This is a genomic window from Streptomyces prasinopilosus (assembly GCF_001419695.1).
GTDB lineage: Bacteria > Actinomycetota > Actinomycetes > Streptomycetales > Streptomycetaceae > Streptomyces > Streptomyces prasinopilosus.
On the sequence record NZ_LIRG01000066.1, the window covers coordinates 1 to 50,924 of the forward strand.

General features: G+C 68.8%; 74 protein-coding genes (1 of these 74 running past the window's edge). 13 read left to right on the forward strand and 61 right to left on the reverse strand.

All coding sequences use genetic code 11. From position 1 onward, the window contains the following. Nucleotides 1-296: 296 nt before the first annotated feature. Both AOK18_RS03860 and AOK18_RS03865 read left to right on the forward strand, forming a co-directional pair. A complete protein-coding gene (locus AOK18_RS03860) occupies nt 297-1,310 on the forward strand; it encodes a DUF8017 domain-containing protein (RefSeq protein WP_055693337.1) in 1,014 nt (337 codons plus the stop codon). Between the two features lie 70 nt (nt 1,311-1,380). Next, on the forward strand, nt 1,381-2,685 hold the full coding sequence (locus AOK18_RS03865) for an MFS transporter (RefSeq protein ID WP_055693338.1): 1,305 nt from the start codon (nt 1,381-1,383) through the stop codon (nt 2,683-2,685). On the opposite strand, the gene AOK18_RS03870 is transcribed toward AOK18_RS03865, so the two are convergent. Then, nucleotides 2,647-3,492, reverse strand: coding sequence for a spermidine synthase (locus AOK18_RS03870; protein ID WP_055693419.1), 846 nt, complete (start codon nt 3,490-3,492; stop codon nt 2,647-2,649). The two genes, AOK18_RS03865 and AOK18_RS03870, sit on opposite strands and share 39 nt — an antisense overlap. Before the next feature lie 305 nt (nt 3,493-3,797). Between AOK18_RS03870 and AOK18_RS03875 the strand changes: the two genes are divergently transcribed. The 3 genes from AOK18_RS03875 (at nt 3,798) to AOK18_RS03885 (ending at nt 6,443) form a co-directional block, all read left to right on the forward strand. Then, a complete protein-coding gene (locus AOK18_RS03875) occupies nt 3,798-4,598 on the forward strand; it encodes a TVP38/TMEM64 family protein (RefSeq protein WP_055693339.1) in 801 nt (266 codons plus the stop codon). 169 nt (nt 4,599-4,767) lie between these two features. Then, nucleotides 4,768-5,643, forward strand: a complete 876-nt coding sequence (locus AOK18_RS03880) for an undecaprenyl-diphosphate phosphatase (RefSeq protein WP_055693340.1) — start codon at nt 4,768-4,770, stop codon at nt 5,641-5,643. Between the two features lie 569 nt (nt 5,644-6,212). Continuing rightward, on the forward strand, nt 6,213-6,443 hold the full coding sequence (locus AOK18_RS03885; protein WP_055693341.1) for a helix-turn-helix domain-containing protein: 231 nt from the start codon (nt 6,213-6,215) through the stop codon (nt 6,441-6,443). 381 nt (nt 6,444-6,824) lie between these two features. Here the strand turns inward: AOK18_RS03885 and AOK18_RS03895 are convergent, their stop codons facing one another. After that, nucleotides 6,825-7,010: a hypothetical protein gene (locus AOK18_RS03895; protein WP_157865012.1), complete on the reverse strand. Its 186-nt coding sequence runs from the start codon at nt 7,008-7,010 to the stop codon at nt 6,825-6,827. A 155-nt stretch (nt 7,011-7,165) separates the two neighbouring features. Here AOK18_RS03895 and AOK18_RS03900 point away from each other — a divergent pair, with 155 nt between their 5' ends. Continuing rightward, nucleotides 7,166-7,423 (forward strand): winged helix-turn-helix domain-containing protein, encoded by a 258-nt coding sequence (locus tag AOK18_RS03900; protein ID WP_055693420.1) that lies wholly within the window; start codon nt 7,166-7,168, stop codon nt 7,421-7,423. Nucleotides 7,424-7,461: 38 nt separating this feature from the next. Here the strand turns inward: AOK18_RS03900 and AOK18_RS03905 are convergent, their stop codons facing one another. Continuing rightward, nucleotides 7,462-7,902 carry a hypothetical protein gene (locus tag AOK18_RS03905; protein WP_055693344.1) on the reverse strand — a complete coding sequence of 147 codons (441 nt, stop codon included), beginning with the start codon at nt 7,900-7,902 and terminating at the stop codon, nt 7,462-7,464. Between the two features lie 301 nt (nt 7,903-8,203). Next, the gene (locus tag AOK18_RS03910; RefSeq protein WP_055693345.1) at nt 8,204-8,593 is read right to left on the reverse strand and encodes a hypothetical protein; all 390 of its coding nucleotides are present in this window, start codon (nt 8,591-8,593) and stop codon (nt 8,204-8,206) included. Between the two features lie 86 nt (nt 8,594-8,679). Here AOK18_RS03910 and AOK18_RS03915 point away from each other — a divergent pair, with 86 nt between their 5' ends. Next, on the forward strand, nt 8,680-8,955 hold the full coding sequence (locus AOK18_RS03915) for a hypothetical protein (RefSeq protein WP_055693346.1): 276 nt from the start codon (nt 8,680-8,682) through the stop codon (nt 8,953-8,955). 33 nt (nt 8,956-8,988) lie between these two features. Continuing rightward, the gene (locus AOK18_RS03920; RefSeq protein ID WP_055693347.1) at nt 8,989-9,183 is read left to right on the forward strand and encodes a hypothetical protein; all 195 of its coding nucleotides are present in this window, start codon (nt 8,989-8,991) and stop codon (nt 9,181-9,183) included. A 68-nt stretch (nt 9,184-9,251) separates the two neighbouring features. Here AOK18_RS03920 and AOK18_RS03925 read toward each other — a convergent pair whose 3' ends face one another. The 3 genes from AOK18_RS03925 to AOK18_RS03935 are packed head-to-tail and all read right to left on the reverse strand — an operon-like array spanning nt 9,252 to nt 10,134. Then, a complete protein-coding gene (locus tag AOK18_RS03925) occupies nt 9,252-9,497 on the reverse strand; it encodes a hypothetical protein (RefSeq protein WP_055693348.1) in 246 nt (81 codons plus the stop codon). Nucleotides 9,498-9,508: 11 nt separating this feature from the next. Continuing rightward, nucleotides 9,509-9,754: a hypothetical protein gene (locus AOK18_RS03930; protein WP_055693349.1), complete on the reverse strand. Its 246-nt coding sequence runs from the start codon at nt 9,752-9,754 to the stop codon at nt 9,509-9,511. A 2-nt stretch (nt 9,755-9,756) separates the two neighbouring features. Further along, nucleotides 9,757-10,134 (reverse strand): hypothetical protein, encoded by a 378-nt coding sequence (locus tag AOK18_RS03935; protein ID WP_055693350.1) that lies wholly within the window; start codon nt 10,132-10,134, stop codon nt 9,757-9,759. A gap of 80 nt (nt 10,135-10,214) precedes the next feature. Between AOK18_RS03935 and AOK18_RS03940 the strand changes: the two genes are divergently transcribed. After that, nucleotides 10,215-10,427 (forward strand): hypothetical protein, encoded by a 213-nt coding sequence (locus tag AOK18_RS03940; RefSeq protein WP_055693351.1) that lies wholly within the window; start codon nt 10,215-10,217, stop codon nt 10,425-10,427. A 41-nt stretch (nt 10,428-10,468) separates the two neighbouring features. On the opposite strand, the gene AOK18_RS03945 is transcribed toward AOK18_RS03940, so the two are convergent. The 3 genes from AOK18_RS03945 to AOK18_RS03950 form a co-directional block, all read right to left on the reverse strand. After that, a complete protein-coding gene (locus AOK18_RS03945) occupies nt 10,469-10,672 on the reverse strand; it encodes a hypothetical protein (RefSeq protein ID WP_157865013.1) in 204 nt (67 codons plus the stop codon). A 173-nt stretch (nt 10,673-10,845) separates the two neighbouring features. Further along, entirely contained in the window at nt 10,846-11,001 is a 156-nt protein-coding gene (locus AOK18_RS32825; protein ID WP_157865014.1) for a hypothetical protein, read from the reverse strand. A 37-nt stretch (nt 11,002-11,038) separates the two neighbouring features. Next, nucleotides 11,039-11,233, reverse strand: coding sequence for a hypothetical protein (locus AOK18_RS03950; RefSeq protein ID WP_055693353.1), 195 nt, complete (start codon nt 11,231-11,233; stop codon nt 11,039-11,041). A 218-nt stretch (nt 11,234-11,451) separates the two neighbouring features. Between AOK18_RS03950 and AOK18_RS33220 the strand changes: the two genes are divergently transcribed. Then, complete coding sequence (locus tag AOK18_RS33220) at nt 11,452-11,625, forward strand: hypothetical protein (RefSeq protein WP_167738647.1); 174 nt, start codon at nt 11,452-11,454, stop codon at nt 11,623-11,625. A gap of 242 nt (nt 11,626-11,867) precedes the next feature. Here the strand turns inward: AOK18_RS33220 and AOK18_RS03955 are convergent, their stop codons facing one another. Genes AOK18_RS03955 through AOK18_RS03965 form a run of 3 tightly spaced genes read right to left on the reverse strand, consistent with a single transcriptional unit; the run spans nt 11,868 to nt 13,941 of the window. Further along, nucleotides 11,868-12,146, reverse strand: a complete 279-nt coding sequence (locus tag AOK18_RS03955; protein ID WP_055693354.1) for a hypothetical protein — start codon at nt 12,144-12,146, stop codon at nt 11,868-11,870. Beyond that, nucleotides 12,143-13,318, reverse strand: a complete 1,176-nt coding sequence (locus AOK18_RS03960; RefSeq protein WP_240503041.1) for a site-specific integrase — start codon at nt 13,316-13,318, stop codon at nt 12,143-12,145. The genes AOK18_RS03955 and AOK18_RS03960 overlap by 4 nt, the downstream gene beginning before the upstream one ends. Next, complete coding sequence (locus AOK18_RS03965; RefSeq protein ID WP_157865015.1) at nt 13,315-13,941, reverse strand: hypothetical protein; 627 nt, start codon at nt 13,939-13,941, stop codon at nt 13,315-13,317. The genes AOK18_RS03960 and AOK18_RS03965 overlap by 4 nt, the downstream gene beginning before the upstream one ends. A 719-nt stretch (nt 13,942-14,660) precedes the next feature. Here AOK18_RS03965 and AOK18_RS03970 point away from each other — a divergent pair. Further along, the gene (locus tag AOK18_RS03970) at nt 14,661-15,125 is read left to right on the forward strand and encodes a hypothetical protein (RefSeq protein ID WP_055693356.1); all 465 of its coding nucleotides are present in this window, start codon (nt 14,661-14,663) and stop codon (nt 15,123-15,125) included. Nucleotides 15,126-15,179: 54 nt separating this feature from the next. Here AOK18_RS03970 and AOK18_RS32830 read toward each other — a convergent pair whose 3' ends face one another. The 16 genes from AOK18_RS32830 to AOK18_RS04045 all read right to left on the reverse strand — a co-directional run bounded on the left by AOK18_RS32830 (nt 15,180) and on the right by AOK18_RS04045 (nt 30,456). Continuing rightward, nucleotides 15,180-15,356 (reverse strand): hypothetical protein, encoded by a 177-nt coding sequence (locus tag AOK18_RS32830; protein WP_157865016.1) that lies wholly within the window; start codon nt 15,354-15,356, stop codon nt 15,180-15,182. A gap of 14 nt (nt 15,357-15,370) precedes the next feature. Beyond that, nucleotides 15,371-16,819, reverse strand: coding sequence for an ICP22 family protein (locus AOK18_RS03975; RefSeq protein WP_055693357.1), 1,449 nt, complete (start codon nt 16,817-16,819; stop codon nt 15,371-15,373). Continuing rightward, nucleotides 16,819-17,184, reverse strand: coding sequence for a hypothetical protein (locus AOK18_RS03980; RefSeq protein ID WP_055693358.1), 366 nt, complete (start codon nt 17,182-17,184; stop codon nt 16,819-16,821). The genes AOK18_RS03975 and AOK18_RS03980 overlap by 1 nt, the downstream gene beginning before the upstream one ends. Next, nucleotides 17,181-17,624, reverse strand: a complete 444-nt coding sequence (locus AOK18_RS03985; RefSeq protein ID WP_055693359.1) for a hypothetical protein — start codon at nt 17,622-17,624, stop codon at nt 17,181-17,183. Before AOK18_RS03985 ends, AOK18_RS03980 begins: the two co-directional genes overlap by 4 nt. After that, a complete protein-coding gene (locus AOK18_RS03990; RefSeq protein ID WP_055693360.1) occupies nt 17,624-17,995 on the reverse strand; it encodes a hypothetical protein in 372 nt (123 codons plus the stop codon). The genes AOK18_RS03985 and AOK18_RS03990 overlap by 1 nt, the downstream gene beginning before the upstream one ends. A 24-nt stretch (nt 17,996-18,019) precedes the next feature. Next, nucleotides 18,020-18,970, reverse strand: coding sequence for an N-acetylmuramoyl-L-alanine amidase (locus AOK18_RS03995; protein ID WP_055693361.1), 951 nt, complete (start codon nt 18,968-18,970; stop codon nt 18,020-18,022). Nucleotides 18,971-19,005: 35 nt separating this feature from the next. Beyond that, nucleotides 19,006-19,593, reverse strand: coding sequence for a hypothetical protein (locus tag AOK18_RS04000; RefSeq protein WP_055693362.1), 588 nt, complete (start codon nt 19,591-19,593; stop codon nt 19,006-19,008). 13 nt (nt 19,594-19,606) lie between these two features. Beyond that, nucleotides 19,607-19,876: a hypothetical protein gene (locus AOK18_RS04005; RefSeq protein WP_055693363.1), complete on the reverse strand. Its 270-nt coding sequence runs from the start codon at nt 19,874-19,876 to the stop codon at nt 19,607-19,609. Further along, a complete protein-coding gene (locus AOK18_RS04010; RefSeq protein WP_055693364.1) occupies nt 19,873-20,967 on the reverse strand; it encodes a DUF5047 domain-containing protein in 1,095 nt (364 codons plus the stop codon). Before AOK18_RS04010 ends, AOK18_RS04005 begins: the two co-directional genes overlap by 4 nt. 3 nt (nt 20,968-20,970) lie before the next feature. After that, entirely contained in the window at nt 20,971-23,199 is a 2,229-nt protein-coding gene (locus tag AOK18_RS04015) for a hypothetical protein (RefSeq protein ID WP_055693365.1), read from the reverse strand. A gap of 10 nt (nt 23,200-23,209) precedes the next feature. Further along, the gene (locus AOK18_RS04020) at nt 23,210-28,114 is read right to left on the reverse strand and encodes a hypothetical protein (protein WP_055693366.1); all 4,905 of its coding nucleotides are present in this window, start codon (nt 28,112-28,114) and stop codon (nt 23,210-23,212) included. Nucleotides 28,115-28,135: 21 nt separating this feature from the next. Continuing rightward, entirely contained in the window at nt 28,136-28,501 is a 366-nt protein-coding gene (locus tag AOK18_RS04025; protein ID WP_240503042.1) for a hypothetical protein, read from the reverse strand. A gap of 38 nt (nt 28,502-28,539) precedes the next feature. Continuing rightward, nucleotides 28,540-28,971 carry a hypothetical protein gene (locus tag AOK18_RS04030; protein WP_055693367.1) on the reverse strand — a complete coding sequence of 144 codons (432 nt, stop codon included), beginning with the start codon at nt 28,969-28,971 and terminating at the stop codon, nt 28,540-28,542. A 104-nt stretch (nt 28,972-29,075) separates the two neighbouring features. Continuing rightward, nucleotides 29,076-29,663, reverse strand: a complete 588-nt coding sequence (locus AOK18_RS04035; RefSeq protein WP_055693368.1) for a phage tail tube protein — start codon at nt 29,661-29,663, stop codon at nt 29,076-29,078. A 74-nt stretch (nt 29,664-29,737) separates the two neighbouring features. Continuing rightward, nucleotides 29,738-30,130: a hypothetical protein gene (locus tag AOK18_RS04040; protein WP_055693369.1), complete on the reverse strand. Its 393-nt coding sequence runs from the start codon at nt 30,128-30,130 to the stop codon at nt 29,738-29,740. Further along, nucleotides 30,127-30,456, reverse strand: a complete 330-nt coding sequence (locus tag AOK18_RS04045; RefSeq protein WP_055693370.1) for an HK97 gp10 family phage protein — start codon at nt 30,454-30,456, stop codon at nt 30,127-30,129. Before AOK18_RS04045 ends, AOK18_RS04040 begins: the two co-directional genes overlap by 4 nt. A gap of 34 nt (nt 30,457-30,490) precedes the next feature. On the opposite strand from AOK18_RS04045, the gene AOK18_RS04050 reads away from it, so the two are divergent. Further along, nucleotides 30,491-30,811, forward strand: coding sequence for a DUF4429 domain-containing protein (locus tag AOK18_RS04050; RefSeq protein WP_055693371.1), 321 nt, complete (start codon nt 30,491-30,493; stop codon nt 30,809-30,811). Here the strand turns inward: AOK18_RS04050 and AOK18_RS04055 are convergent. From AOK18_RS04055 to AOK18_RS32840, 32 genes are all read right to left on the reverse strand, one after another. Further along, nucleotides 30,808-31,086, reverse strand: coding sequence for a hypothetical protein (locus AOK18_RS04055; protein WP_240503043.1), 279 nt, complete (start codon nt 31,084-31,086; stop codon nt 30,808-30,810). The genes AOK18_RS04050 and AOK18_RS04055 overlap by 4 nt on opposite strands. A 92-nt stretch (nt 31,087-31,178) precedes the next feature. After that, the gene (locus tag AOK18_RS04060; RefSeq protein ID WP_055693422.1) at nt 31,179-32,192 is read right to left on the reverse strand and encodes a glycosyltransferase family 4 protein; all 1,014 of its coding nucleotides are present in this window, start codon (nt 32,190-32,192) and stop codon (nt 31,179-31,181) included. Beyond that, nucleotides 32,189-32,803: a hypothetical protein gene (locus AOK18_RS04065; RefSeq protein WP_055693373.1), complete on the reverse strand. Its 615-nt coding sequence runs from the start codon at nt 32,801-32,803 to the stop codon at nt 32,189-32,191. The genes AOK18_RS04060 and AOK18_RS04065 overlap by 4 nt, the downstream gene beginning before the upstream one ends. Before the next feature lies 1 nt (nt 32,804). Next, nucleotides 32,805-33,803 carry a glycosyltransferase family 4 protein gene (locus tag AOK18_RS04070; RefSeq protein ID WP_079104837.1) on the reverse strand — a complete coding sequence of 333 codons (999 nt, stop codon included), beginning with the start codon at nt 33,801-33,803 and terminating at the stop codon, nt 32,805-32,807. Nucleotides 33,804-33,879: 76 nt separating this feature from the next. Next, nucleotides 33,880-34,827 carry a phage major capsid protein gene (locus tag AOK18_RS04075; RefSeq protein ID WP_055693375.1) on the reverse strand — a complete coding sequence of 316 codons (948 nt, stop codon included), beginning with the start codon at nt 34,825-34,827 and terminating at the stop codon, nt 33,880-33,882. A 69-nt stretch (nt 34,828-34,896) separates the two neighbouring features. Beyond that, nucleotides 34,897-35,481 (reverse strand): hypothetical protein, encoded by a 585-nt coding sequence (locus AOK18_RS32835; RefSeq protein WP_055693376.1) that lies wholly within the window; start codon nt 35,479-35,481, stop codon nt 34,897-34,899. A 113-nt stretch (nt 35,482-35,594) separates the two neighbouring features. Continuing rightward, nucleotides 35,595-36,371, reverse strand: coding sequence for a VG15 protein (locus AOK18_RS04085; RefSeq protein ID WP_055693377.1), 777 nt, complete (start codon nt 36,369-36,371; stop codon nt 35,595-35,597). Continuing rightward, nucleotides 36,371-37,765, reverse strand: coding sequence for a phage portal protein (locus AOK18_RS04090; RefSeq protein ID WP_055693378.1), 1,395 nt, complete (start codon nt 37,763-37,765; stop codon nt 36,371-36,373). The genes AOK18_RS04085 and AOK18_RS04090 overlap by 1 nt, the downstream gene beginning before the upstream one ends. 19 nt (nt 37,766-37,784) lie before the next feature. Beyond that, nucleotides 37,785-39,377, reverse strand: a complete 1,593-nt coding sequence (locus AOK18_RS04095; RefSeq protein WP_240503044.1) for a Terminase — start codon at nt 39,375-39,377, stop codon at nt 37,785-37,787. 65 nt (nt 39,378-39,442) lie between these two features. After that, on the reverse strand, nt 39,443-39,886 hold the full coding sequence (locus AOK18_RS04100) for a phage terminase small subunit (protein WP_240503045.1): 444 nt from the start codon (nt 39,884-39,886) through the stop codon (nt 39,443-39,445). 28 nt (nt 39,887-39,914) lie between these two features. Beyond that, the gene (locus tag AOK18_RS04105) at nt 39,915-40,517 is read right to left on the reverse strand and encodes a bifunctional DNA primase/polymerase (RefSeq protein ID WP_055693424.1); all 603 of its coding nucleotides are present in this window, start codon (nt 40,515-40,517) and stop codon (nt 39,915-39,917) included. A gap of 263 nt (nt 40,518-40,780) precedes the next feature. Then, nucleotides 40,781-41,092 carry an HNH endonuclease gene (locus AOK18_RS30300; RefSeq protein ID WP_079104832.1) on the reverse strand — a complete coding sequence of 104 codons (312 nt, stop codon included), beginning with the start codon at nt 41,090-41,092 and terminating at the stop codon, nt 40,781-40,783. Continuing rightward, the gene (locus AOK18_RS30305) at nt 41,092-41,343 is read right to left on the reverse strand and encodes a hypothetical protein (RefSeq protein ID WP_079104833.1); all 252 of its coding nucleotides are present in this window, start codon (nt 41,341-41,343) and stop codon (nt 41,092-41,094) included. The genes AOK18_RS30300 and AOK18_RS30305 overlap by 1 nt, the downstream gene beginning before the upstream one ends. 51 nt (nt 41,344-41,394) lie before the next feature. Then, nucleotides 41,395-41,670, reverse strand: a complete 276-nt coding sequence (locus AOK18_RS04115) for a hypothetical protein (protein WP_055693381.1) — start codon at nt 41,668-41,670, stop codon at nt 41,395-41,397. Between the two features lie 218 nt (nt 41,671-41,888). Then, entirely contained in the window at nt 41,889-42,107 is a 219-nt protein-coding gene (locus AOK18_RS04120) for a hypothetical protein (protein WP_055693382.1), read from the reverse strand. Between the two features lie 3 nt (nt 42,108-42,110). Next, nucleotides 42,111-42,314, reverse strand: a complete 204-nt coding sequence (locus AOK18_RS04125; protein WP_157865017.1) for a hypothetical protein — start codon at nt 42,312-42,314, stop codon at nt 42,111-42,113. After that, on the reverse strand, nt 42,307-42,687 hold the full coding sequence (locus AOK18_RS04130; protein WP_055693384.1) for a hypothetical protein: 381 nt from the start codon (nt 42,685-42,687) through the stop codon (nt 42,307-42,309). The genes AOK18_RS04125 and AOK18_RS04130 overlap by 8 nt, the downstream gene beginning before the upstream one ends. Next, complete coding sequence (locus AOK18_RS04135) at nt 42,687-42,968, reverse strand: hypothetical protein (RefSeq protein WP_055693385.1); 282 nt, start codon at nt 42,966-42,968, stop codon at nt 42,687-42,689. Before AOK18_RS04135 ends, AOK18_RS04130 begins: the two co-directional genes overlap by 1 nt. Continuing rightward, nucleotides 42,968-43,180: a hypothetical protein gene (locus AOK18_RS04140; protein WP_055693386.1), complete on the reverse strand. Its 213-nt coding sequence runs from the start codon at nt 43,178-43,180 to the stop codon at nt 42,968-42,970. Before AOK18_RS04140 ends, AOK18_RS04135 begins: the two co-directional genes overlap by 1 nt. Continuing rightward, nucleotides 43,180-43,371, reverse strand: a complete 192-nt coding sequence (locus AOK18_RS04145; protein WP_055693387.1) for a hypothetical protein — start codon at nt 43,369-43,371, stop codon at nt 43,180-43,182. The genes AOK18_RS04140 and AOK18_RS04145 overlap by 1 nt, the downstream gene beginning before the upstream one ends. A 20-nt stretch (nt 43,372-43,391) precedes the next feature. Continuing rightward, nucleotides 43,392-43,967 carry a hypothetical protein gene (locus AOK18_RS04150; protein WP_055693388.1) on the reverse strand — a complete coding sequence of 192 codons (576 nt, stop codon included), beginning with the start codon at nt 43,965-43,967 and terminating at the stop codon, nt 43,392-43,394. Nucleotides 43,968-43,982: 15 nt separating this feature from the next. Beyond that, the gene (locus tag AOK18_RS04155; protein ID WP_055693389.1) at nt 43,983-44,264 is read right to left on the reverse strand and encodes a hypothetical protein; all 282 of its coding nucleotides are present in this window, start codon (nt 44,262-44,264) and stop codon (nt 43,983-43,985) included. 32 nt (nt 44,265-44,296) lie between these two features. Continuing rightward, nucleotides 44,297-44,518: a hypothetical protein gene (locus AOK18_RS04160; RefSeq protein WP_055693390.1), complete on the reverse strand. Its 222-nt coding sequence runs from the start codon at nt 44,516-44,518 to the stop codon at nt 44,297-44,299. After that, nucleotides 44,511-45,053, reverse strand: coding sequence for a class I SAM-dependent methyltransferase (locus AOK18_RS04165; RefSeq protein ID WP_055693391.1), 543 nt, complete (start codon nt 45,051-45,053; stop codon nt 44,511-44,513). Before AOK18_RS04165 ends, AOK18_RS04160 begins: the two co-directional genes overlap by 8 nt. A 9-nt stretch (nt 45,054-45,062) precedes the next feature. Then, nucleotides 45,063-46,610: an NlpC/P60 family protein gene (locus AOK18_RS04170; RefSeq protein WP_240503046.1), complete on the reverse strand. Its 1,548-nt coding sequence runs from the start codon at nt 46,608-46,610 to the stop codon at nt 45,063-45,065. Nucleotides 46,611-46,613: 3 nt separating this feature from the next. Continuing rightward, on the reverse strand, nt 46,614-47,402 hold the full coding sequence (locus tag AOK18_RS04175; RefSeq protein ID WP_157865018.1) for a hypothetical protein: 789 nt from the start codon (nt 47,400-47,402) through the stop codon (nt 46,614-46,616). Nucleotides 47,403-47,410: 8 nt separating this feature from the next. Continuing rightward, on the reverse strand, nt 47,411-48,526 hold the full coding sequence (locus tag AOK18_RS04180; protein WP_055693393.1) for a hypothetical protein: 1,116 nt from the start codon (nt 48,524-48,526) through the stop codon (nt 47,411-47,413). Nucleotides 48,527-48,536: 10 nt separating this feature from the next. Continuing rightward, nucleotides 48,537-48,923 (reverse strand): phage tail fiber protein, encoded by a 387-nt coding sequence (locus AOK18_RS04185; protein ID WP_055693394.1) that lies wholly within the window; start codon nt 48,921-48,923, stop codon nt 48,537-48,539. A 101-nt stretch (nt 48,924-49,024) separates the two neighbouring features. Further along, nucleotides 49,025-49,417: a helix-turn-helix domain-containing protein gene (locus tag AOK18_RS30310; protein ID WP_157865019.1), complete on the reverse strand. Its 393-nt coding sequence runs from the start codon at nt 49,415-49,417 to the stop codon at nt 49,025-49,027. Between the two features lie 53 nt (nt 49,418-49,470). After that, nucleotides 49,471-49,737, reverse strand: a complete 267-nt coding sequence (locus AOK18_RS04195; RefSeq protein ID WP_240503047.1) for a helix-turn-helix domain-containing protein — start codon at nt 49,735-49,737, stop codon at nt 49,471-49,473. A gap of 44 nt (nt 49,738-49,781) precedes the next feature. Further along, the gene (locus AOK18_RS04200; RefSeq protein WP_055693397.1) at nt 49,782-50,015 is read right to left on the reverse strand and encodes a helix-turn-helix transcriptional regulator; all 234 of its coding nucleotides are present in this window, start codon (nt 50,013-50,015) and stop codon (nt 49,782-49,784) included. A gap of 135 nt (nt 50,016-50,150) precedes the next feature. Beyond that, complete coding sequence (locus AOK18_RS32840) at nt 50,151-50,339, reverse strand: helix-turn-helix domain-containing protein (RefSeq protein ID WP_157865020.1); 189 nt, start codon at nt 50,337-50,339, stop codon at nt 50,151-50,153. Nucleotides 50,340-50,412: 73 nt separating this feature from the next. Between AOK18_RS32840 and AOK18_RS04210 the strand changes: the two genes are divergently transcribed. After that, nucleotides 50,413-50,924, forward strand: the start of a protein-coding gene (locus AOK18_RS04210; RefSeq protein ID WP_079104836.1) for an RNA-guided endonuclease InsQ/TnpB family protein. Its footprint extends 646 nt past the window's final position; the window shows 512 of its 1,158 coding nt (coding positions 1-512); its start codon is at nt 50,413-50,415; its stop codon lies off the right edge, out of view.

The following is a 50,924-nucleotide window of genomic DNA, read 5'->3' on the forward strand; positions in this document are numbered from 1 at the left end:
CGGCCGTCGTCTCCCCGGTCACGGCGCCGTCCTCGCGCCGGATCCCGCTGCACCCGGAACCCGGGACGCCGTCCACCGTCCGGCTCGGCCTCGGCGGCCGGGCGGCCCGGGGTCGCCGCGGCGCTCCCCGCACCGCGCGGCCGGCCCCGGACCGGCGGAGAACGGCGGGAAGGGCCCGGCCCCGCGGGGCGCGACGCCGCGCGGTCACACCGGGTTGTCGCCCCTCCCGGATCGCTACGTCCCCGTCAACGGGCAGTGACCGAATCGTGTCACTGGCCGGGCTAGGGTGACTCACCATGTGGCCAGGAAACCAGCCGCCCGGGGGCGAGCAGAACCCGCAGTCGAACAATCCGTACCAGCAGCCGGGGTACCGGCAGCCGAACCCGTACCAGCAGCCCGGCGTCCAGCAGCCGAACCCGTACGCGCAGCAGCAGCCGCAGCAGTGGGGGCCGCCGGACACCGTGGGGATGCCCCAGCCGCCGCAGGGCGGGGGCGGCGGGAAGCAGACGAAGATCGTGGCCGTCGTGGCCGCGGCGGCCGTGGTGGTGACCGCCGGTGTCACCGGCTTCCTGGTGCTGGGCGGCAACAAGGACGACACCGCCGGCGAGAAGGACGCGAAGCCGTCCGTGAGCGCGTCCGGGAAGCCCTCCGCGGAACCGAGCGCTTCCGGCTCCGGCGACAATCCGCGGGGCGGGGAGGCCGAGAAGGCGACGATTCCTGGCTGGCAGGTCGTCACGAACACCCGCTTCGGCACCAAGTTCGACGTCCCCGCCGACTGGGAGATCGAGAACCCCGGCACCAGTGTGGGCTTCGAATGGGAGGAGAAGGACGGTGAGCTGGACCGCACCACCGTCACCGCCCCCGCCTACCTGAAGTCCAAGTGGTGCACGAGCGACGACGACAAGGACGGCCGCGAGGACGACACCGCCCTCGTCACCGCCGGCACCCGGGGCGAGAACGGCGCCAGGACCACGGACCAGGCCGCGGAGACCCGTGTGCCGTGGTGGATCTACGGCGGTTACACGCAGCCCGACAAGAAGAGCGTGAAGACGCAGAAGCCGAAGGCGTACACGACCGCCTCGGGCATCGAGGGCAGCGTCGCCACGGCGTACTCGCAGAACACGCCCCAGAAGGGCAAGTGCGACAGCGAGGGCAAGGCGATCACCTTCGGGTTCAAGAACGGTGCCGGGGACTTCGTCACCTGGAACCTGTACGGCGCCAAGGGCGTCAAGGACGAGATCCCGGAGGAGACCGTGCAGAAGATCCTCAGCACGGTGCGCCTCACCGAGGAGGCGCCGACCGGGTCGTAGCGGACGGGAGTCCCGGGCTCACGCGGCGGGACATTTGGCAAGTCGGCCCCGCCCCGGCGATAGTCACGGTGTGCCGACCACCCTCTCCTCCTCACGCCGCCCTGCCTGGGCGGGCCGCAACTACACCCTGCTGACCGCCTCCGCCGTGGTGACGAGCCTGGGCAGTCACGGCTCCCTGATCGCCTCCGCGTTCGCGGTGCTGGGCGCGGGCGGGGACGGCGGCGACGTGGGCCTGGTGGCCGCCGCCCGCACCCTGCCGCTGGTGCTGTTCCTGCTGATCGGCGGTGCCGTCGCGGACCGGCTGCCGCGCCACCACGTGATGGTCGCGGCCAACGTCCTCAACTGCGTCTCGCAGGCCGCGTTCGCCGCGCTGGTCCTGGCGGGCGAGGCCCGGCTGTGGCAGATGATGCTGCTCAGCGCGCTCGGCGGGGTCGGCCAGGCGTTCTTCGGGCCGGCCGCCGAGGGCATGCTGCTCTCCTCGGTCGAGGGCGAGCAGGCCGGCCGGGCGTTCGCGGTGTTCCGGATGGCGATGCAGGGCGCGACACTCGGCGGCGCCGCCCTCGGCGGCCTCATGATCGCGGCGATGGGACCGGGCTGGGTCCTCGCGGCGGACGCGGCGGCCTTCGCGGTCGCGGCGGCGCTGCGGGCCTTCCTCGACGTGAAGCACATACCGCCGCGCGCCCCGGGCGGCGGCCTGCTCTCCGACCTCCGCGACGGCTGGCGGGAGTTCTCCGGCCGGCCCTGGCTGTGGGGCATCGTCATCCAGTTCTCCATCGCCAACGCCGTGGTCGGCGCCGCCGACGCGGTCTACGGCCCCCTCGTCGCCCGGGACCATCTGGGCGGTGCCGCGCCCTGGGGCCTGGCCCTCGCCTTCTTCGGCGCGGGCACGGTGCTGGGCGCGCTGCTGATGACCCGCTGGAAACCGCGCCGCCTGCTGTTCGTCGGCACCCTGTGCGTGTTCCCGCTGGCCCTGCCCTCCGCCGCGCTCGCCGTGCCGGTGCCGGTGGCGGTCCTGTGCGCGGTGATGTGCCTGACCGGAGTGACCGTCGAGGTGTTCGGGGTCTCCTGGATGACGGCGCTCCACCAGGAGATCCCGGAGGAGAAGCTGTCCCGGGTGTCGGCCTACGACTGGTTCGGGTCCGTCGCCCTGGTGCCGGCCACGATGGCGCTGGCGGGCCCCGCGGAGACCGCGTTCGGGCGCACGGAGGCGCTGTGGGGCTGCGCCGTGCTGGTCGTCGTGGTCACGGCGGCGGTGCTGTGCGTGCCGGACGTGCGCAATCTGCGGCGCCGGACGGTGCCCGTCGCCGGGACGGCCCCGGACGTCGTCGCCAAGGAGTCAGCCGACGCCGAACGCACCGCCGGGGGGCTCGGGTGACGGTACGGCGTCCGCGTCCCGTACCGGCCGCGCCCCGCCGGTGAGGTCCCGCAGGGCCGCGCCGTGCTCGACGCGGGCGGGAAAGGCGTCGGCGGCGGTGCGCCGGGCCAGGGCCGCGAGGTCGAGGGGGCGGTGCGCGGCGGCGAGGACGGCGTTGCCGAAACGGCGCCCGCGCAGCACCCCCGGCTCGGCGATCAGCACCAGTTCCTCGAACTCCGTGCTCAGGGTCGCGAGTTGGGAGCGCAGGAAGGTGAAGGGCGCCGCGTCGGCGAGGTTGCCGAGGTAGACGCCGTCGGCCCGCAGGACCCGCGCGGCCTCACGGACGTAGGCGACGGAGGTCAGGTGCGCCGGGACGCGCGAGCCGCCGAAGACGTCGGCGACCAGGACGTCCGCCGAGGCGTCGGGGGCGGCCTCCAGCCAGGCGCGGGCGTCCGCCGCGTGCAGCGTGACGTCCGCCCCCTCCGGCAGCGGCAGCTGCTCGGCGACCAGGTCCAGCAGCTCCCGGTCGAACTCGACGACGTCCTGCCGGGAGCCGGGGCGGGTCGCGGCCAGGTAGCGGGGCAGGGTGAGCGCTCCGCCGCCGAGGTGCAGCGCGTCCAGCGGGCGCCCCGGCTCGGCGAGGACGTCCAGCACGTGCCCGAGCCGCCGGACGTACTCGAACTCCAGGTGGGCCGGCTCGTCCAGGTCGACGTACGACTGCGGTGCCCCGTCGACCGTCAGCAGCCACGCCCGCTCCCGGTCGACGTCGGGCATCAGCTTCGCGGTGCCGTGACCGACGGCGCGGGTCACGGGTATCGGCTCGTTCACCGTCCCATTGTGCCGGTGCGCGACCGGGCGTCCGCCCTCGTGGGCCGACAGCACGTACACCCGCGCCGTGAACCTCCGGCTCGGCACCGCACTGCCCGGCGCGGCCACCTCGTGCCCGCGCCGCACCGCGTCCCGCGGCACCCCGCGCGGCGGGAGCGCCACGTCGTCCCCGGCCTGCGCCCCGCGGCCCGCTCCCCGCACACGGGGTGCCACGTCCCGGACGTTCCCGGGACGTTCCGGCCGCTGTGGCACGTCTGAGACGCACACTACGGCGGCCGGTCGCATTCGTCGGTTACTGTCACCGAATGCTCGATGCCACCAACCGCTCTGGGGGCACCGCCACGGCCTCTCCCCGGGCCTCCGCCGCACAGCTCACCACCGCCGTCCTCGCCCCCGCGGCGACACCCGCGGCGCCCGCGGTACCGGCGGCGGGGGCCGCCGCCCGCTGCGCCAGAGTCCTGCTGTCCCCCTGGTCGCGCCTGTCCCTGCTGGTCGCGCTGCTCGCCTCCGCGGCCTCCCTCGTGCTGCTCCTGGAGCCGCAGAAGCTGCTGACCGACGGCCTGCCGTCGCAGTTCGGCGGTGCCGCGGCGGTCGTCGCGTACGCGGTGTCCTACGGGGTGTGCACGGTGGCGTTCGTGCCGCGCCCGATCCTGAACCTCGCCGCGGGCGCGTTGTTCGGCAGCCAGTTGGGGCTCGGCGCCGCTCTGGGCGGCACGGTGCTCGGCGCCGGGCTCGCGTTCTGCCTCGGGCGGGCGCTCGGCCAGGAGGCGCTGCGTCCGCTGCTGCGGGGGCGCTGGCTGAAGGCGGCGGACCACCAGCTGAGCCGGCACGGCTTCCGCTCGATGCTGGCGGCGCGGCTGTTCCCGGGGGTGCCGTTCGCCGCGTCGAACTACTGCGCCGCCGTCTCCCGGATGGGTCCGGTGCCGTTCCTGCTGGCGACGGGGCTCGGCTCGATCCCGAACACCGCCGCCTACGCCGTCGCCGGCGCCCGCGCCTCCACGCCGACGTCCCCGGCCTTCCTGATCGCGCTGGCCTGCATCACCGTGCCGGGTCTGGTGGGCGCGGTGGTCGCCTGGCGCAAGCGGCACCGGCTGCGCGCCGGGTGAGGACGGGCCCGGACGCCGGGCCGGGGACCGGTGCGGCCCCGGCATCCGGCGTTCATCTTGGGGCGCTACCCTTCCGACTCGGCGCGCCTGATCATCGATCACCGCACACGGCGTTTCGGCGTGCCCACGTCGTCCCCTCCCGCGATCGGCACTTGGACACCGCTGCCTCATGTCTTGGTTTGAATCCCTCATCCTCGGACTCGTCCAGGGGCTGACCGAGTTCCTCCCCGTCTCCTCCAGCGCGCACCTGCGGCTGACCGCGGCCTTCTCCGGCTGGGAGGATCCGGGCGCGGCCTTCACCGCGATCACCCAGATCGGCACGGAGGCCGCGGTGCTGATCTACTTCCGCAAGGACATCGCGCGGATCCTGTCGGCCTGGACGCGCTCGCTCACCGACAGGACGATGCGCCGGGACCCCGACGCCCGGATGGGCTGGCTCGTCATCGTCGGCTCGCTCCCGATCGGAGTCCTCGGCCTGACGCTGAAGGACCAGATCGAGGGGCCGTTCCGCGACCTGCGGCTCACCGCGGCGATGCTGATCGGCATGGGCATCGTCCTCGGTGTCGCCGACCGGCTGGCGGCGCGGGACGAGCAGGGCGGACGGCACCGTTCGCCGAAGCAGCGCAAGTCGCTCGACGACCTGACCGTCAAGGACGGCCTGGTCTACGGGTTCTGTCAGGCCCTGGCGCTCATCCCCGGTGTCTCCCGCTCCGGCGCTACGATCAGCGGCGGCCTGTTCATGGGGTACCGGCGTGAGGCGGCGGCCCGCTACTCCTTCCTGCTGGCGATCCCCGCCGTCCTCGCCTCCGGCCTCTTCGAGCTGAAGGACGCCACCGAGGGCGGCCACGTCACCTGGGGCCCGACGATCTTCGCGACGGTCGTGGCCTTCGCGGTCGGCTACGCGGTGATCGCGTGGTTCATGAAGTTCATCACCACCAAGAGCTTCATGCCGTTCGTCTGGTACCGCGTCGCGCTCGGCATCGTCATCTTTTTGCTGGTCAGCTTGGGTGTGCTGAGTCCTGAGGCTGGGGGTTCAGCTCACTGAGCTGCCTGTTGGGTGAGGTTTCACGTCTGCCTATTCGCAAGTCGCGACGCGTAGATATTTGCAGAAACTAGCAAGGTTTCGAGGGGTTTCGCGGCTCGGTTCTCCCACTCTTCTCCCATAGGGCTGCGGGACAATCGAACGCCGCCCTCCGGGCCGCCCACTTGGGAGGTGGGCCTGGCGGTCCGGAGGGCGGCTTCGTGGCCTGGCGACCCTGGGTGTCGGGTCGGCAGGCCGTTTGCGGCGGAAGTCTACGAGTGGGTGGCTCGCGCCTTGCGGCTGTCGACTTCCGGGCGGGACTACGCGCCTGGTGGTGACCGGGTGGGCGTGGCCTCCTTCTTTGATCCATTTGCTTGGCGTGCCGATGCCCGGCGCTGGAAGCCGGACACGTGGGGTTGAGTCTGTTCACTCGAAGGGGTGAACAGACGTTCGGTTCATGGGTGTCACACAGGGCCCTGCGGCGTACCTCGGATCTCGCAGGGCTGGGGCGTGGATCGAGGCTCATTTCATGATCGAAGAATGCCTCAGATCTGCTGCTGACTTATGATCATGATCGGTAAAGCGTTGCTCGGGTGCCAGCCGATCTGCCCGAGTGGGTCCCCGCCGCCCGCCGGGCGACCGGGGACCGCATTCGCGTCCGCCGGCTGCACCAGAACCTGACTCAGGAGTCCCTCGCGCACGCCGCGGGCATCGACCGCAGCACCATCCAGCGGATGGAAGCCGGCCACGAGATGAAACTGACCCACCTGTTGCTGGTGGCTCACGCTCTGCGGGTGCACGTCGTCGATCTCCTGCACGGGTAAGGGCGGCAGCCTCTTTTCAGCCGCTACCGACTTAAAGTCAACAACAGAGAATCCTGTGACGGAAGCTGTCCGCTCCATATATCTGCACGATTTGCATATGCTCCGCACACATTCGTGACCATCCGTGAAAGTTCTGGCCTGCGCTTTCCTCTGCGGCAACGAGCCACGCCCAGTTCTTGCCTGCCGGGCGGCACGATTCGGGCGACGCTCAGACCTTCCGCACCCGCGCCGGCTTCCCGCGGTGGCAGGTGCAGCTGCATGTCAGCATCGGCACGGGCCGCCCGGGCCCGGCCTGGATGTCGATGTTGCCGTGACAGAACCCGCACTCGCCGAGCTGGCACGGCCCCGACACGCTGCCGTCCTTGACCGCGGGCCGGCCGTTCACGGTGCGCTGCCCGTGCTGGTGGCCCGCGGCGCCGGGCACACGTAGACGGGGCCGACGATGCTGCCGGTGGGCGAGAGTGCCTCGCCGATGCGGACCGGCTGGTGGTCGTGGCTACCGCAGACGCAGGGCCACTCCTCGGTGGCGGTCCGGTGCTGGGGGTGGGTTTCCGTAGGCTCGTCCACGTCGACGCTCCGATCGTCGGCGCCTCCGGGGTGGCGGCCCACGCTCCCCGGGGGGCTTTCTGCTGTTCCGCCTGATCGTAGGTGCGATAGGTGTGATACGTCTGCTAGTCGCGCCCGTCTCGCCCGTCGGGCTGAGCGGTCTTAGCGTCGGGATCATGAAGTGGGAGCCGGATGTGCCGAGGTGGAAGCAGGTTCACGAGAAGCTGCGGGAGCGGATCCTCGACGGCACGTATGCGCCGGATGAGCAGTTGCCGTCGGTGGTGGCGATCTGCGGCGAGTTCGGTATCTCGCAGATGACGGCTCGCCGGGTCCTGACGGAGCTGCGCACGGCCGGCCTGGCGTACATGCAGCCGGGGATCGGCACGTTCGTCACCGAACTGCCGCAGCCGGGGGGCGATACACGCCAGGCATGACAATGCCCCCGTCGATATCGACGGGGGCATGCAGTCCGTCAGGCGGTCTCCCCCGCCTCGGCAGGGCCGACGAAGCGTGCGAGCACTGCCGGATCAGCCCCGGTGGTCAGTGTCCGTTCGACCGACCAGCCTTGCTTGGTTAACCGTCCGCGCACGGTGTCGTAGTTCAGCCCAAGAAGTTCGGACCACTCGATGATCGTTTTGGTCTGGCCGCGAAAAGTGACAAGGTGGCTGCTGCGCTTGTTGCGGGCCTGTTCGATGACTGTCGCCCATCGACAGTTGCCAGGCTCGTATCCGCGGTCGTTGTCGATACGCTCGAGGGTCAGCTCCGGGGAGAACGTCGAACCCATGTCTTCGGCGAACGCCTCAAACGACTTCCATCGCTCGCAGACCGTGATGCCGCGCCCGCCATAGTCGGCGTAGCGCCGGTGGTTCGGGTCGGTCGTCCGTGCGACCATCCCGCGCCAGCGGTAGTACAAGGGATGACTTCTCCGACGGAGGCTCTTGGGGGGACCGCTCGGAATGCAACCGCACGACGCGGTATGCCCCGACTTGAGATGGTCAGCACGCACCCTCTTTTCATTGCCGCACGCGCAGGCGCAGAGCCACATGATGCGGTTCCGTCCCACCGAGGTGGGAGCACCGATGACGGTCAGCCGGCCGAACCGCTGACCGGTTAGATCTATTGCCCTCTTCAAGGCATCCTTCTCTCTTCAGGCTAGTCGCGCCTCAGGGTGGTTGATGTGCTAGCGCAGCCCCGCACGGTGGCGGGGCTGCGGTTCAGGCGGCCTGCGCGTAGAGCTCGGCGCGGAGCTGGGCGAAGAACTGCTCGCCCTCGCCGACGTTGGTGATGCCGACGTCGACCATGCGGCCGAGCAGGTTGCAGAGCTGCCAGGGCGACAGGGCGTTCAGGCGGGCGACGAGAACGGCGTCGGCTCGACCACCGAGGATGTGCTTCTCGTAGGAGCACAGGGCGGGGAAGGCGGAGCGGAAGAGTTCTTGGCGCGCCTCGCTGTACAGGCCGTTGTAGTGGGTGGCCTCGGCGATGCAGTCCAGGATCATGCGGTGCATGTCGCTGCCCTTGAACGCGCGGCTTCCCCAGCGGCGGGTGCGGGTGCCGATGCCGAGGTTCTTCCGCATGTCCTTCGCGAAGCGCTGGCCCTTGGTCATTTCCGTCTCCCCTGCTGTCGTTCTCTGACTCTCTAAATGTAAGGGTACCCCTTACGTCATGTCAACCCTCCCCCTACACTGACGTCATGACGACACCGCCGAACCCCTTCGAGAACCTCAAGCACCTTGCTGAGCAAGGCGATCCGACCCAGCAGGCCAAGGAAGCCGGCGCCGCACTCCAAACCATCCCTGACCTGCAGAAGTGGCTACGCGAGATCCGACAGGCTGCAGTGCAGGGGATGCGCGAGGGCGGACTCAGTCACGCCCAAGTGGCTGCCGAGCTGGGCATCAGTCGGGCGCGCGCCCAGCAGATCGCCGAAGGGCGCACGACGGGCAAGCGGGCCGGCGCCGAAGAGTCGTAGCCCGCTGTCCGACCCGGCGACTACGCTGCCCTCATGTTCCCCTCTCCTCTGGTCCCGGCTCCGGTGCGTCTGGCTGCGGTGGTGAATGAGGAGATCCGCGCGCTGCTGTTGTCGACGGGCGGTTGGTTGTATGGGGAGTCGCGGGCCCGATATGAGGTGCTGGTCGCGGAGTGGACGCGGGCGGTGGCGGCGGAACGCGCGTGCGGGGAGATCGACGTCGCCGCGTAGACTGACATGCGAGCGCCCCCGCCTGATTTCCCCAGGCGGGGGCGCTTCCGTGTGCGGGGGTCAGGCTCTCACTTCTCGGTGACGCGGTTGATGAAGATGCTGCGGCCCTGGCTCTCCAGCTCGGCAAGGCGCAGCAGGTCGCCAGCGGCGCGGTTCGTCACGCCGTACTTCTTGCGCAGGTACTCGGCGGCCAGACGCAGGGTCTCCTCGTGGTCCCGCTGTCCCTTCAGTTCGGCTACGAGCTCGTCGGCGCGGGCGAGGCCAACCTTGTCCTTGAGGTGGTGGATGATCTGGTCTTCGGCGGAGATGGCCATGGTCGGGGTCCTTACTTCTCGGTGTCGCGGCTGGTGGTCTGGGCGGCGCGGATCTCGTCGGCGGTGACGGTCTCGAACCAACGCCAGAGGCCGCCCTCCCACTGCTCGATCTTCGCGGTGTCGGCAGGGCTGCCGCCGCCCAGAGTGGCGCGGATGAAGGCGTAGGTCTTCGCCTCGCTGGTGAACGAGGAGCTGGCTTCCACCTCAGGGCCCGTGACGGTCACGCGCCACGGCTTCGACGGCTTCTTCGCGGTCATGGTCAGTGTCCTTGCTTCTCGGCGGGGTCGGTGGTCTGGGCCTTGCGGTCGCGCGGGCGTCCGTGCTTCTCCAGCACCCGGTACAGCCGGGAGGGCGGCATGGCGGCGGCGATGGCGATGGCCTTACGGTCGGCGTGCGGGCTGGTGTCGTCCGCTTGGACCATGGCCAGTTCCCGGAAGACTTCCAGGTGCTGGATGAGGTGGGAGGTCTGGGCGATGGTGGCGGTCAGGTCGTCGAAGGTGCGGGCGTGGTGCGGGGGCTCCACACCGACCTGATTGCGGAGGGCGTCAGCGAGTGCAACGGCGAGGTCGGGGGTGATGTCGAACACCGTCTCCTTGTTGCCGTCGGTGTCACCGAACTCGGCGAACTTCTTCTTCATGACGCAAACGCTACACGTATCGCGAACGCTATACAACGGGTTTACGGGGATCCGCCCCACCTCCACGTAAGCTCCCGCCCGTGACCACCTTCGACTTCCCCGACGACCTGCTGTCCGCCGCACGCGCCTCCTGGGAGGCGATCCAGGCCGGGCGACTCACCGTCGACCAGGCGACCGCCGTGCACGACGGGGTCGTCGCCTACGCCACCGAGCACGGACACAGCCGGTACGAGGTCGAGATGGCGCTCAAGAAAGCCGTGCGGCACACGGCACCCGAGGCTACGAAGGGCTGACCACTTCCCGGCGCCGGGAAGTGAGCTGACCTGCGGCGTAGCTAGGGCCGCTCGCAGTAGTGGATACGCATGGCCAGCACGTCAGACCAAGTGCGGATCTCGTGCGTCTCGCCCGCACAGTCCTTCGTCAGGCACACCGAGGGGGCGCGGCGGATCGGCCGCTCGGGCTCCGCGTCCCCGATCCCCAGCTCGCGCTCCAGGCGCTCAATGCGGTCGTAGTCCAGGTCGCCCGGCGAGAGCGTCACCAACTGCTCATCGGGGCGCGGCCGGTAGGCGGGCATTGATCCGCCACGACGCCGAAGCAGACGATGGAGCACGGCCCCTCCCCTGGTTGCAGCCCCGCCCGGCGCTGTACGGGCGGGGCCTCAGCAACAGCAAACCCGACTGCTCGTATGCCTGGTCGGATAGTCCAACCAGCCTACGAGATGCCACCGACACTGCCGGGGCGCGTCGACAGACGGTAGGTGTCGACCGGCGGGGCCTCGCCCTCAGTGCTGACGATGTCGTCCTGGCAGCCACACAGGCAGCTGTCGTCGTCCTCGCGGTGCGGGATCATGTCCCCCCAGCGGCTCATCGGCGTCTCCTTCGCTCCCCGTCAGGATGGCAGAGGCTCACGCCGGCTCGGGCCACTCCGTCAACACGCGGCTGGTGTCCTCGTCGACGAGGGTGACCTTCGCGCCGGGCTGGCCCCACTCTCCCACCCACTCCGTGAGCTTGTCGCGCGCCGTCGCCTCCACCGCCCACCAGCCGTGCGCCACCGGACGGCCGGCCACGGCCAGGGTGAGGTGGTAGCGGTCGTCGGACATGCGGCCACCCTACGGCGGGCAGCCGCAGAGCCTCCCGTGGGGAGCCGGGAGGTGCGGCGGGCCCTGTCGGCCGGCGATGCGCGACAGGGCCCGAAAGGGGGACCCATCACCTGGGGGCGGGGAGGATCCCGTGCGCACCACCATGCATCATGATCCGGCCACGCGATAGATCAAGGCCGGAAATCTTCGCTGTCAGTGCCAACAATGATCATGTCCCCATGCAGAACTACGCCCTCACCTGGACCAACCCCGACGGCATCCCGTGCGCGTCCGCCGTCGCCTACGACCAGCCCTCCGCCGACCGACGCCGCAGCGAACTCGAAACCGCCGGCTGCACCGAGGTGACAGTCGTGCCGACCAAGCCCGGCCAGCTGCCCGAACCGCGGGGGTGACACGCGCGAGCGCCCGTTCTCCGGCAAGACGAGAACGGACGCTCGGGGTTCGGCGATCGCGTCAGACCATCACCACTGGGCACCGCGTGCGGCGCGTCAGGGGGCGGCGGCCGTCACCGCCAGGTGTCACGGCAGGGTGCCGTGGAACATGCCGCCCAGGCCAGGATGCCAGAGACCCGCCACGACGGGGGATGCGTGGCGGGGCCTACCGGCAGTGTGGCACGAGGAGGGGCGGTAGGCGCCTACTTGTGCAGTTCGTCGGCTGCGTAGGTTCCCGTGCCGAGCCACCACAGGAGCGAGTCCTTCTGCTCTTCCGTGATCTGGCCGACCTCGTAGTGGCCTCGGATGAAGTGGCTCATCACCGAGATCGCCACTCGCGCACTCGTGGCCGTCTCTGGGTTGCTGAGTGACTGCCCGGCCGTCAGGAACGCCTTCTCCCAGTCTTCGGCCATGTGTCGCTTGATGCGTTCGTTGGGCTCCTCTCGGAAGAGGTGGACCACGTTGTCCGGCTCGTCGGTCACTCTTGCTCTCCTGCCTGCTCGGCTGCCTGCTTCGCTCGCTTGCGGCGCATGGCGGTGATCGTGTTGTTGGCCTTGCCCTGGGCGGGTTCGACGTAGTGCTTCCGGACGGTAATGGAGCCGGCCTTCCAGCGTCCTTGTCCGGTCGGGTCCTCCCCAGCTTCAGCGATCTCTTGTGCGGGGCCGCGGCGGAGTCCGTGCGCAGTGACCTTGGATGGGTCGGGCAGGTCCGCCAGTTGGGCTCGGGTTTTGACGATGACGCCGATGGCGTCGGGGGTGAGGAAGTCTCCGCGTGGTCCGGTGCGGGGGCGGATGGTGCCGCCTCGGTTGATGTGCCGGAACAGTGGGCCGGTCGTGATGCCTTGCCGTCGCAGCTCTTCGAGCCAGGCTCGGATGCGGACGACGGGGCATGTGGCTGGGTCGTCGGGGTTGGCGGGTACGAACGTCGTCTCGCCCTTGGCGGCTTGGTCGGTCTTGGAGAAGGCGACGAGGACGTGGATGCCGTCGTCGTCGATGGCGAGTTGTTCGATGAGGAGGTGGGCGAGTTCGCTTCGGCGGGAGAGCATGCCCCAGCCGAGGGTGAGGAGTGCGGCGTCGCGGGTGGCTTTGGGGTAGTCGGCGTCGGTGTCGGTGGTGCAGGTGGCGACGAGGGCGGCGAGCATGTCGCTTCGGATGCCGGTCGCCTTCTTGGGTGTCCGCCTCTGCGCCCAGCCGCGGGCGTGCTTGCGGAGGGCTTCGCGGGCTTCCTTCATGCCGGGTTGCTGGCCGTCTGGGTGCCATGAGCGGATCGCGGACATGGCGACTTGGATGGTGGACGGGGACTTGTCGAGGCGGATGAGGTGGCCGACGTACTCGACGAAGGTGGCTGTGGTGCAGGGCAGGTGGACGCGCCCGTTCTCTTGGCACCAGGTCTCGAAGCGGTCCCGCGCGGACTTGTAGGTGCGGGACGTGTTCTCTGGGGGCGCTTCGTCGAGGAGTTCGGCGGTCTCCTCGGAGATCCGGAAGTCCGCCTCGGTGTACGTCGGCAGGTCTGCCGTGGTGGGGATCGGCGCGTTGGGTCGGAGGATCGTGTGCCGGTCGACGATCGGCCGGGCGGGTGCCGCTGCGGGGAGTGTGGCGGGGAGGTGGCCGTCGTCGACGAGTTCGGCGTCGACCACCTCGTCGGGCCCGGTCACGAGCACTCCCGCAGCCGGGGAGCCTTCGCCTGCTCGAACTCCAGGCCGCGACGCTCCAGCTCTTGCTTCAAGTACTCCTCATACTCACTGCGGTGGGCCGCGATGAGTCGGCGTCGAGCTGCGTTCGCGGCCTGAGTCTTCACTTGCTCTTCGCGTGTCCCGGGCTCCTCTGCCTTCCTCAAGGAACGGATCTCCAACTGGCGAGCGTGAACGATCCCGCTACGGCGAACCATCGCCGCGCGCCACTCCTGGGTCTCCGGGTCCTGCACCCCCTTCTTCTTCGCCAGGTCCGCGTGGATGTCCGTCAGTACCCGCTTGAGCGCGACACCCCAGCGGAGAGCGAGCTGAGGTGTCCGCAAGGCGGCTGCGACTTCGGGAGTGGACCGCCCGCGCAGTTCTGCGGAGACCTCAAGTTGGAAGTCATGGTCGGACATGCTGGCGAGGCGGTCGACGGCCCCGGGCGGCGCCACGGGAGCCGCCGTGCGGCGCATGGTCAGATGCCAGCTACCGCACTGGCACTGGTACGCGTACATCTGCGTGCTCGACACAGAAGCCTTCGCCTCGGCCGTCGCGCGGTTGGGGTACTTGCGCTTCTTCGCTGTCGGACAATCGGTGACGTTCAAGGGTGATCCTCCCTGGTCTATGTAGCCACGTATAAGGGAAATTATACGTGGCTACCGTGGGTAACACTCTGCCTGTGGCGAGAGTTGACGACTCCTCGGATAAGACGAAGACCCCACTCCGATAGAGGAGCAGGGCCCGCGATACGGCATGTTATCGAGAGTCGGACCCCCCAACCGGGAGCGCTTCAGGGAACGTTATGCGCTAGAACTCCCGCCTCCGGGGTGGCAGATGCCGCATCTCGTTCTAGCGGCAGCGGACCCGAGGGAGCGTGCCGACGCAAACAGGTCGTGAAGGAACTCCTTCTGCTCCTCGGTGAAGCGCGGGGCGGCAGCCGCGCTACGGCGGGCTTCCTCGGCGGCAGCCGGCCCCAGCCGTGCTTCAGCGCACTCGATGCAGAACGGTTTAGTCATGGCTGGAGAACGAGACGGTGCCGCACGCGATCGCCGGGGCCGCGGCATGTCACCCGCGTGGGCGCACTGCCCGTGTCACGGCTCGGTGACAGCCGCCCCGCTCCCCCGCGCCCGGTTCTACCGTGATGCGACATTCAACTTCGGGGGGAACCATGCGCGCACGCGCTACCGCGGCTACGGCTGCTCTGCTTCTGGCTGTCCTGACCGCATGTGGCGGTGAGGACGGCAGTGTCAGTGCCGACACGAAGCCATCGGCCGTCGAGACCACGCCGACAGAGGGAAGCCCGGCAGCGGAGCCCGAGAAGGGCATGAAGCTCGGGGAGCCGGCGCAGACGGTCGGCGATGGCGGCACGGGCGCCCTGGAGATCACCCCGGACACCGTCGTCTTCACGGAGGAGGGCGGCGGGGAGACCGCGGTGAACGGAGTCTTCGTCGTCGTCACGATGAAGGACAAGGCGACAGGGTCGGTCGCCGCGGATGAGCCCGCCCCGATCAGTGGCGGGGGTTGGAAGTGGATGGCCGCGGACGGGGAGATGGTCGATGCGGGCGGCGGGAACGCGTTCAACGTGGTGATGGACAAGTACAACAACGCTGACCCGGTGCAGCCGGGCGCCTACCAGTGGCGTAGCCAAGTCTTCGACCTCACGCCAGCGCAGGCGAAGGGCGGCACGCTCATCTACATCGACGGTGAGGAGAAGGCGCACCGCTGGGAGATGCCGTCGACGGACTCCGGCCCGAGCGTGGCCGAGGTGAAGAAGCAGCTGGAGTTCTGAGCACGACGAAGCGCCCCGCATCGCCGCCGAAGCGGTGGTGCGGGGCGTTGTCGTTCAGGCAGCGTCGTCGGGTGTCCACCCGCCGGGCAGTCCGGGGTAGTGCGGTTCCTGGAACGGCTGTGTGGCTGGCGCGGGGATGGGCGGTGGTTCTTCGCGGCCGAGGCGGACGAGGCTGCCGACGTCGGCGGCGGTGTCGTCGCGTCGCGGTGGCCGCTCGGGGGCTTCCGGCATGGCGGCAGCTCCTGTCAGTCGGTGGTGTTGTTGGTGATGAGCCCAAGGCTGGCCAGCGCGGTCAGCAGGGACGTCAACGCCGCGTTCCCGCCTCGGGAGCCGGTCACCGTCGGCTTGGTGGTCGCGGTTGCCCCGTAGAAGCCGAGCGTGCTGCCCAAGTGCCGTAGGGCGAGTGCGATGACCAGGGCGTCGTCCGTGGTCAGTTCGTTCGCGGCGGACCGGCGGAGGTTGGTGTCTCGTGCTGCACCACCTGGGCCCCACTCGATCCGGTCGGGTGTGACCCGGGCTCGGTCGAATGTTTCCGCGCCGACGTGCAGTCCGAGCAGCGCGTCGCCTACGGCGGCTGTGTTGATGGTGAGGCTGCCCGACAGGGAGCCGCCCACCTTGTCGAACTTGCCCGTCTCCAACGTGGTGGCCCGGTTCTCCACCGCGGTAGCCCGGTTCTCCAGGCCGAACTGGCCGCCGACCCTGGTCTGCAGGTCGGTGACGAATCCGTTGAGCGCGTTCCCGTCGCTGGCCGGGTAGGCGCCGATCGCGGCCGGGGTGACCGGGTCAGTGCCGCCGGTGGCGTGGCTGGCGGCGTGCGTGGTGGGGGTGCGGGCGTCCGTGAGGGTGGGGTCGGTGGAGCGGAGGGCGACGTCAGGGCTGGCGCCTGCGGAGCCGAGCGGCGGCTGGGGTCCTTGCTCGCCCCGGGGCCCGACGAGCGAGGCCAGCCACTCAGCTTGGGTGCCAGCGAATCCGCCCGCGACGGCCACCTCATAGGCGGACGCTCCGTCCTCGCCGTCGGTTCCGTTCTGCCCGTCTGTTCCCGAGGTTCCGGGTCCACCAGGCTGCCCGCGGAGTGAGTCGAGGAAGTCGACCTCCGTGCCGGTGTTTCCGGCGTCCAGCCACAGCTGGTAGGCGGACCGCCCATCAGCACCGGAGGTGCCAGGGGTGCCGTCCTTGCCGTCAGCACCCCGCAGGGACGCTAGGAAGTCTGTTTCACTCCCCTCGTTCCCCGCGGCCAGCCACGTCTCGTATGCGGACGCCCCGTTCTCGCCGTCGGTTCCGTCAGTCCCGGGCAGTCCGCGCGGTCCGGGTACGGGTACGTAGTCGGGGGTGTCGGGGTCGAGTTGCTGCAGTTGGTCGAGGTCGACTTCGTCGCCTGCGCCTTCGAGGGTGAAGTGGAAGACGCGGCTCTGGTTGCCGATGGTGATGATGGCCTGCCACAGCCAGCCGGCCGGGTTGCCTGCAGCCGAGTTGTCGAGGAGCTCCACCCCAACCGTGCCGTCGGAGTCGATGAGCTGACCGGCGTCGTTGAGGCCGTAGCTGCCCTTGCCGGTCCAGGTGACGGGGACGCCGTCGAGGACGACGGCGGGCACGTTCGGGGAGAGCCGCACAGTGCCGGAGCTGGCCTTGCCGCCTGCCGGGTTGGCGACGGTGAGGTGCACCCGCGTCGTCGGGGCGCCGTCAGGGAAGGGCATTACAGGACTCCAGTTCGGTTGAACTCGTCCACCAGAGGGTGCGCCGGCTCCGGCTCCATCTCCGCGCGCTGCATCTGGCGCAACCACCGGTCCTGACTCCAGGAGAACGCCCGGACCAGTGCTTCCAGGCGGAACATCTTGCCCCTCAGCTGCCCGTTCTCCTCGTCCACCCGGCGCACGGTCGCTTCAAGGACGGCCAGGTTCGCGGCCTGCTGCGCGGGGGCGGCGTTGGCTCGGGCGGCCGCTTCGGTTGCTGCGGCGGTCGCCCTTGCCGCGTCTCGTGTGGCGCGGGAGACGAACCAGCCGCCGCCTCCGAGGACACTGCCGGCGGCTCCAATGATTGCCGCCCACTCGCCCACGTTCATGGCGCCTTGCCTCTCCAGGGCGGTCGCGATGCTGGGGGGACCGAGTATTCGGGCACCGTGCTCGCCCACAAGATGACCCCGCAGTGCGAAGTCGCGTACCAGATGGCGACAAAGCCGCCGCGGGAGTAGTCGCCAGAGAACACGGCGACGGTGTAGGCGATGGCCCACACGGTGGGGGGTAGTAAAGCCGCGAGGAACCCGAACCAGTCCCGGCCGACGCGCAGGAGCGCGGAGCCGAGAGTGATGAGTCCGCACACGATCCACAGCCATGACCAGTGACGGAGGCTGCACAGGCCGGTGAGGAGTTCGAGGCCCTGACCGTCGGGCGGGTCGACGAGGAAGGACACGCCCCAGCAGGTTTTGCCGGTGCCGAGGATCAGCAGGAAGGTGCCGCGGCGGCCCAGAGCCTTGTACAGCCGCCGGGCCGCACGGCGAGGCATCAGACCGCCTTGACGAGACTGGACTGCTCGATCCGCAGGGTGGTGATCGGTGCGGTCACCTGCGGGCGGACGATGAACAGGGCAACGAGTCCCTCGATCGCGAACATCCACAAGGCCTGCTGCTCAGCGCTCATGTCGCGGCCGAAGGCCAGGAACAGCGCGACAGCGGCGTGCCCCAGGTTCACGAGCGCGGCGAACGCGGCACCGGTCTTCAGGACAAAGGCTTCGGCGACAGCGACGGCGCAGGACAGGGCCACCATGATGGCGACCTGCATCTCGGCAGAGACGCCAAGACCGTAGGCGGACCCCAGCTTGAGGGCGACCGCTATGAACGCGAGGATGGTGACCGGCTCTCTGCCGAAGATCTTCATGGGGAATCCGTTCTCTGGTTGAGGTCAGGCGACGACGCGGAAGCCGTACTTGTCGCCGAGGCGCTTGAGGGAAGTGCGGCCGGGGATGCCGTCGGCGTCCTTGCCGGTGTAGCCGAGGCGGCGCTGCCAAGTGGCGTAGGCGGTCACGGTGGTGGTGCCGTAGTGGCCGTCGGAGTACTTCTTGGCCAGGAGTCCCGCGTCGACCAGGGCGGCCTCCACGGTGCGCACGCCGGAGTAGGTGACCGGGGTGCCCTTTGCGGCCGGGTTCGACTTGGCGGCGGCGACCAGCTGGGACAGGTCGACGGTGGGCTTGGTCGGCTTCGGCAGAGGCTTGGGAGCGGCGGGCTTCGGCGTGGCTGGCTTCGGGTCGGGCTTGTCGCCCGCGAGGCGTGCGGTGACTCGGGTGAGGATGTCGTCCCAGTCCATGCCGGGCCCGCGCGGGTCGATCTTCCCGGGCTGCCAGTCGAGATGGCGGAGTGCGGAGCGTGCGCCCCAGCCGTGGTGGCGGCAGATCGCGGTGATGACGCGACCGATCGCTTCGATCTGCTCCGGCGGCCACGGGTCGACCCCGTCGCCGAGGTTCTCGCACTCGAAGCCGTAGAAGTGCCGGTTCCCGTCGGTGCTCGCCTCGTTGTCGGTGGGCGGCTTCACCTCGTTGATGACGGCGCGCAGCACGTCCGGGTCACCGAGGCCGGCGTGGTTGGCGCGGCCGTAGCCCACCAGGTGGACGGTGCCGTCCTTGGCGATGACGCCGTGACAGAGCGGGCCGGGCAGGCCGGGGTAGCCGTCGCGGCACATCCGCACGGTAGTCGCAGTGCCCCGGGTGACAGTGTGATGGATCATCACGCCGTGCACTTCGCCCCAGGGGCCCTTGCTGTTGCGGTTGTGGTCGCGCCAGTCACCGACTTCGAGGACGGTGATGCCCTCGGCTCTGAAGAGTGCGGCGAAGGTGGCGGCGGGCATGGGTGGTGCCATCGGAACTCCAGGCGGGAGGCGCTTGGGGGCGCGGGCTAGGTGGTGCGGAGGAAGGTGACGTGCAGGCGGAGGTTCGTGCCGCCATCGATGTCGTCGGTGGCGGTGCGGAGGGTGACGATGCCGTCGGTGCCGATGACGAATCCGCCGTGGACGATGCCGTTGTCGAAGCAGCCGGTGATGGTGCTGTGGGTGGGCCGCCATGCTGAGGGGACGGTCGCGCACACGGTGTCGGCGATGTTGCCGCTGCTGGCGGTGATCTTGCCGCCGGTGCGGGCCAGGTATAGGTCGATGCTGGTGACGCGGCCCTGCCGGTGCCCGAAGAAGTCGAGGACGGAGAAGCCGGCTCCTGCGGACAGGCCGGTGGTGCTGCTGGCCAGTGACGGTTCCGGGGTCACCCAGCTGCTGCCGTTGTAGATGTCGAGCCGGTTGACGTCGTTCAGCCACGTCGCCATGCCCTCGACCGGGTCCTTGAGGGTGGCGCCCCGCTGTGACGCGGACGCGAACCTCATCACCGTGCGGGGGATGATCCCGTCGGCGAGTGCCTGCGCGGCGTCGGGGATCGACGGCGGGTCCGTCATCTGCCAGACCTGGACGTTCTGGCCGTACTTGTCGGGCGCGGTCACGGGCCCCCCTTTCTCAGGTGGCGAGCTTGCCGAGGACGGCCCAGTTGCCGTCGCCGAAGTCAGCGAGAACCACGAGGTCCCCGACAGCCGGGGTGGTGTAGGAGGTGAGGCGGCGGACCTCCACGTCGCCGTCGACCTCGACCAGGCCGGCGCCGGGAATCGCGGTGACGGTGGCGAGCATCAGGCGGGATCCGCGGACGCTGGTCGTGTTCTCTCCGGTGCGCTGTGCTTGCCGTTTCAGGGCGGCAGCGAGGTTGCGGTTCACGGAGTGCCCGGATTTCACGAGTCCTCCCTCGCCGAGATGGTGCTGATCGGGAAGTCGCCGCCCAGGTCCAGCGGTACGGAGAAGCTCGCGACTTGGTGGAGTTCGCGGGTGCCGTCCTCGTGTGTCACCCGGATGACGTCGCCCGGCTCCAGGGCTGGGTTGGGCAGGCTGGAGATGTCGCCGCTGGCGTTCGGGGCTCGCGCTTCCGCGAGCTTCAGGCGGGCGGCCCGCTGGCAGGCCGCTGTGGAGTTCAGCGTCGACGAGCTGTAGAACGTGGGCCGTCTGCCGTAGGGGCCTGACCAGTACGTCGGCGAGCCCGGGTCGTTGTCGACGACGAGCGCGGACACGGGCGGTATGCCGTCGGAGGCGTTCTCGCCGCGGGCGTGGACTCCGTTGTGGACGCCGTCGCTGGTCATGGCCCGGTTTCCGGAGATGTACACGCCGCCCTCGACCGCTTCGACCGCCCATATGGGCTCGGTGGTGAGCGGGTCGGGCAGCGTGCTGATGACGAACACGCCGTCGGCGTTGGCGTACACCTCGGCTCCGGCTGCGGCGGCGATCTCCTGGCAGCCGGCCCACGGGTCCGCTTCGAGATCGAACCAGCGGCTCCCGATGGTGACGTCGGTGATGAGGGGGAGGACGTCGGCGTCGGGGATGCTGCGGCGGATGATCGCCGCTATGGCGGAGACTGCCGTGCCGGATGCCCGGTAGCGGGTGGTGAATTTGTCGTCCGCGATGACCACCTCGAGGCCTTTGCCTTGCAGGGTGACCGGGCCTTCGGAGACGTCGCCGTCCGCCGAGTCCAGCCGGAACACTCCGAGCGGCACCAGTTCGGTGTCGTCGGGGCGCCCGTATTCGACGCCGCGGGAGATCCGAAGCCGGGCCCCGTACACGGCGAGCTGGTCGGATGGTGTGCGCGGGATCAGCGCCGGGTCGGGGATGGTGACGCTGCAGGTGCGGCGGATCGCCTGGGCTCGGTCGACGGTGACGCTGCCGCCCGTGTGCTCGAGGTCGATGACGTCACCCGTCGTCAGAAAGAGCTGCACCTTCGTGATCGGGGTGTGGCTCTCTGCGAGGCGGGCCAGGAACCTGTCGGACACCGGGTACATCGATCACCTCCGGCGGTCGAGCAGGAGATCCTCGCTGGTGGCGTACACGTCCAGCAGGTCCGCGCACGTCGCGAACTCCGTCACGACGTCCTGGCAGGTGCGCCCGCCGGAACCGTTGATGCCGACGGTGGCCGGCATGTCCTGCTCGACGAGCGGCAGCGTCCAGGCCCGCCACTGCTCCTGTGCGAGCTGCCCGACCCGGTTCTCGTTGACCTGGGCGACGGCGACGTACATGTCGGTGACGCCCATGCCGGGCACGGCCTGCCACAGCAGCGTGTTGCCGGAGTCGAGGAGCAGGTGCAGGGCCTGCCGTTCCTCGTCGGTGCGGGTCCAGATCGCGAGGTCCCCCTCGCGACCCTGCCTCTTGCCGGAGAGGACGACTTTGTTGCGGCGGCCTCGGACCACGACCGCTGTCTGCTCGATGGGCCGCTGCCAGTCCGGCGCCTGCTGCACCACCACCTTGCAAGCGCGCTGCGGATTCCCTGGGTCCTTCAACCATGCGGTGTTGATGTCGTCGAGGGTGAGCTGGACGGTGTCCGAAGAGCGTGTCGCCCGGCCGCCTCCCGCGTCGTAGAGCTCAACGTGGTAGGCGATCGGGACGCCCATGGGTGCTTCGTGGTCTTCGATGATGAGGAGGTCGGACGTGATCGGTTGCCGGTCGATGAGTCCGGCCGTGCCGCGGACCAGGGTGCGGGAGCCGTCCGCTCCGACCCGGTACACGGTGATCGTGTAGTCCGGTGGCAGTTCCCGCAGGGTCAGTGTGATGTAGCCGCGGCTTGAGTCGGCGGTGACCGCGGTGAGCGGCAGCACTTCCCACAGGGCGACCCGGTCGACGTGGAGGACGCTGCCCGCGGTGGATGCGGTCGGCACGATCTCGATCGACGCCTGTGTCGCTCCTGCCGGCGCGGTCTGGTCGGACTGGAGGAGGTACCAGCTGCTGCCGGGCAGGTTGTAGGTGATGCCCGTGCTGGCGCCGAGGCTGGCGTCTGCGGCGTCGTACCAGCGGAGCCGGATCGTGGCGGTCGCCCACGTTCCGGCCGCCGGGTGCGCGATGGCGTGGGCCCTCCAGTTGACGCCCTCGGTGACCGGGAAGCGCGCCGAGCGGATGGTTGACGAGCTGGCGGTCGACGAGGTGATGGCGAGCGAGTAGGAGCCTTCGTAGGCGGAGGCCCCCCACGGTGCGGTGCGGGCGATCGTCGCCACACCTGAGGCGACCGTCCAGCCGGCGGCGCCCTGCTCGAAGCTGGCGTCGGCGTAGGGGATGACGGTGCCCGCCTGCAGCACTGGTGCTGCCACGACGACGATCGTCTCGAGGCGGAGTACCTGCCCGGCCGATGCTCCGTCGAGGCCGGCGGCGAGGGAGCAGGTCGCGGCGCCTGCCGGGGCTGTGGCGGAGACGCGCTGCCGGTACATGCCGGTCGCCGGAGTCGGCGGTGCCAGCGTCGACCGGGTGGCGGCGATCTGGTTGCCGTTGGCGTCGTAGAAGCGCAGCTCAATCCACGCCGTGGATGCGACGGTCGGCGGCTGCATGTACGCGTAGGCCAGGTACTCGCGGCCCGGGGTGACGGTAGGCCGGTCCACGGCGAGGATGCTGGCGTTGCCTGCGGCGACCGCGGTCATCGACAGCGTGTGGCCGCCCGCGGTGTAGTTGGTGACGGACCAGCTCATCACCGGAACCTGGCGGGAGATGGTGGCGTTGACGACGGCAGTCCAGCCCGAGGTGTCCACCTCGGATGATTCCGTGTTGAAGGGGAGCAGGTTACCGAGCGTGCGAAGCGGCGCCCCGAAGTAGACGTTCTCCCAAAAGTGGGAGACCGTCGCCCCGCCTTCTGTCGAGGAGAGCAGCACCTGGGCCTGCGTCGCGCCCACGGGTGCCGCGCCGGCCACGGATACGCGGTGCCAGCCCACCGAGGCCGTCATCGTGGTCAGTGACCAGGTGATGGAGACCTCGACTCCCCGCCAGTTGAGCCAGCGAATCCCGATCCGTTCGGTGCTCGCTCCGGCCGCGTCTGCGAAGGCGTAGTACACGCCACCGGCGGTGACCGGGTAGGAGGAGACGGTGCGGGCCTGCATCTCTCCCGCTGCCACCGATCGGACGGACAGGCAGCCGTCTCCGCCGGTCCGGCCGCCTGTCCCCTTCGCGATGACGCAGTTGAGTTTGCTCGTCCACCCGGAAGTGTTCGGGTCGATGGTCTCGGTGGTCGGGCTGAGGAGGTTCCCAGGGATCGGCATAGAGACCTCCTCAGCTCGCGTTGAGTACCTGGATGAGCTCGCCCTGCGCGGTGCGGACTTCGGCACGGGCGATGTCGGTGATCTGCTGGTCGCCGACGTACACCGACACCTGAAGGTCGCCCAATTCGCCGCCGCCGCGGGCGAGGGCGTTGAACTGGGAGCCAGTCAGGACCGGCTCCGGCCGGCCGGTGCCGTTGTAGGCGAGGTTGAAGCCGGGCTGGAGCATGCCGCCCTGGTCGTACTTCCCGGGCTGGAAGCCGTACCAGTCGGTGTACAGGGACGACTTGTAGCCGCGGGCCCGGGAGCCGACGACGACACCGTCCCCGCCCCTCGATTCGACGTTGGTCTTGCCGAGGGTTCCGGAGGTGTGGCCGACGCCCGCGTTCGTGATGCCGATCTTGAATGCGGAGTTGCCGTTCTTCACCCAGCCGGGAGGGGCCTGCTTGCCGTGGAACGCCATCGTTGCCCAGCGCCGGTGCGGCTTCTGACCTCGGATGACGCTCTCAATGGCGCTCATGAACCCGCTGCAGTCCCAGGATGGGTTGCCGTTGCCTGCCCACTGGTAGGGCTTGCCGTGCTGGGTGCGCGCCCACTTCAGCGCGGCGGAGATGCGTGGCCCGCCGATGCCTCCGGCTCCCTTGTCGTCGGCCTTCTTCGAGTAGCCGAACAGGGCGTCGATGATCCTGTTGGGGATGCGGCGGATCATCTTCCCGAAGCCGGTGTCCATGCCGGGGAAGTTCCGCAACAGCGGGTCGACGACGTTCTTCACGCCGGCCCTCGCGCTCGCTTCCAGGGTGTCGCCGAGCCAGGAAGCACCCTCCTTGATCTTGTTCCATGCGTCCGATCCGGCGCCCATGGCGGCCGAGGCAGTGCTCTTGATCCAGCCGAAGATGCCGCCGTCGGCGAACCGCTGCACCGGGTAGACGCCGCCACCCGAGTAGCGGAGGGAGGTGTCGGTCGGCGTGCGGGGGTTCCCGCCGAGCATCGGTGCGAGGGCTGCCTTGACGCCCTGCGCGCCATGGGATCGGGCGACCTTGTTGAAGTAGCCGACGAATCCACTACCGACGGCGCGGGTGAACTCGGGCCGCATGATGGCCTCGCCGCCCGACAGTTCAAGCTGCCCGCCGGTCGGAGACATGAACTTGTGGACGTCCCGGCCCGGCGTGTAGCCGGGCATGATGCCGCCGGACGCGAACGAGTACTTCTCCAGCTTCGGCGCCCCGAACGCGCCAGCGACCTTGTTCCAGACGCCGACGATGCCCTTGTTGTAGACGGTGTCGACCACAAACTGGACGGGCTTCCGGGAAACCGACTTGACCCGGTCCCAAGCGGACTTGATCGAGTCGACTGCCGTGTTGAAGGCGCCCTTGAGACTGCGGACGATGTCCTTGAAGCGATCAAAGACGGGCCGAATGCCCTTCTCCCACGCCGTCTTGCCTGCAGAGACGATGCCGTCCCATGCGGGCTTGATGGCGTTCTTCCACAGCCAGGTGCCCCAGCGGCCGACCTCCTTCATCCCGTCCCAGATGAACTTGAAGACGGGCTTGAGGATCTTTTCCCACATCCATTTGGTGCCGGTCTGGATGCCGGACCAGGCCGGTTTGATGGCGTTCGTCCACAGCCACTTCGCCTTGTCGCCGATCCACTGGAAGGTCGGCTTGAAAGCCGAGTTCCACAGCCACAGGGCGAGCTTGGCAATCGCCTCGAAGGTAGGCTTCAGGGCGGTCTGCCACAGCCACTTGCCGATGAACGCAAGGAGTTTGAAGCCTGCGATGATCGGCGCCACCATGACGACCACGATGATCGTGGCCAGGACTTTCGCGGCGGTGGCGATGAATCCGAAGACCGGTTTGATGATCGAATTCCACAGCCAGAGGACGACTGCGGCGACCTTCTGCCAGTAGGCGATCAGGAAGCCCACATAGGGCTTGATTATCGAGTTCCACAGCCACATGACGACCTGACCGAACCAGGCGAAGAAGGGCTTCAGTGCGTTGTTCCACAGCCACATCGCACCGGTCTGGATCGCCGACCACACCGCCTGGACGCCTTCGCGGAACCAGTCGAAGCGGTTGTACGCCCACACCACGACGGCGATGAGCGCCACCACACCGATGACGATCAGCGTGATCGGGTTCGCTGCCACGGCCGCGTTGAACGCCCACAGGGCGATCGTCCACAGTTTCGTCGCCAGGATGATCCCGTAGATCGACAAGATGAGCCACGGCGCCTGCTCGGCAACGACAGCCACAAACTCAGCCAGGGCCCCGACGATCCGCAGGATCGGGCCGGAGAGCGGCGACAGAGCCTGCGCAACGTTCATGAGCGCAGACCCAAGATTCCCGAACGTCTCCGCGAGGAGCGGGCCGTGCTCGGAGGAGTACGACAGGAACCGCTCGAACTCCGGGGAGCCCTTCAGGTTGCTGCCCCAGTTCGCGAACCGGGCCGTGATCGTCTGCATCCGCGACGAGATGGAATCCATGTGCGGGAAGAAAGCCTGCACGACGCCGGCCATGCCCTTGAAGACGTTCCCGAAGGCGACCCCAAGCCCGGTGATCGCGGGCTTCACCGAGCCCTCGAGGTCAGACTTGAACTCCTTCCACCACGGCGACTTGAAGCCGCGCGACGCCCGGTCCTGCAGATCCGTGATGGCGTCCGCAGCCTCCAGCACGAACGGCGTCAGACCCGGCAGGCTGTTCTTCAGGCCCTCGAGCGCCCGGGTGAAGATGGGCATCACGGCGGGCTGCAATGCCCGCGACCAGGCACTGAAGGTGTCCTTCAGGCTGAGGAACGCGTTCAGTGTCTCCCGCGCGCTGGGCGTGAGTTTCGCCAGCTCAGCCTGGTACTTGGCCTGCGCGATGGCAGCCTGATCCACGCCCCCGGCCGCAGTGAGCGACGCGGAGGCAATCTGACGTTGTGCCGATGCGATCGAGTCCGCAGCCGACTGCTGCGCCTGCACAAGCTGCTCCTGGGCGCGGGCCACGGAACGGGCCCCGTCCTTCTGCGTCCGGGCCACATTCTTCTGTGACTCGGCCACCCGCTCCTGCGCCTCAGCAATGTCCCGCTGCGACTGCACCGCCTGCCGAGCCGCATCCGAGCGGGCCTTCGACAGGGCCTTCTGCTGGCTGGCGACACCCTGCTCCGCCTGCCGCAGACGCTCCTGCGCATCCAGGACGATTTCCGAGCCCTCGACGCCGGCCTTGTCCGCCTTCTTCTTCTCCGCGGTCAGCCGCTTCGTCTCGGTGCGCTGGTCCTCGAGCCGCTGCACTGCCTGGTCGTAGGCGAGCTGGATGCGCTGCTGGTCGGCGTAAGCGACGCCGTCGCCAGCTTCCCGCATGCGGATCAGCCGGTTGTGCGCTTCCTGTACCGCGAGGACGGCGTCCCGCTCGGACAGGGACGCGTTCGCGAGCCGCGACTCCAGATCCTCGAGCTGCCGGGCGGCATCCGCGCGGGCCTCGGTCAGATCCTGCTGGGCCTGCCGGGCAGTCCTCTGTGCGTTAGCGAGGGACTCCTCGGCGCTGCGGATCTGCTCGAGGGCCTGCTCCTGCCGGTCGGCCGCCTGCCGTACCGCGTCCGCCAGCGACTGACGCGCCTGCTTGACCTGCTGTGCGGCACGCTCATTGGCTTCGGCCGCGTTGCGGGCGGCGTCGGACACGCCTTCCTCGGCCTGCCGGATCTGCCTCGCGGCGTTGCGGTGTGCGGTCGCCAGGGACTGTTGCGCGGACGCCATCTGCATGGCCTTCTGCGCGCCCTGGGAGGCGGCCTGCCCGCCCTGCATTGTCGCCTGAGTGGCCGCATCCTGGGCGGCCTTCTGCGACTGCAGCACCTTCCCGATCTGCATGAAGGCAGGGGCGGCGACGAGGGCGATGCCGCCGATGCCGACAGCCGCGGCCGTCGCCGCAGCGGCGACTGCGCCCAGGCCGGCAGCGGCAACCGGAAGCACCGGCAGCAGTGCCGGGCCGAACGCCAGAGCCGCCGTGACCAGCATCTGCATGCCGGACACGCGGACGTTGACGTTGGCGGTCTGCCCGTCCAGCCGGTTCACCATGACCTGCACTGCAGCCAACTGGGCTGCCGCCGCCCCGGTGTCCACGCGCACAGCCACGTCGGCGTCGGATGCAGACAGTGCCTGGAGCCGGGCCTGGATCGCCTCGATGCGGGCGGTGGCAGTGGCGGTGTCCATGTCGACACCGATCCGCACATCCCGCAGCGCCGTGAGCTGGGCCCGCAGCCGGGCGATCTCCACCTCGGCGGCAGACGAGTCCGCCGTCAGGTTGATGTTCGGCAGGGACGCCTCAGCGGCCTGCACCTGGGCACGAAGCCGCTGCCCGAAAGTGCCGTCCGTCTCCACCCGGATGCGGGCAGGGTCACGCGTGGTCTCGTCGATCTGCTGCTGCAGCAACTGAAGCTGCGCGATCGCTGCCGCGGTGTCGGCGCGGACGGCGACGTTGGGGTGGGCAGCGCCAATCCGGCGCAACCGCTCCTCGATGTCGGCGGCCTGGGCGCGGGCGGTCGCCGCGTCGATGTCGATGCCGACCGTCTTCCCGGCCAGGGACTCCAGGCGGGCACGCAGCCGGGCGAGGTCGGCGTCCACTCCGGTGTCGGAGAGACGGACGTCCAGGCGGGGCATGCTGCGGAATGCCGCCTCCAGGCGGGCTCGCAGCGACCGGGCGAACGCACCGCCAGCCTGCTCGCCACCCCGAGTCGCCGCCGGGCGGGCCGCCCGAGCACCGTTCTGGACGCCGTCCCGCACGGCGGGGGTGATGTTCGCGGCGATCCGCTGGCCGATGATCCGGCCGACCTCGTCGCCGATCGTCGACGCATGCGGCACCAGCGCGGCACGAAGCTGCGACTGGATACCGCGCGCGTTGGGGACGACATCGACCTCGACGGAGCCGACAGAGATAGCTGGCACCGGGAGCCCCCTCCCAGCGCCCTACTCGGCGCCCCCTTGAAGCAGCTGAAGCAGCGTGTTCGCCGACTTCTCGGTGAGCTTGGCCTTCTTCTTCCGCGGCCCCGCACCCGGCCGGCGCAGCGGCTCCGGCGGATCAGGCCGCTTGCTCTTCTTCTCGGTGTTGACGCAGATCAGCACCCATTCCAGGCGACGCACGGCGTCGTACAGGGCGGCGGTGAGCTGCTCCTGCTGGGACCAACGCCCCTTCTCCGGCTCGCCCGTGTCCGCCTGCGCCGACAGTTGCTCCGGTGTGAGCTCGTTGCGGAGGGCGGTCATGGTGTGTGACTCGGGCGGCAGGTGCTCGATGAGGACGCGCAGCCACCGCCACGACCGGCGCCCCGACAGCACGTCGGCGATGTCGTAGTGCCGGTCGATGAGGTCGGCTTCTACCGCCTCCGGGTGGGCCTGCCAGATCGCGATCGTGCCGCGGACTTTCCCAGGGTCTCCCCTGCCCGCTCTCCGGCTTCGGTGACGAACTCCTGGAACTCGGTCGCAGTCGGATCCAACTCCTCGAAGAACTCGTAGTCGTCGGGGTGCAGGATCTTCTCGGCGAATTCGTAGATGAGGCCCTGGGTCAGCATCCGCTGCCAGGACACACGCCACGCCGCGGGCGGGACGACTCGCACTTCCTCGCCGCACAGTTCGGCGGTGACGTAGTGGCCCTCGGCTTCGATCTCCTGCGCGTCGGCGGCCGACACCTCGGGGTCCTCGGTGTCCGGCTCGACGTCCGGTTCCTCGCGGCGGGTGGTGGGGCGGGATGCTGCTCGGGCCGCGGTGCGCGGCTTCCTGCTCGTGCTGGTGGTTCGCGTGTTGGCCACGGCGCGGGCTCCTTATCTCCTGGCGCGGGCTGGGGGTAGAGGTGGACGGGCCGGGCCCGCGCCAACGGTGACACCAGTGGTGTCGACGGCCCGTCCACCCGTCTTCAGGACCCGGTGTACGCCTCGGTTTCGGGCAGCCGGTCGAAGTGGTAGACCGTGTTGCCGACGCTGTCCGGGTAGGCGGTGATCGTCCACTCGTAGGCGATCGCCTCGTCCTGCTTGTTGGTCACGTCGCTGCGCTCCGTGATCTCCCCCTCAGGCACGTAGAAACCGCGCTGGAAGGAGTCGCCGTCCAGGACGACGAACCACCAGGCGCGCCGGTCCGGCTTCGGGGAAGCGGTCTCCGCGTAAGTCGTCAGTCCGGCCGTCGGGGCCAGGTCCGCAGTGTCGAGGCGGTACTGCAGCGACTGCACCGTGGTCCGTGCCGTCTCCCACGCCGTCAGCGAGAACGTGCGCAGCGACGACGTGATCGTGGTGCGGATCGGCGCCGTGAACCCCCACGGGGTGAAGCTCTCGGAGTCCTCCTCGAAGCCCTGCACGAGACCGTCGTCGCTGATGGCACCGAGCGGTGCCCACGGCGCCAGCGGCTGGATCTCCGGGTCGCCGGGCGAGGTGGTACCGAGCGGCGCCACCCAGGCTCCGCCGTTCGCACCGATACCCATCAGGTCCGCTGCGCGGGTGATCTGAACCATGATGTCTCCAGACATGCTTGAAGCCCGCGCACGGGCGGGAACTGGAAAAGGCCTGGCGCGGGCCGAACAGCCGGTCAGGAGACCGGGTGACAGAAGAGTTCGTAGGTCGCCCCAGCGCGGCGCAGGGCGAGGTTCTCGTAGGGGCGGATGGTGGGCAGAGTGATGGCACCGGTGCGGCCGATGACCATGCTCGGACTGGACGAGCCGCGCAGTTCGCGAGTCACCCAGGCGTGCACCTCGTTGGCTAGGGCAATCGCATCCGCGCGGGTCCGGTGGTAGGTGTCGATGTCGACAAGCATCCGCGCCAGCCGCATCCCGTCGTCGTCACCGGCAGGGATCTGGTTGATCTGGATCGTCGGCAACTCCTCGAGGAGCCGGTTGTCGAGCTCGTCCCGCACCACCGCCTGCGGGAAGCGAGCCGTCGCGCGGGTGATGAGCTCGAGCTCGATGTCGACGAGCGCGGTCACTGGTTCCGCCCGCCGATCTGCGCCGCCCGCAGCAGGACGTGGTGGGCGGGGACGCGTTCGGTGCCGTACTCCACCCAGCGGGCGTAGTACGCCGTGTTGCGGACGTAGCCGACCGCGCGGTCACGGCGACGACCACCACGCGAGGTGCTGTCCGTCTCCCACGACGCCTTGTAGTGCCCGGGGTCGGGACTGCGCTCGTCCACCGGGGACAGCGACACCGCGACGCCCTTGATGACCTCGGCCCGGCGCAGCATCTCCGCCTGCATACCAGGCATGCGCAGCATCCGTCCGATCCCTTTGCGTTTCGCCTTGAAGCGTGCTGCCATAGCCCCTCCTCACACTCGCTACCAGGGGGCGGACATGGACGTGGAAGGCGTGCTCGGCACGATCAGCTTCGACGGCGAATGGGTGACCATCACGAAGACGCCCGTCGGGCCGAAGCCGGCACCCGTGCGGATCCGGGCCGCCGATGTCACCGGCACCCGCTATAAGCCGGGCACCCGACTCATGCACGGCTACGTGCAGTTCGTCCTCCCGGGCTCGGTGCCCGCAGGAGAGAAGGGCGGTGTCCTGCATGCGGGCAGGCCCCCGTATGAGGACCCGCACAGCCTGTCCATCCCCCGCAAGAGCAACGACCTTGCGGAGAAGCTGGTTGCCGCGGTGGAGCAGGCGCGTGACTAGCCGGTCACCCGGTCCGCGGCGAACTGGACCGGACCGCGCATGCCGGTGAACGGTGAGTGGCCCCAGTCGCCGGGCTCACCAGTGATCTCACAGACCACGCCGCGGATCACGACCTTGTCCGTGGTCCGCAACGGCATCTGCGGGTGGTCGGGCGGAGCGTACACGGTCCAGCCGACGATGACCGTATCCCGGTCCTGCTGCTGCGAGCCGCCCACCTGCGGCGTCTCCGCACGCGGCGCCACCACGCAGCCGGTCAGATCGAACGACTCATCCACCCCGGGGAGCGGCTGCCCGCGCGGATCCCGGCCTGGCGAGGGCCCGGTGCGGAGGATCCGCACCGTCTCCCCGAACGGGAACGGGGCCGGCATCAGGGAGCTCCCCAGCCTGCCAGGGACTCCACAGCACTGCACCAGGCCGCCAGGTCGGCAGCAGGATCGAGCTCAGCGGACCGGGCCTTCGCCCGCTTCGACGCCAGCCGGTACTCGGCCGGGTCTTCCAGCAGTCTGGTCAGTGCCGTTTCCCATGCGTCGAGATCTTCGCGGCCCGCGTAGATGCCGGCGTCCCCTAGGGACTCGCATAGGCCTCGGGTGGGGTTGGCGATGACGGGGATACCTGAGGCGAACGCTTCGACAGCGGTACGCCCCCACGATTCGTAGGAGGACGGCATGAGCAGAACACGGGTGCGCCGGTAAACGCGGGCCGCCATCTCCTCGCCCGGCGCGTGCTCGACGACTTCGACGTTGGGCAGGTCGGGAAGAACCTGCTCCCCGTAGGCGCCCTTCACGGCCAAGAACTGCTGGCCGGGCATGCGGCGGGCAAGTTCCTCAAGCACACGGCCGCCCTTGGCCTCATTGCAGTTGATGAGGGTGACCGCCTTGCCGGGCTTCGTCGCGTACCGCTCGGCGTGCACCGGAGGACGAACGACGATCTCCTCACGGGGACGCACGGCCGCCGGATACTCGGCGAAGAACAGTTCGGCCTCTGCCGCAACCCACTGCGAGTTGTAGACGGCCAGAGAAACGCCGCCAGAGGCCATGTCCCTCAATGTCGGCCGGTGATCGTTGTGGCAGACCACAATCATGGGGCGCCCGAACCCGCGTGCCAGGGAAGCGGTCGTCGGTACGCATTCCAGATGCGATACCAGGACATCCGCGCGCCGCGCCGCGGCGGCGAAGTCCAGCCTGGCGCCTTGGGGTACGACCTCGATCCCCTGATACGCGTAGACATCGCGGGTGCTCGTATGGCGGGACAGCCATACCTGCGGCCGGTGGCCGCGCTCGACAAGCGCCCCCAGCATCGCCACCAGCATGTGCTCGGCGCCCGCATTGTGCTCCGGCGGAAACGCGTGGACGCGAGCCACGATGTTCAGGGGCTTCTTCATCGCCACCTCGCCATCGTCGTGCCCGCCTTGCGGCGGTAGCCGGCGAGCTCGAGCATGCGCCGGTCGTCGTCGGTCATCGCGACAGCAGTCCCGATGCCGCTGCCGTCGGTGCGGTAGCTGTAGGGGCCGATCGTTTCCCCGGTGACTCCGCCCGCCATGGTGGGCGAGGTCAAGGTGCGCAGCGCCATACGTGCCACGACCGCGACCACGTCGGCGGGCACCTCGGCTGCGCCGTGGCTGTACGTGACCCGGTAGGTGCCTGGGTAGGACTCGTATTCCTCGTCGGCCCACAGTTCGGGCAGGTTGATGGCTGGGCTTTCCGCGGCGGTGCGGATGATGTCGATGCCGTCCCAGCGCCAGCCGACTACTGGAAGGTCTGGCGCCCCGCCTGCGCCGACGGCCACAACCTCGGTGACCGCGAGAACGGGGGTTTGCGGCAGCCGGATCTCGCCCTGCTGGGCGCGTAGGACCACGGTGTCGTTGTCGCTGCGGGTGAAGTCGCGGCCGGTGTAGGACCGCACGAGGGCGGAGGCATCAGCGAGCAACGCTTGGGCCCGCGCCTCCTCCTGTGCCATGAGAGGGCGCCCGAGGCGGTCTTGGAGATCGATCACGCTAGCGAGTAGGCCCACGCTTGACCACCCCCTCCATGACCTTGACCCACAGATCCAGTTCGGCGGCAGGATCCAGTCCGGCAGCACGAGCCGCTGCGGCCTTCGACGCCTGCGGGTAGACCTTCGGCGAAAACAGGCGCTTCACTGCTGCCTCCCAGGCGTCGACGTCTCCGCGGTCCGCGAAGAAGCCGGCGTCACCGAGCGACTCCATCAACCCTGGCGTGGGGTGGGCGACGACCGGGATCCCTGAGCACATCGCCTCGACAGCGACGCGCCCATAGGACTCGTACACCGACGGCGCCAGCAGCACCCTCGTGCGGGCGTACACGTCTTTCGCCATGCGGTCCCCAGGCGTGTGCGGGAAAATCTCCACATTTGGCAGGTCGTCGCGCACTATCTGCTGCCCGTAGCCGCCGATCACTCCTAGGAATTTGCGGCGTGGCATCCGCTCGGCCAGGGCGTAGAAGATCTCTGCGCCCTTCTCTGCCGTCAGGTTGATCAGCGTGACGTGATCACCCGGAGTGGCCTGGTAGTCCTCCACGGAGACCGGCGGGTGCACCGTGATATCCCACGGCATCGGCCGATCCCCCCGGTGAACACGCCACCATGCCTCGACATCCGCTTTCATCCACGCCGTGTTGTAGACGACGAGGGCCGGACTTCCTTTGACCAGCCACGACTTGGACTTCTCGTAGGTGTTGTGCAGCAGGTGCACGACCGGTATCCGATGAACCTCCCCCAGCACTGAGGCCCTGGGAGTGTTTTCCAGATGCGTCACGATGACCTGAGCTCGGTCTTCACCGCGCAGCCACCGGCCCGGATCATCCTTGCCGCGATGCGGGTGCACGGTGACGCCGTCGAGGACGTACACGTCGTCCGAGTCGGCCGGCTGCGAGAGCAGCACGTCCACTGTGTGGCCGCGCTCCGCCAATGCCCGGAGCAGGCTGTGAGCCGCCCATTCCGCCCCGGCGTTGTGCGTCGGTGGATAGGCGTGGAACATCGCCAGGACCCGCAAGGTGACTCCGATCTGCCGGACGGCTGGCAGCCCTCGCACGAGGGCTGCCTGCCGTCGCGGTTCAGGACGCGGCGGTGGCCGTCTGTACCACGGCGAACGGGGACCGGGTCGCCGAGTTGGTGTTGAGGCGGGTCGCCGGGTTGGCCGTGGCGAACGCCACCCGCATCACCACGCGCATGGCGACGGAGTCCTGCTGCATCAGGTTGAGGACGACCTTGCCGTCGTCGTCGGAGATGACGCCCTCGGTGAACAGCTTGAAGCTGATGTCCTGGCGCACGCCGACGATCGCCTTCGACCAGTCGCCCATGAGGAGCTCGGCCTCGGACATGTCCCAGGCGCCGTTGGTGAGCTCCGACATCGGGTAGCCGTACAGCGTGCCGCCCAGGCCGCCCTGCAGGTTCGGCTGGTAGATCGGCACACCCTGCTCGGACCGCATCGTGTTCAACTTCCACGTCAGGCCCGGCCGGCTGATGAAGCCGTTCACGGCGAACCCGTCCGCGGCGACCTTGCCTGCAGCGTCGGCCACATCGACGGCGAAGTCGACGCCGGCCCCCGAGATGACCGCGTTGCCTGCGGCCACCGCCGACTGGTACACGGCGGCCGGCCAGGTGGACGGCTTGTCCAGGCCGAACAGTCCGGCCCCGTCGAGCTTGGCGCCGATGGCCTCGACGAGTCGGGGGCGGACCTCGTTCCAGATCGGCATCTGGGCGTCGTCGAGGTAGGCCTCCGGGATCGGGACGATCGCGGCGATCTCCTCGGCGACAAGGTCGACGTTCTTCCAGTCCTGCGACGTGGTCTGCTTCAGTCCGGTGTCGCCACCGACGAAGTACGCGAGCGGCAGCACGTCGAGCACGGGCTGGCGCTGCGTCTTGCTGGACATCGGCACCTGGCGGGCCCGCTGCAGAAGCGCCGATGCGCCCGGCAGGCCCTGGATGATCTCGACGGACACCGGCTCGGGGACGAGCGGGTCGTTGCTGGCGTCCCGGCTGATGAGCGAGTTGAAAGGCACGGGGTCTCCTTCCGGAAAAGCAGCGACCCCGGCCCCGTGCGGGTGATTCCGGTGCTGCGGTGAACGTGGTTAGCGGCCGGCTAGGCGCCGGATCCAGTCGTCCGGGCTGGCTGTGGCCGACCCGGACGCCGTTGCGGCGCCCGGTGTGAGGGCCTCGACGGGCCTCTGAGATGTCGGTGCGGTAGGCGCGGATGCCTTGAGGCGCTCGGCGAGGATCTCCGCACGCGCGTTGATCTCCTCGTCACTGCCGGAGCCGAGCAGGTCGATCAGGTCCGGCGGGATGTTGTGCGTGGCCGCCGCCATCAGGCGGGTGTTGGTGGCGCGCAGGTCGCCGAGCTGGCGCTCCGCCGCCTCCTTGGCGTCGAGGAGCTTCTGCTGCTCGGTCTTCTGCGACTCCTGCCACTGCTGATACTCGGTCAGCTGCGGTTCGGCCTCTCGGTACTTCGTGCGCCAGCTCGCCGACTCCCTGCGGAGCTTCTCGATCTCCTTCCGGGCCGCCTCGGGGTCCGCCCACGGGTCCGTGCCCTGGGACTGCTGGTTTGCCGAGGTGTCTTGCGTTCCGCCGCCGGACTGCACGTCCGGCTGCTGCGCGATGTCGGTGGTGCTGGCGTCAGACTGTCCTGCAGCCTGCGTGGTGTCGGCCGTGTCCTGCACGGTCCCTCCTCGTTCTGGGCATGAGAAAAGGCCGTGTCCAGCACGACCCCAAGGTCCCGCAGACGCGGGCGATATTCGGTTAGCTGACGCCGCCAGGACGCCAGAGCTTTAGATCAGGGGCGATCGGGTGCCGTGTAGGCGGCCCTGCCCTCGGACTCCCACCAACGGCGGAACGCGTTGACGGCGTGCGTACCGCCGCGGCCACGCGTCGTCCGCAGCCAGTCGTCATAAAGCTGTTCGGCGACACCGATGAACGGCTCGTCGTTCGTGAACGCAGGCCACGCCTGGCACCCGCAGTGATCGTGGTAGCGATTGCCGCCCTGCCGCGGATCGCCCGCCGTCTTCGCCGACTTGTACACCGGCCCCCGCGAGGCGAGCATTGCGCACCAAGCGCACGGATCAGCGTCCGTCACCCGTGCCCATCCGGTCGCCTGCTCATCGACCTCGATCGACCGCTGCATGACCTGCCGGCCGCCCTCTAAAGCCAGGTACTGGGTGCTGCCGACCAGGCGGACGGCGGCGGCATCCATGGCTTGTTGAGGTGTCTTGCCCGCGGCGATGGCCTTCTTGAACTCGACCGGGCCAGTCACATCGAGGGCACTCTCCAGCCGCTTCGCCAAGAGCGGCAAAGGACCCTCTGGGGTGAAACCGTCCTCGTTGACGCCAGCCTCGCGCCTGGCATTCATGTACGAGGACTCGGCGAGAGCCGCGGACTGTTCGCGAGCCTGCCGCACCAACGGCGTCAGAGCGGCACGGACGGCCGGCCAGGACGCGTCCACCTTCGCCGGGTTCATCAGTTCCCGCCATACCTGCAGTACCTGCTGGGCGAGGCGGGCAGCCGCCAGAGCCTGGATGCGGCGATACCGCTGAGGAGCCTCCGGGCTCGCCATCAGAGCACCACGTCCGCCACCGGCTCCGCAGCAGGGGCGGGCTCCAGCTGGCTCATCTGCTTTTCGATGATGCCGTTCAGGCGACTCAGCGAATCACCCTGCTCGGCCGTCGTCTTCCAGCGTTCGACATCGGTCTGCGTGACACCGGGGATCTTCTCCCACAGCTCCTGCGGAGGAACCCCGAGCATCGTGACGAGCTTGCCCAGCGCGTCGACGGTCTGCGCCAGCGACCGCGCCGACGTGTCCCGCCACACGACCTGGGCTTGGATGTCCTCCCAAGCCTTCTGATCGCCCGCCGCCAGGCCAGCCAGGCGCAGGGCCTGCTCCCAGCCCTCGCCGAACAGGGACTCGCGTTCGTCGATCTTCCGGTCGAGACCATCGCGGGCTGCCGCGAGGGCTTCCGCAGACAGGTTCACCATCTGCCCGAGGAGGTGGTACGGCGGCACCTGCGACAGGGTCGACATGTGCCGGATCGTCGCCTCACGACTCTCGAGGTAGCCCTTGAGGTCGGTCTGGCCGAACTCGCCGAACTTCGTGTCCGCATCCTCGGCAACGAACAGACCGTCCACGCGGGAGCGGAACGGCTCGATCGGGTTGCCGTCGTCGTCCTGCGGCGGCGCCATACCGGTGACCCAGCGCTGCCGGAATGCCGCGTACTGCTGCGCCATCAGCAGGTTGAACGTGGTCATGTTCAACTGGTCCTGGGCGTCGATCAGCGGCTCCACCTCGCCGATCACGCCGTCGCCGTCGAGATCGTCCGTGTTGACGAAGCGGACCACCGGGCACACGCCCAGACCGTGATGCATCACGCCGTTCTCGTCCAGCTTTAGACCGGATCCGTCGACGTTACCGACCAGCGTGTAGCGGCCCTGGTCGTCATACAAGCGCACCACGCGGCGACGGCCCTTCGCCGTGTTCTCCACGCGGTCCTCGATCGCATAGATCGGCCACTCGTCATTGACCGGATCCGCATACAGTGCGGTCAGGCGCCGCGGCGAGAACGGGGTGATCACCGGTACGGGCTTGCCCGGCATCACCACCACATAGGAGGCCCCGTAGGTGAGCGCAGCCCGGTGCACACCGTGCTGCCGCGCGTCCAGCCGGTTCGCCTGCCACACCCGCCACGGCGAAGCGTTGTCGTCCGCACCCTTCGGCCGGTAGCCATCGACGTACATGTTCTGCGAGACGACCGTGACCACCAGCGGCAGGATCTTCACCTTCGCCCGCTCGATCAGCCACCGGTACTCGGCACGCGCCCCAGCGGGAACGTAGACGCTCGAATGATCGCCCGCCATGTAGTCGGCAATCCGCTGCAGCCTCGGCTGCTCCACCTCACGTAGCTTCAGCAGTCGGCGCGCCGTCGAAACCGCCTCTTCTTCGCCCATCAACGGCATGACGCGCCCCCTCCCCCGCTCACGCGAATCCATGGACGCGACCAGTGCGCTTCCGCTTCTTCTGCCTCTTCGACCAGTCCGGCGACGCCAACAGTGCTCGCCGCGCCATATCCGCCAGCTGCATCGCCGCGAAGGCGTCCACCTTCTTCGGGGACTCCCGCGACTCCTTGCCGAACGACACGCCCCACTTGTTCGGCCTGCGCCGGGCGTTCGCAACATGCCGCTTCAGGACCGGATCGCCGGTGTGCAGGATCTTCTGGTCGATGATGGCCTGCACCAGCGCCTCGGTCGCCTTCGTCAGCTCCTGCTGGTGGCCACGCATGTCGTAGCCGATCAGCGACCTCGCGGACGCCTTCACCAGTAGTTCGTCGCGGTACGTCTCGCCCCACTCGTCGATGTACGACTCCCACAGCTTGACGTCCGCGAAGAACGCCCGGACCTGGTAGCGGCCGAACGCGTGCGCCACGAGATCCGACACATGCTTGCGGTCGACCTCCCAGTTCTTCCCCAGGGGTCCTTCCGGCCGCTCCCAGATACCCAGAGGCTGCACCAGGCGGTCCGAGAGCCGCAGCGCAATCAACGCAGTCGCGTCGTCGGTCTTGCCGCCGTCGAAGCCGAGCGTGATCTCGTCGCCGTCCTGCAGACGAAGCTCCGAAGCGCACTTGGCCCACTCCCCCGGGTCCAGCAGAGCGTCCTCCGCAGCAACCGGCTGGTTCAGCCAGTACCGTCGCGAATCCGACGGCGACGACTGCGGATCCCAGATCTCGGCGATGATGCCGTCCAGGTCCATCCACGCCGCGGCCGGCCCGTAAGCCTCCTTGAGGCCAGCGAGCAAGGCATCACGGTCGGACAGGTCCACGCCGTCAACGGCCTGGCGGTGGTCGAACAGCAAGCCGGCCGCGTCCGCGCCCCGTACCCGGCCTTCTCTGATGGCCTTGTAGTAGGTGTGGGTCGCCTCCGCGACCGAGTCCTGACCCGGCTCGTACATCGTCGACGTCTCAAGGCACCACGGCTCGGCTTCCTTGCGTTTACGCAGGTTGCGTCGCACCGTGCCGTGCATGCGCCGCAGCTCCGGCAGCACATACAGATGGGTCTCGTCGAAGACCGCAAAGGTCTCCTTGCCGCCGTCCTTCGCCGCGGATGACGCCGTCGACGGGGTGATCTCGCCCCGCTGATGATGCAGAATGATCCGGCTCGAGGACTGCGCCGACTTGCCGATGTCGATGCCCGGGAAGTCGGCGCCGTGGTGCTCGATGAGGTACTCGAGCATCGTCGACACGTTGTCGTAAGTGTTGCCCGACTGGCCCTCTTCCGTGGCCAGGCAGCGGATGAACGGCGACTTCACCGGCCTCCCGACCGGCTCCCCGTTCGCGTCCCAGCCGTCGAACCGCACCGGGAACAAGGCTTCGGAGCAGACCAGCATCCCGGCGATCTCAGACTTCGCGCGGCCCTTCGCCCGCGACAGGAACGCCCGCCGGTAGACCCGCCGGCCCGTCTCCGGGTCGATGCGGTAGGCCTTGACGATGAACGCGTAGAACTCATCGTCCAGTTCGATCGGCTCGCCGACAACGTCGCCAGGGCCGTGGCACAGGTACTCCTCGATGTGCTCCACGATGTGGTGCCCGAGAGAAGGGAACTCGCCGTCGTACTGGGGACCGCGCCACGGCATGGCACCCCCTAGCCGGCATCCTCACTGACGATCCGAAGGTTCTTCCGCCGGTCCGACGTCGACCGTGGGGTCTCCACTTGGGCTGGCTTGTCTGCCGGGGTCTCGATCTTCAGCTTGAGCCGCATCCGGTCCTCCGGAGTGGCCCCGTACTTCGCGGCCCGTAGCCGGACCTCGGAAGCGAACTCCCAGCGCCCCTTGGTCCACATGACGTGGTGCAGCAGGGCCGTGTCGAGGAGGAAGTCCCAATCGGTGTCGATGAAGACCTGAGCCTGCGCCGACCGCCGCCACGTCTCCCACCACTGCACCGTCCGTGGATGCCACGACTCCTGGTCCGGCAGAACTCCCTCCGGCAATTCGGGCCCGCGGACTTCGCCGTCGTCCTCGACACGGTTCAGCTCCCCCTCCCGGGCCTTTGAGTCCCGGGCGCGCGACCGCGTAGCCTTCGGCGCCATGCCGCGACCAGCCATGAGAGGCACCCCCTCACAGCAAGTCGTCGATCACCCTCGAGAGATCAGCCAGCACAGAGGGCGCCTTCTCGAATCGCTCGCCCGTCACGGTCATGTAGCGGCCACGGTCATAGATTTCAACCGCGGTATCGCCGCGCCGAATCCGGCGCCCTCGCCCAACGCTGCCGTAGCCCCAAATGTGCAGGCCAGTACCGGACGGCGAGATCTCGATGTACGTGCGCGGCAGCCGGGCGACGATCCTCCGCGCCCAGGCCGTCAACGCTCCATCCACCAAGGCGTGGTCGAGGTCGATGCACACCAGGCGGTCCACCGAGCTCAGAACGAACCCGATGCCGACACCGGCCCTCGAACGCTTGGCCGCACTGTAAGAACTCCACGTCTCCGGGTCAGTCGACGAGGCCGGCGCACGCTTCGGACCGCGGGCCGACAGCGGCACCTTGCGGTCGCTGTACCGAACCCACTGCCGACGGCGCGTCATCGCGGCCGGGACCGAGTCCGACTGTCGCTGACGCGCCCGGTGAGCAGCCATGCGGCAACGGCCCGAGCAGAACCGAGCGTTGTGCGCATGCCGCGCGCCGAGGTGCTCCCGGCAGTGCTCGCAACGCTTCGTCTTCATGCACCCCAGTCTACGGGCATGCGTGACGGCAATCTGCACCCTGACCTGCACTGATACAGGTCCGTGACATGCGTACCACCCGGCAGGCCGACGACACCCGAACGGCAAACATGCAGGTCAGACCATGATCATCAGATCCCCAGAGTCGCGCGCACTCCGGGAAGCTAACGTGCCCGATCCTCAGATCTGGATGATCTTGGAGGTACCCCCCAGGATGATCTTGAAGGCATGATCACCCTGGGATCGATCAAGGTCCGCTCGGCTCAATTGATCAAGCCGGGGTGGGCCTCGGCTGGCCGGCGCCGCGGCGGCTTGGCATGAGCCACGGCCGATGCCTCGCGACCAGTCTTCTGATCATGGTGCCACTGGCACAGCGCCCACAGGTTCGCTTCGCTGTGGTCGTCCACTCCCTGGGCGGCGCCCTGCTTGTGGTCCACCTGGTTGGCCGGCTCGCCGCACAGGCCGCCGGCAGCGAGGGGCCACTGGCAGACATGGCCGTCACGCTTGAGGATGCGGGCACGGATGCGATACCAGCCCTTGGGCAGCGGAGCTGAGCGCCGGCCTTGACTGGGCATCAGTCGCGGCCCTTGCCGCCGTGGGCGTTGGGACCAGGCCGCTCGCCGGTGGCCCGCTTGTGCAGGTTGGAGCAGAGGCCGTCGAGCATCCGACCGGGCTTCACGTACTTGCCGAGCTGGACTCGGCAGCGGTCGAAGTCCCCTGCCGATCCCCAGGCGATCTTTGCCGCGCCTGGACCTTCGGCCCAGTAACGCATCAGGCGCTCAGTGGCAGCGGCATCTCCGGGGGTGACTTCACGTCCGGCGACCATGCGGAATCATCTCGCTTCCATTCAGCGACGAGCTTGGTGGGGTGGTGACGCTCAAGCCGCCTCAGTCGTCTCCGGCGAGAGCGGCTGCGCAGCACCTTCGCTGCTCGCCGACTCTTGTTTGCGACGCCACGTCCTGATCCGGTGACAGTTCGAGCAGACGACCTCGCACTTCGCGAGCTCCGCGAGGAGGGTGTTCCGATGCGCAGTGAGCATGCGCGAGATTCCGCGACGCTTCTCATGGCCGGGCAGGTGATCAAAGTCCAGGGCTGCCGGATGCTCCTTGTAGCCACAGTCAACGCAGCCGAGCCTCATCTTGAGCTCGGTCACGAACTCGACGTTCTCCCGTGTCCGCTCGCGGACACGTCGAGCATCTCTGGTTTTCCTGCTTGCCGCTTCGCCTGGCGTGTATCGGGGCAAGCCTCGCTCGATTCGATCTTTACGGCGCTGCCAGCCAGACATGGGCTTAGGCTTGTCAAGCATCACGACTCCGATCGTGGTGTCACGGCCCCGGGATCGCCTGCCCGCGATCGCCGGGGTTCTTCGGTCTATTTTACCTGCTCAGCCCCATCGTTCGGTCTCAACTCGCCTATCTCGTCGTCGCGTTGGATGCTGGCGCCTTGCCCGGCCGGGATGGCGAGGCAGTCGCCTTGGGCGTCGCTGAAGATGGCCCAGCCGGCTTCGAAGCGGAGTGCGAGGTCTGGGTCGGAGAGGCGGAGGTCGTCGCGCTGTTGTTCCCGCGAGTGGATGACGAGGTAGGCGGGCATCGTCTACTCCTCCCCGCTGCGTTCGGTGTCGCTGCTGACGGCCCAGTTCGCGAAGCCGGCGCGCCGGTCGGGTGGTGTGGCGGCGACGATGCCGTAGAGCCGGACGGCTGTGTCTTCGGCTTGGGTGAGCGGGTCGTTGTCGGCGCCGTGGACTTCGACGGTGATCTCGCGGACGCCGTCGGACAGCTTCACCGTCACGTCAGGCATCGGCGGCGGGCTGTTCGCCGAGCCCCGGCTCGGTCTGGTCTTGCCTGGGGCGCTTCTTGGGGTAGCTGATCGCTTCGACGATGCGCGCGAGGGTCTCGTTCGTTCCTGCGGCCCAGTGCTGGACGTCGCTCTTGAATGCTTCGTCGAACCCGACCGGCACGTCGTTGGCGGGGATGTCGACGGTCTCTTCGAAGACGAGGATGCCACGGGCGCCGATCTTCTCCGCGATGCCGTCGAACTCGTCGATGGGCTGTTCGGTCTGGCCGGGGCCCATGACGAAGCGGCGCGGCGTGTACTCGTCGACGACGAGGACGAACGGCGGCCGGTCGTCGTTGGTGCCTTCGGGGAGTTCGAGGATCTGCAGGCGGGCCATCAGTTCACCGCCTTGCGGAAGGGGACGACGGGCGCGAGGAAGATGCCGTGCTTGTCCCAGTAGTGGATTCCGCTGATCTTGGGTTGGCCGTCGACGAGTTGCAGGACGAGTTCCATGGTCTTCGCCTGGTCGGGTGCGCCGTCCATCTCCATGTCGAGGATGGTGATGCCCATTGCCGTGGGGCTGGGCCGGCGTCCGGTTTCGCGGCCGTTGAGCTTGGGGCGGATGGCTTCGAAGCTGTCGAGCATGTCGTTGGCGATGTGCAGTTCGACGGTGGCCATCAGGCGTCACCCCGCTTGAGGTTCTCGCGGAGGACGTCGCCGATCTCCAGCAGGGCTTGCACCATGGCGACGGCCGCGATGGCCTGTGCCTTCGCAGCGCGAGCTTGGATCTCGGCGCTGGCCACGTTCCCCTGCGGCATCGCGTTGAGATCCTGCGCGGCCTGCCCGAGGGTGCGCTGGGCGAGTTCGCGGTAGCTGGGTACGGCAGCCATCAGCCGGTCACCGCCTTGGCGGCGGGCTCGGGCATGCGGACGATGCTGAGGACTCCGACGCGGGGTGCGAAAGCGGTGGGCTCGCCGCTGGTGGTGAAGACGTACTGGTCGTTGTCGGTTTCGAAGTGGACCTTGTCGGCGGGGATGTGCTGTTCACTGCCCTCGGTGTAGGTCACGTAGTACTGGGCCATGGCGCGGGCTCCTGTGGGGTTCAGGGTTTCCAGTGGGGGCCGCGGAGTGCGGCGGGCACGTCGGCGGTGGTGATCGGTCGGGTCGGATAGCTGGTGATGCGCATCTCGTAACCGAAGTCGTCGGGGAGGCCGCCGTCTGCCTCGGGCGGCTGGGGCCGGTCGAGTCCGGCGAGGATCTCGTCCGTCAGCCCGTGCGCGTGCGCGAGGTCCAGCAGCTCGGGGCAGTCGTTGAGGTTCTCGGTGACGGGGTCGTCGCAGTCGCCTTCGGTTCCGCAGCCGTGGCAGGGAGCCTCGTGCGCCCAGGTCCACTCGGTAGCGAGCCGGTGCCGGGCGAGGATCCGCCGGTCCGCCTCACAGCGACGCAGGACGGCGGTGGCCGACTGCACGGGCGCGGGCGTCTCGTCGCGCGGTTCAACGCCGCACTGGGCGATGTCGAGTTGCAGCCCGTCCGGGGTCTGCGTGACTCCGGTGACGGTGCCGGTGATGGCGGGCCCGCCACTGTGAGGCTCGAAGACGACCCGCCGGTATTCCAGCTCGGCGCGGGCGGACGCTTCGACGCGGTCGACTTGCCGGGTGATCCAGGCGTGGAGATCCATGGCGCGGGCTCCGGTTCAACTGTCTTCAGGCGATGGGTCGGCGGCTGGACGGATGAGGTCGGAGGCCCATACGGCGCCAGCGTCGAAGGTGTCGTCGTGCTGTTCGGGTGCTTCTTCGGTGCGAATCTTCTCGGCCGCTTCGTGCAGGACGGCGTCGACGAGTGTGGTGGCTTCCTCGTGGGTCCAGAGGAAGCCGCCTTCAGCAACGCTCATGCGGGTGATGAGATCGTCGTAGGCGCTTTCGGGTTCGGGGATGCTGCCGAGGAGCCGTCCGAGGAAGTGCGTGGGATCGGCCATGGCGCGGGCCTTCCGTGGGGTCAGGTTGCGGTCTACGGGGTGGGCGGTGTGGTCCGCCACTGGTCGGGGGTGATCTGCTCGGGGAGAGGACCGATCACCCGAAACCACCAGTCGACGGTCTTGCCTCGCATCGCCACCTGCTGCTCGGGCGACAGGTTGTGGATGCAGTCGCGGTGATGCAGGTGCCTGCCGCCGTTCTCGGCCCGCTTGCGGAGAGCAGCGGCGGCGATCGTGCGGGCGTCGAGGTCAGCCACGGTTCCACCACCAGCACCCAAGCGTGTTCCCGCGCAGGCTGTCGACGTTCCCGCCGAGTCCGGCGAGCACCTGGTCCATGTCGTCCGCATCCCACTGGTGGAGGTGCGCCTCGTGCGGGTTGCCGTCCACCTCACCCTGAATGGACTCGACGATCGGCACGGACACGAGGATGTTCCACGCCCCGGCGGCGACGATCCGCTCCAGCAGCGTGACGGCGTCCTCGCGCGGCATGTGCTCTAGCACGTCCCCGAGCAGGACCGCGTCCCGGTAGTACAGGTGGTCGGGTGCTTCGCGGGCGTCGAGGTTGTGGACCTCGTCGTACATGCCGGTCCGCTTCGCCGTGTTCTTCAGGCCGTACTTACGGATGTACGGCTTGTGGATCTCGATGCAGGTCCACCAGACGCCGTGATGCACGGGCCGGAAGAGTTTCGCGTAGGTCCCCTCACCCGGCCCGACATCGCACACCGTGTTCGGCAGGTGGTAGCGGAATCGTTCGAGGGACCAGTCCTTGCCCTCGGCATCACTGGTGGGCATGACGGTCTCCTAGAAGCGTCGAATGAGACGGAGGCTGGTGGCGTACAGGCCGGTACCGTCCAGGGCGGAGGATCCACCCAAGTCACCGAAGGTGGGCCCGTTCGGCGTTTTGCGCGAGTTGATGAACCGGGGGTGACCGGCGGTGTCGACGCCAAGGTAGATCCCGTTGTGGTCCATCTCGCCGGCCGTGGCCTCGGTGGTCGCGTCGAAGTGCGGCACGTCCCCGATCTGCATGTTCGTGAGCGGCGGCGCCGTGCCGGTGGCCTGGGCGACGATGATGCCGGGCCCGTTCGGGCCGATGTCTCGCGTCCTGCGCGGGAGGTTCAGGCCGTTGATGGCCTGGTCACGGACCATGGGAATGCCCATCTGGTAGCCGTAGACCATGCGCACGAAGCCGGAGCAGTCGAGGCTCTTCTGCCACTTCGGATCGGGCGCGGGCACGGTCTCGCCGCTGACGAACGTCCACGGCAGGCCCATGTACTCGTGGAAGTCGGCGCCTTCCATGCGGGTGCCGTCCACGTCGTCGGGCCCGTACTTCGACTCCCCCACGATCTGCGCTCCGGCGAGGGCGGGGCTGGTGACGGCGGGGGCGCCGGTGACGTACATGAGCGCGTAGGCGAGAACGTCAGGGCTGCTGTCGACCGCCCACCGCCGAATCTGGTCGGCGAGTGCCGGCGTCCATGTCCCGTCGAACGGCGTCGGGAGGACACGCACCCACGTGCTGTGAGTAATGACGGGCGGGTCGGGCCAGGTGCCGGAGTACAGCTGAAGGTCGTGCACCTTGAACTGGAATGGGATCGCGGTGCTACCAGTGGTGGCGATGCCGCGAACACCGATCCGGCCAGCGCCGAGCGTGGCGTCGACGACTTCGTGCGTCCAGGTGGTCGGTTCCGGGGTGCCGTCCTTCCAGGCGCGGCAGCGGATCGTAGTCCCGATGCGTTGGGCGCGGATGTGCCAGACGTCGCCGACGACGTAGCCGGTGCCGAGTTGAGTGGCGGCGCCGATGGTGGTGGTGCCGCTGGGAGTCTGGCATTCGAGAATGAGCTGGACGGCACCGGTCGTGAGGACTGACATGCGGGCCCGGTACTGGCTGGTGCTGCTGGTGTACGCGAATGACAGGGCCAGGCTGCTGGCGTTGCCGGTGGGCGTCTTGTCCAGGCTCCAGGACAGGCGGGCGTCCAGGTCGGTGATGTCGTCGACAAGCGATGTGTGCCGGGACGCGTTCACTGCGGTCATGTTGATGATGCCGGTACCGCTCGACACTGTGTAGTCGGCGTCGGTGCCGTTGCTGTTGGACCAGTTGCCGCCTGCGGGTGAGACTCCCCAGCCGCTTGTGGTGGTGCGGTCGAAGCTGTCGACGTGCGGGCGCTTCGTCTCGGTGAATGTCCTCTGCGGGCCCCGTATGGCGACGGTGCGCGCCCCGATGGTGAGCGTGGCTAGCACGCCCTGCGCGTCGGAGACTTGCAGCCGGGCCGGCCCGGTCAGGGTCTGGGTGGTGAGCGTGGTGGGCGGCGGCTGGTACAGCATCTGCCCGTCGTCGACGGTGTAGACCGCCATCGCTCACACCCCTTGCAGGTCGACCTGGATCGTGACCGCGGTCGGCGTACCGGTGACGGAACGGATCGCCACGGTGAGACTGTCCCCCGCGGCGAAGGTGGCGTTCTGCACGGACGGCCCGGACATCCACGTGCTCGCGGTCGACAGCGACAGGTTCGTGGCGAGGAGATCGACCGCACCCTTCTGCGCGTTGATCGTCGCACCGGTGCCCCCGACCCGGTACCCGCGCACCGCCGTCACCGTGCACGCCTTCGGCGCCCGCCACACCACGTAGGAGACCGCCCCGGTCGGGCCGGTGACGACCAGGCTCTTGCTGAGCGTGGTCGCTGCCGCGGGAAGGGTGAGGCTCGGCGCGGTGACACCGCCATCAGCGGCGACCGCGAACGTTCCCGGCCCGTTGAACGGCCCGGTGAACGTGCCGCCCGCCTTCGGGAAGAACTTCCCGTCAGCGTAAGCCCGATCCCCATGCGGGTCCACGGCCGCGAGGTGCGCGTCGACTTTCGCCGTCGCGTCGGCTGCCGCTGCCGCCCGATCGCCGTGCGGATCCGGAGCGGTGACGTGCCCCTGCAGCGCCTCCTCGGCATGCGCCCGGTCCCCATGCGGGTCCACAGCGGCCACATGCTCGTCGACCACACCCTGCGCCGCGGCCTCGACACCGTCGACCGTGGCCAGGCCCTCGACATCGCCCGTCTGCCCGTTCACGGAGGACACGAGCCCTGCGGACACCACAACAGTGCGCGCCTGCTGCCCGGTCGTCACCTCGATCTCGTCGGTGAGCGCCTCACCGGTCACCTGAAGCCTCACCGAGTCACCTCCAGCGAGACGACCGCCCGGCCCTGCAGCAGCCTGACGACGGTACCCGCCTTGAAGACTTCGAGGTCCCAGACCCCGTTCCGGGTGAGGGTTTCAGTGACCGTGGCGGGGATCGCGAGACGGATCGTGTCCCCGATGATGGTCAGGTAGTCGCCCAGGTCGAGGAGGAGTTCGCCGTGCTCGGAAGCGGGCGCCGACCGGATCTGTGAGCGCACCGACCAGCCGTCCCAGGAGAAGCCCGGCACGTCCGCGACCCGGTAGTTCTGCACGAACGTGGCGCCCTGCTCCAAGCGCAGATCGAAATGCCCTGCGGCCAACCCAGCCACCTCCGGGATCTCTGCACTGTCCGCATCCGCGGCAAGCGTCGCCTGCCCGACGAGGGCGGCTGTGGTGTGCGCGGCCAGGGTCGGGGCGGCGGTGAGGGTTGTGTCTGCGGTGAGTTCTGCCGTCGCGCGGGCGGCGACGCGGGCCGCGGCACTGAGGGTCGTCTCGGCGGACAAAGCCGCAGACGCTGTCCACACCGCCCCGTTGGACAGGGTGTTGAACAGGTCGAATGCGACGTAGTCGCCAGTGCCGCCATCCCGGTGGGCGCTCATGTCGAGCGCGCACGTATCCACTTCGGCTGGGATCCAGGCGGGGGTGGCGAGCGTCCTGCGGTTGGTCCACGTCGTGCCGTCCGGGGACGTGTCCCAGTAGAGGCTGGTGCCGTCCTCACGCATCCGCAGAAACAGGTGGGCGACGGGGCTGTAGGCGAGTTCGACGGCGGCATCATCCCAGTAGCCGGTCTCGGACACACAGCGGAGCATGCCCGACACCGCATTGATGATGAACCCGACGCGGGTGCCCTCGACCGAGCCTTGCACGGTGACCGCGCAGTACGCCTCCGCCGTGGCCCCGCCCGAGGCCGGCACGACGGGCACCTGCACGAAGAAGCTGGCCCCGGCGAGAGTCCACGCGTAGGCGGTCTGGCAGCCGGCGTAGTCGAGGGTGCACGGCACGCGCGCCCGGCCGCCGACCACCGCGGTCCCGCCGTAGGAGTTGCCCCAGACGGGGTTGAGTGCGGCCGCGTTGAAGTTGTCGACGAGCGTGGAGAGGCTCGGCACGGCCGCCTCCCTACGAGATCGACAGCGTCAGGGACCCGGCGGTGAGCTTGAGTTCGTCCCCCGCGGCGACGGTGCGGGACGCGGACAGCGGCCCGTACCAGAGGCGGACCGGGCTGCCTGCCGAGTCCCAGATCTCGACACCGACCACGGTCGCCGCGGGCAGCCCGGTCCACGCCAGGTCAACCGAGTTGCTGGTGGCCCCGTTGACAGCCGCGGCCACGCTGAGGTTCTGCCGGGCGTAGGAGCCGCCGGCCACCTCGGTGCCCGCAGCCGTGTCGGTGCCGTTCGCGGTGACCAGAGCGACCTTCAGTGGCGTAGTGGGCCGGGTCGGGGCGCCGACACCGAGGACCCAGTCGAGCGTCAAGTTCTCTGCCGTGTTGCTGAGCGAGTCCGGCACGCGGCCTCCTCCAGTTGGGCGCCGCGTGGCGCTGGGGTGGTGTCCCGCCGCCCTGGCGGGGGGCGCGGGCGGCGGGACCAGGCGGCGACCGGACCGCCCGTCTAGTGGCTGCCGATCTCGCGGTTGCGACGGATCGGCGGTCGGGAGTGCAGTAGGTAGAGCAGTGCTGCGCTACTGGGGTCCGGTGAGGGTTGGTCGAGTCGGCGGCGGCCGTCCATCCAGTCCCATGCCTGATCGGCGGGGATCGGTCCGGCGCCGGTGATCTCCACCTTCTCCGACGGGTTGTCGGTGGGCGGCAGCAGTAGCGCCGACGGCGAGACGTCGAGGGCGGCTGCGAAGACCACCAGTTCGTCTACGTGCACCTGGCGCTCGCAGCGCTCCACCTTGGAGATAGCGGACGGGGCGACTGTCCGGCCTGCGTCTCGGAGTCGGTCCGACAATGTATAGACGCTCAGGCCCCGAGCCTTCCGGATGCGTTTGATGTTGGCTGCCACGGTGGCGGCGGTAGGCCCGTACTGGACTGCGGGACGGGCGTGGCGCTGCTCGCTCATCGGCCCTCACCGCCGCTCCCGATGCGGATCTCTATCGACAGGTCCGACGGCGACAGGAGGAGCTGGGCTACCTGAACGTCGAGCGTCTTGGCCAGCGCGGCAAGGTCGTCGACGTCTACACGGCGCATGCCCTGCTCAATGCGTGTGATGCCGGAAGCGGGTATGGGTCGCCCCACTTCGGCAAGTCGGGTGCTGAGTTGCCGCGTACTGAGCCTGCGGGCTTCGCGGATGCGCTGGACGTTGGCGGCGACGTTGCTTCCCACGGGGCCGACCTCGATGGCCCGACGACCATACTGCTGGCCGCCCATCACTGCTCACCGCCAGGCTGCACCTGCGCCTTTACCTGCTCCGCATCCCACGCGTCGAGCACCGCGACGTCGTACAGCACCTTCCGGCCCCGTTTGACGCCGCCGGGGATGTAGCCGATGTGCCGCCAGTACCGCACCGTGCTCTCGGCGGTCCTGTAGCGCTCCGCCACTTCGGCGGTGGTCATGTACTTCTTGACCTGCTCATCGAGCGACGAGCGATTTCCGTTAGCCATGTTCGTCTCCAGGTGACACGGAGGCCCGGCGCCTGGAACGCCGGACCTCCTTCCCGCAGTAGCTAACTGCGGGCGCTTATCGGGGTTGTCGTCCGCCCGGCCCCCACTGTGATGTGCGCAAGGAGACTCCGGCCTTCAGGTCGGAGGGGAATCGCGCTTGCGGCGGGCCGGATGCTTGGCCCGCCAGTCGAGGAGTGCCTGACGCTCGAAGAGCAGGGTTCGACCGATCTTCGAAGGCTGCGGGAAGCCCTCCATGCGCTGGACGTAGGTGTATACGGACCGGCGGTCGATTCCGAGCAGGCCGGCGGCTTCGTCTGCGGTCAAGAAGTCGTCACTATTCACACTCAGTACGATAGACTGTTCCTGTTCGCACTCAGTTGGATTAAGGGGGTGGGTTGTGCAGCTCAGGTACCAGTTCCGCTTGTATCCCACCCGTGGCCAACAGCAAGCGCTCGCCCGCACCTTCGGCTGCGCCCGCGTCGTCTACAACGACGCCCTACGCATCCGCAAGGACGCGCACGCGGCGGGCACGCCGTTCCCGAAGTCCGGAGATCTGTCCAAGCAGCTCATCACCGAGGCGAAGCGCACACCTGAGCGTGCGTGGCTGTCGAACGCCCCGGTCGGCGTCATGCAACAGGCACTGCGCGACCTGGACCAGGCGTACCGGAACTTCTTCGACTCCCTGTCCGGAAAACGCAAGGGTCCGAAGATGAGCGAGCCCCGGTTCAAGTCCAAGCGGGACAACCGCCAGACCGCCCGCTACACCCGATCCGACTACTTCCGGGTACTCCCCGACGGCAAGCTCCGGCTGCCAAAGGTCGGCGAGGTGCGGGTGAAGTGGTCCCGCGACCTGCCATCCGACCCTTCGTCAGTCACGGTGGTGAAGGATGCGTCAGGCCGCTATTTCGC

Coding starts and splice junctions, on each gene's coding strand:
- AOK18_RS03860 (WP_055693337.1), top strand. CDS start 297: ATGTGGCCAGGAAACCAGCCGCCCGGGGGCGAGCAGAACCCGCAGTCG.
- AOK18_RS03875 (WP_055693339.1), top strand. CDS start 3,798: ATGCTCGATGCCACCAACCGCTCTGGGGGCACCGCCACGGCCTCTCCC.
- AOK18_RS03880 (WP_055693340.1), top strand. CDS start 4,768: ATGTCTTGGTTTGAATCCCTCATCCTCGGACTCGTCCAGGGGCTGACC.
- AOK18_RS03900 (WP_055693420.1), top strand. CDS start 7,166: ATGAAGTGGGAGCCGGATGTGCCGAGGTGGAAGCAGGTTCACGAGAAG.
- AOK18_RS03910 (WP_055693345.1), bottom strand. CDS start 8,593: ATGACCAAGGGCCAGCGCTTCGCGAAGGACATGCGGAAGAACCTCGGC.
- AOK18_RS03915 (WP_055693346.1), top strand. CDS start 8,680: ATGACGACACCGCCGAACCCCTTCGAGAACCTCAAGCACCTTGCTGAG.
- AOK18_RS03920 (WP_055693347.1), top strand. CDS start 8,989: ATGTTCCCCTCTCCTCTGGTCCCGGCTCCGGTGCGTCTGGCTGCGGTG.
- AOK18_RS03925 (WP_055693348.1), bottom strand. CDS start 9,497: ATGGCCATCTCCGCCGAAGACCAGATCATCCACCACCTCAAGGACAAG.
- AOK18_RS03930 (WP_055693349.1), bottom strand. CDS start 9,754: ATGACCGCGAAGAAGCCGTCGAAGCCGTGGCGCGTGACCGTCACGGGC.
- AOK18_RS03935 (WP_055693350.1), bottom strand. CDS start 10,134: ATGAAGAAGAAGTTCGCCGAGTTCGGTGACACCGACGGCAACAAGGAG.
- AOK18_RS32825 (WP_157865014.1), bottom strand. CDS start 11,001: ATGAGCCGCTGGGGGGACATGATCCCGCACCGCGAGGACGACGACAGC.
- AOK18_RS03950 (WP_055693353.1), bottom strand. CDS start 11,233: ATGTCCGACGACCGCTACCACCTCACCCTGGCCGTGGCCGGCCGTCCG.
- AOK18_RS33220 (WP_167738647.1), top strand. CDS start 11,452: ATGCAGAACTACGCCCTCACCTGGACCAACCCCGACGGCATCCCGTGC.
- AOK18_RS03970 (WP_055693356.1), top strand. CDS start 14,661: ATGAAGCTCGGGGAGCCGGCGCAGACGGTCGGCGATGGCGGCACGGGC.
- AOK18_RS32830 (WP_157865016.1), bottom strand. CDS start 15,356: ATGCCGGAAGCCCCCGAGCGGCCACCGCGACGCGACGACACCGCCGCC.
- AOK18_RS03975 (WP_055693357.1), bottom strand. CDS start 16,819: ATGCCCTTCCCTGACGGCGCCCCGACGACGCGGGTGCACCTCACCGTC.
- AOK18_RS03980 (WP_055693358.1), bottom strand. CDS start 17,184: ATGAACGTGGGCGAGTGGGCGGCAATCATTGGAGCCGCCGGCAGTGTC.
- AOK18_RS03985 (WP_055693359.1), bottom strand. CDS start 17,624: ATGCCTCGCCGTGCGGCCCGGCGGCTGTACAAGGCTCTGGGCCGCCGC.
- AOK18_RS03990 (WP_055693360.1), bottom strand. CDS start 17,995: ATGAAGATCTTCGGCAGAGAGCCGGTCACCATCCTCGCGTTCATAGCG.
- AOK18_RS03995 (WP_055693361.1), bottom strand. CDS start 18,970: ATGGCACCACCCATGCCCGCCGCCACCTTCGCCGCACTCTTCAGAGCC.
- AOK18_RS04010 (WP_055693364.1), bottom strand. CDS start 20,967: ATGTACCCGGTGTCCGACAGGTTCCTGGCCCGCCTCGCAGAGAGCCAC.
- AOK18_RS04015 (WP_055693365.1), bottom strand. CDS start 23,199: ATGCCGATCCCTGGGAACCTCCTCAGCCCGACCACCGAGACCATCGAC.
- AOK18_RS04035 (WP_055693368.1), bottom strand. CDS start 29,663: ATGGTTCAGATCACCCGCGCAGCGGACCTGATGGGTATCGGTGCGAAC.
- AOK18_RS04045 (WP_055693370.1), bottom strand. CDS start 30,456: ATGGCAGCACGCTTCAAGGCGAAACGCAAAGGGATCGGACGGATGCTG.
- AOK18_RS04050 (WP_055693371.1), top strand. CDS start 30,491: ATGGACGTGGAAGGCGTGCTCGGCACGATCAGCTTCGACGGCGAATGG.
- AOK18_RS04060 (WP_055693422.1), bottom strand. CDS start 32,192: ATGAAGAAGCCCCTGAACATCGTGGCTCGCGTCCACGCGTTTCCGCCG.
- AOK18_RS04070 (WP_079104837.1), bottom strand. CDS start 33,803: ATGTTCCACGCCTATCCACCGACGCACAACGCCGGGGCGGAATGGGCG.
- AOK18_RS04085 (WP_055693377.1), bottom strand. CDS start 36,371: ATGGCGAGCCCGGAGGCTCCTCAGCGGTATCGCCGCATCCAGGCTCTG.
- AOK18_RS04090 (WP_055693378.1), bottom strand. CDS start 37,765: ATGCCGTTGATGGGCGAAGAAGAGGCGGTTTCGACGGCGCGCCGACTG.
- AOK18_RS04100 (WP_240503045.1), bottom strand. CDS start 39,886: ATGGCGCCGAAGGCTACGCGGTCGCGCGCCCGGGACTCAAAGGCCCGG.
- AOK18_RS04105 (WP_055693424.1), bottom strand. CDS start 40,517: ATGAAGACGAAGCGTTGCGAGCACTGCCGGGAGCACCTCGGCGCGCGG.
- AOK18_RS30300 (WP_079104832.1), bottom strand. CDS start 41,092: ATGCCCAGTCAAGGCCGGCGCTCAGCTCCGCTGCCCAAGGGCTGGTAT.
- AOK18_RS30305 (WP_079104833.1), bottom strand. CDS start 41,343: ATGGTCGCCGGACGTGAAGTCACCCCCGGAGATGCCGCTGCCACTGAG.
- AOK18_RS04120 (WP_055693382.1), bottom strand. CDS start 42,107: ATGCCCGCCTACCTCGTCATCCACTCGCGGGAACAACAGCGCGACGAC.
- AOK18_RS04125 (WP_157865017.1), bottom strand. CDS start 42,314: ATGCCTGACGTGACGGTGAAGCTGTCCGACGGCGTCCGCGAGATCACC.
- AOK18_RS04130 (WP_055693384.1), bottom strand. CDS start 42,687: ATGGCCCGCCTGCAGATCCTCGAACTCCCCGAAGGCACCAACGACGAC.
- AOK18_RS04135 (WP_055693385.1), bottom strand. CDS start 42,968: ATGGCCACCGTCGAACTGCACATCGCCAACGACATGCTCGACAGCTTC.
- AOK18_RS04140 (WP_055693386.1), bottom strand. CDS start 43,180: ATGGCTGCCGTACCCAGCTACCGCGAACTCGCCCAGCGCACCCTCGGG.
- AOK18_RS04145 (WP_055693387.1), bottom strand. CDS start 43,371: ATGGCCCAGTACTACGTGACCTACACCGAGGGCAGTGAACAGCACATC.
- AOK18_RS04150 (WP_055693388.1), bottom strand. CDS start 43,967: ATGGATCTCCACGCCTGGATCACCCGGCAAGTCGACCGCGTCGAAGCG.
- AOK18_RS04155 (WP_055693389.1), bottom strand. CDS start 44,264: ATGGCCGATCCCACGCACTTCCTCGGACGGCTCCTCGGCAGCATCCCC.
- AOK18_RS04165 (WP_055693391.1), bottom strand. CDS start 45,053: ATGCCCACCAGTGATGCCGAGGGCAAGGACTGGTCCCTCGAACGATTC.
- AOK18_RS04170 (WP_240503046.1), bottom strand. CDS start 46,610: ATGGCGGTCTACACCGTCGACGACGGGCAGATGCTGTACCAGCCGCCG.
- AOK18_RS04200 (WP_055693397.1), bottom strand. CDS start 50,015: ATGGCTAACGGAAATCGCTCGTCGCTCGATGAGCAGGTCAAGAAGTAC.